The 57,117-nt window shown below is 61.1% G+C and carries 52 protein-coding genes and 1 pseudogene (2 of these 53 running past the window's edge); 30 read left to right on the plus strand and 23 right to left on the minus strand.

Going from position 1 to position 57,117, the window contains the following annotated elements:
* Both ACO07N_RS07975 and ACO07N_RS07980 read right to left on the minus strand, forming a co-directional pair.
* A protein-coding gene (locus tag ACO07N_RS07975; RefSeq protein WP_421980508.1) for a hypothetical protein crosses the window boundary here: on the minus strand, positions 1-29 show its 5' portion. It extends 187 nt beyond the left edge of the window; the window shows 29 of its 216 coding nt (coding positions 1-29); it begins with the start codon at positions 27-29; the stop codon falls past the left edge of the window.
* A gap of 250 nt (positions 30-279) precedes the next feature.
* Complete coding sequence (locus ACO07N_RS07980) at positions 280-1,101, minus strand: cyclase family protein (protein WP_421980509.1); 822 nt, start codon at positions 1,099-1,101, stop codon at positions 280-282.
* Between the two features lie 342 nt (positions 1,102-1,443).
* On the opposite strand from ACO07N_RS07980, the gene ACO07N_RS07985 reads away from it, so the two are divergent.
* Entirely contained in the window at positions 1,444-1,674 is a 231-nt protein-coding gene (locus ACO07N_RS07985; RefSeq protein ID WP_421980510.1) for a hypothetical protein, read from the plus strand.
* A gap of 106 nt (positions 1,675-1,780) precedes the next feature.
* Here ACO07N_RS07985 and ACO07N_RS07990 read toward each other — a convergent pair whose 3' ends face one another.
* Positions 1,781-2,056 (minus strand): hypothetical protein, encoded by a 276-nt coding sequence (locus tag ACO07N_RS07990; RefSeq protein WP_421980511.1) that lies wholly within the window; start codon positions 2,054-2,056, stop codon positions 1,781-1,783.
* Between the two features lie 304 nt (positions 2,057-2,360).
* Here ACO07N_RS07990 and ACO07N_RS07995 point away from each other — a divergent pair, with 304 nt between their 5' ends.
* The 6 genes from ACO07N_RS07995 to ACO07N_RS08020 all read left to right on the plus strand — a co-directional run bounded on the left by ACO07N_RS07995 (position 2,361) and on the right by ACO07N_RS08020 (position 9,439).
* Positions 2,361-3,887, plus strand: coding sequence for a YifB family Mg chelatase-like AAA ATPase (locus ACO07N_RS07995; protein ID WP_421980512.1), 1,527 nt, complete (start codon positions 2,361-2,363; stop codon positions 3,885-3,887).
* Positions 3,888-3,987: 100 nt separating this feature from the next.
* Complete coding sequence (locus ACO07N_RS08000) at positions 3,988-4,305, plus strand: heavy metal-binding domain-containing protein (protein ID WP_306145884.1); 318 nt, start codon at positions 3,988-3,990, stop codon at positions 4,303-4,305.
* 519 nt (positions 4,306-4,824) lie between these two features.
* Positions 4,825-5,052: a GNAT family N-acetyltransferase gene (locus tag ACO07N_RS08005; RefSeq protein WP_421984399.1), complete on the plus strand. Its 228-nt coding sequence runs from the start codon at positions 4,825-4,827 to the stop codon at positions 5,050-5,052.
* 31 nt (positions 5,053-5,083) lie between these two features.
* On the plus strand, positions 5,084-5,377 hold the full coding sequence (locus ACO07N_RS08010) for a hypothetical protein (protein WP_421980513.1): 294 nt from the start codon (positions 5,084-5,086) through the stop codon (positions 5,375-5,377).
* A gap of 344 nt (positions 5,378-5,721) precedes the next feature.
* Positions 5,722-7,470, plus strand: coding sequence for a sigma-54-dependent Fis family transcriptional regulator (locus tag ACO07N_RS08015; protein ID WP_421980514.1), 1,749 nt, complete (start codon positions 5,722-5,724; stop codon positions 7,468-7,470).
* Positions 7,471-7,639: 169 nt separating this feature from the next.
* Positions 7,640-9,439 (plus strand): NAD(P)/FAD-dependent oxidoreductase, encoded by a 1,800-nt coding sequence (locus tag ACO07N_RS08020; RefSeq protein WP_421980515.1) that lies wholly within the window; start codon positions 7,640-7,642, stop codon positions 9,437-9,439.
* A 98-nt stretch (positions 9,440-9,537) separates the two neighbouring features.
* Here ACO07N_RS08020 and cysK read toward each other — a convergent pair whose 3' ends face one another.
* The 3 genes from cysK to dut all read right to left on the minus strand — a co-directional run bounded on the left by cysK (position 9,538) and on the right by dut (position 11,998).
* Positions 9,538-10,497, minus strand: coding sequence for a cysteine synthase A (cysK, locus tag ACO07N_RS08025; RefSeq protein WP_421980516.1), 960 nt, complete (start codon positions 10,495-10,497; stop codon positions 9,538-9,540).
* Between the two features lie 376 nt (positions 10,498-10,873).
* Positions 10,874-11,533: an HAD family hydrolase gene (locus ACO07N_RS08030; RefSeq protein WP_421980517.1), complete on the minus strand. Its 660-nt coding sequence runs from the start codon at positions 11,531-11,533 to the stop codon at positions 10,874-10,876.
* Between the two features lie 15 nt (positions 11,534-11,548).
* Positions 11,549-11,998, minus strand: a complete 450-nt coding sequence (dut, locus tag ACO07N_RS08035; protein WP_421980518.1) for a dUTP diphosphatase — start codon at positions 11,996-11,998, stop codon at positions 11,549-11,551.
* 173 nt (positions 11,999-12,171) lie between these two features.
* Here dut and ACO07N_RS08040 point away from each other — a divergent pair, with 173 nt between their 5' ends.
* The 3 genes from ACO07N_RS08040 (at position 12,172) to ACO07N_RS08050 (ending at position 14,143) form a co-directional block, all read left to right on the plus strand.
* Positions 12,172-12,591 (plus strand): hypothetical protein, encoded by a 420-nt coding sequence (locus ACO07N_RS08040; protein WP_421980519.1) that lies wholly within the window; start codon positions 12,172-12,174, stop codon positions 12,589-12,591.
* 20 nt (positions 12,592-12,611) lie between these two features.
* Complete coding sequence (locus ACO07N_RS08045) at positions 12,612-13,193, plus strand: OmpA family protein (protein ID WP_319384916.1); 582 nt, start codon at positions 12,612-12,614, stop codon at positions 13,191-13,193.
* 161 nt (positions 13,194-13,354) lie between these two features.
* A complete protein-coding gene (locus ACO07N_RS08050; protein WP_421980520.1) occupies positions 13,355-14,143 on the plus strand; it encodes a DODA-type extradiol aromatic ring-opening family dioxygenase in 789 nt (262 codons plus the stop codon).
* Between the two features lie 492 nt (positions 14,144-14,635).
* Here the strand turns inward: ACO07N_RS08050 and coaBC are convergent, their stop codons facing one another.
* Complete coding sequence (coaBC, locus tag ACO07N_RS08055; RefSeq protein ID WP_421980521.1) at positions 14,636-15,859, minus strand: bifunctional phosphopantothenoylcysteine decarboxylase/phosphopantothenate--cysteine ligase CoaBC; 1,224 nt, start codon at positions 15,857-15,859, stop codon at positions 14,636-14,638.
* A gap of 30 nt (positions 15,860-15,889) precedes the next feature.
* Complete coding sequence (locus tag ACO07N_RS08060) at positions 15,890-17,113, minus strand: penicillin-binding protein activator (protein ID WP_421980522.1); 1,224 nt, start codon at positions 17,111-17,113, stop codon at positions 15,890-15,892.
* A 174-nt stretch (positions 17,114-17,287) separates the two neighbouring features.
* Here ACO07N_RS08060 and rsmI point away from each other — a divergent pair, with 174 nt between their 5' ends.
* From rsmI to gshB, 3 genes are all read left to right on the plus strand, one after another.
* Positions 17,288-18,193, plus strand: a complete 906-nt coding sequence (gene rsmI / locus ACO07N_RS08065) for a 16S rRNA (cytidine(1402)-2'-O)-methyltransferase (RefSeq protein WP_421980523.1) — start codon at positions 17,288-17,290, stop codon at positions 18,191-18,193.
* Between the two features lie 2 nt (positions 18,194-18,195).
* Positions 18,196-18,579: a YraN family protein gene (locus tag ACO07N_RS08070; RefSeq protein WP_421980524.1), complete on the plus strand. Its 384-nt coding sequence runs from the start codon at positions 18,196-18,198 to the stop codon at positions 18,577-18,579.
* Between the two features lie 1,185 nt (positions 18,580-19,764).
* Positions 19,765-20,709, plus strand: coding sequence for a glutathione synthase (gshB, locus tag ACO07N_RS08075; RefSeq protein WP_421980525.1), 945 nt, complete (start codon positions 19,765-19,767; stop codon positions 20,707-20,709).
* A 415-nt stretch (positions 20,710-21,124) separates the two neighbouring features.
* On the opposite strand, the gene hppD is transcribed toward gshB, so the two are convergent.
* The gene (hppD, locus tag ACO07N_RS08080; protein ID WP_421980526.1) at positions 21,125-22,237 is read right to left on the minus strand and encodes a 4-hydroxyphenylpyruvate dioxygenase; all 1,113 of its coding nucleotides are present in this window, start codon (positions 22,235-22,237) and stop codon (positions 21,125-21,127) included.
* A gap of 126 nt (positions 22,238-22,363) precedes the next feature.
* Here hppD and ACO07N_RS08085 point away from each other — a divergent pair, with 126 nt between their 5' ends.
* Both ACO07N_RS08085 and ACO07N_RS08090 read left to right on the plus strand, forming a co-directional pair.
* Positions 22,364-22,831 (plus strand): Lrp/AsnC family transcriptional regulator, encoded by a 468-nt coding sequence (locus ACO07N_RS08085; RefSeq protein ID WP_421980527.1) that lies wholly within the window; start codon positions 22,364-22,366, stop codon positions 22,829-22,831.
* Positions 22,832-22,965: 134 nt separating this feature from the next.
* Positions 22,966-23,715: a tellurite resistance TerB family protein gene (locus tag ACO07N_RS08090; protein WP_421980528.1), complete on the plus strand. Its 750-nt coding sequence runs from the start codon at positions 22,966-22,968 to the stop codon at positions 23,713-23,715.
* A gap of 1,126 nt (positions 23,716-24,841) precedes the next feature.
* Here ACO07N_RS08090 and ACO07N_RS08095 read toward each other — a convergent pair.
* Positions 24,842-25,945 (minus strand): citrate synthase/methylcitrate synthase, encoded by a 1,104-nt coding sequence (locus ACO07N_RS08095; protein WP_421980529.1) that lies wholly within the window; start codon positions 25,943-25,945, stop codon positions 24,842-24,844.
* A 77-nt stretch (positions 25,946-26,022) separates the two neighbouring features.
* Here ACO07N_RS08095 and ACO07N_RS08100 point away from each other — a divergent pair, with 77 nt between their 5' ends.
* Together ACO07N_RS08100 and ACO07N_RS08105 are read left to right on the plus strand one after the other, a co-directional pair.
* Positions 26,023-27,192, plus strand: a complete 1,170-nt coding sequence (locus tag ACO07N_RS08100) for a citrate/2-methylcitrate synthase (RefSeq protein ID WP_421980530.1) — start codon at positions 26,023-26,025, stop codon at positions 27,190-27,192.
* A 68-nt stretch (positions 27,193-27,260) separates the two neighbouring features.
* The gene (locus ACO07N_RS08105) at positions 27,261-28,154 is read left to right on the plus strand and encodes an AEC family transporter (RefSeq protein WP_421980531.1); all 894 of its coding nucleotides are present in this window, start codon (positions 27,261-27,263) and stop codon (positions 28,152-28,154) included.
* Here the strand turns inward: ACO07N_RS08105 and ACO07N_RS08110 are convergent.
* From ACO07N_RS08110 to ACO07N_RS08125, 4 genes are all read right to left on the minus strand, one after another.
* The gene (locus ACO07N_RS08110) at positions 28,136-28,615 is read right to left on the minus strand and encodes a GNAT family N-acetyltransferase (protein WP_421980532.1); all 480 of its coding nucleotides are present in this window, start codon (positions 28,613-28,615) and stop codon (positions 28,136-28,138) included. The genes ACO07N_RS08105 and ACO07N_RS08110 overlap by 19 nt on opposite strands.
* A 5-nt stretch (positions 28,616-28,620) precedes the next feature.
* Entirely contained in the window at positions 28,621-29,454 is an 834-nt protein-coding gene (locus ACO07N_RS08115; RefSeq protein WP_421980533.1) for an isocitrate lyase/PEP mutase family protein, read from the minus strand.
* A gap of 172 nt (positions 29,455-29,626) precedes the next feature.
* Positions 29,627-30,091 (minus strand): DUF1203 domain-containing protein, encoded by a 465-nt coding sequence (locus ACO07N_RS08120; protein WP_421980534.1) that lies wholly within the window; start codon positions 30,089-30,091, stop codon positions 29,627-29,629.
* A gap of 73 nt (positions 30,092-30,164) precedes the next feature.
* The gene (locus ACO07N_RS08125; RefSeq protein WP_421980535.1) at positions 30,165-31,334 is read right to left on the minus strand and encodes a hypothetical protein; all 1,170 of its coding nucleotides are present in this window, start codon (positions 31,332-31,334) and stop codon (positions 30,165-30,167) included.
* 477 nt (positions 31,335-31,811) lie between these two features.
* On the opposite strand from ACO07N_RS08125, the gene ACO07N_RS08130 reads away from it, so the two are divergent.
* From ACO07N_RS08130 to ACO07N_RS08185, 12 genes are all read left to right on the plus strand, one after another.
* Positions 31,812-33,425, plus strand: a complete 1,614-nt coding sequence (locus ACO07N_RS08130; RefSeq protein WP_421980536.1) for a GMC family oxidoreductase — start codon at positions 31,812-31,814, stop codon at positions 33,423-33,425.
* 248 nt (positions 33,426-33,673) lie between these two features.
* Positions 33,674-34,435 (plus strand): molybdate ABC transporter substrate-binding protein, encoded by a 762-nt coding sequence (gene modA / locus ACO07N_RS08135; RefSeq protein WP_421980537.1) that lies wholly within the window; start codon positions 33,674-33,676, stop codon positions 34,433-34,435.
* Between the two features lie 56 nt (positions 34,436-34,491).
* Positions 34,492-35,199, plus strand: coding sequence for a molybdate ABC transporter permease subunit (modB, locus tag ACO07N_RS08140; protein ID WP_421980538.1), 708 nt, complete (start codon positions 34,492-34,494; stop codon positions 35,197-35,199).
* Positions 35,186-36,277 carry a molybdenum ABC transporter ATP-binding protein gene (modC, locus tag ACO07N_RS08145; protein WP_421980539.1) on the plus strand — a complete coding sequence of 364 codons (1,092 nt, stop codon included), beginning with the start codon at positions 35,186-35,188 and terminating at the stop codon, positions 36,275-36,277. Before modB ends, modC begins: the two co-directional genes overlap by 14 nt.
* Before the next feature lie 48 nt (positions 36,278-36,325).
* Positions 36,326-38,128, plus strand: coding sequence for an ATP-binding protein (locus ACO07N_RS08150; RefSeq protein WP_421980540.1), 1,803 nt, complete (start codon positions 36,326-36,328; stop codon positions 38,126-38,128).
* Between the two features lie 3 nt (positions 38,129-38,131).
* Entirely contained in the window at positions 38,132-39,466 is a 1,335-nt protein-coding gene (locus ACO07N_RS08155) for a sigma-54-dependent transcriptional regulator (protein ID WP_421980541.1), read from the plus strand.
* 282 nt (positions 39,467-39,748) lie between these two features.
* Positions 39,749-40,180 carry a carboxymuconolactone decarboxylase family protein gene (locus tag ACO07N_RS08160; RefSeq protein ID WP_421980542.1) on the plus strand — a complete coding sequence of 144 codons (432 nt, stop codon included), beginning with the start codon at positions 39,749-39,751 and terminating at the stop codon, positions 40,178-40,180.
* A gap of 17 nt (positions 40,181-40,197) precedes the next feature.
* Entirely contained in the window at positions 40,198-41,109 is a 912-nt protein-coding gene (gene sigJ / locus ACO07N_RS08165; RefSeq protein WP_421980543.1) for an RNA polymerase sigma factor SigJ, read from the plus strand.
* Between the two features lie 249 nt (positions 41,110-41,358).
* Positions 41,359-42,366, plus strand: coding sequence for a DctP family TRAP transporter solute-binding subunit (locus tag ACO07N_RS08170; protein ID WP_421980544.1), 1,008 nt, complete (start codon positions 41,359-41,361; stop codon positions 42,364-42,366).
* Positions 42,367-42,468: 102 nt separating this feature from the next.
* On the plus strand, positions 42,469-43,173 hold the full coding sequence (locus tag ACO07N_RS08175) for a TRAP transporter small permease (RefSeq protein ID WP_421980545.1): 705 nt from the start codon (positions 42,469-42,471) through the stop codon (positions 43,171-43,173).
* Between the two features lie 4 nt (positions 43,174-43,177).
* Positions 43,178-44,779, plus strand: coding sequence for a TRAP transporter large permease (locus tag ACO07N_RS08180; RefSeq protein ID WP_421980546.1), 1,602 nt, complete (start codon positions 43,178-43,180; stop codon positions 44,777-44,779).
* A gap of 124 nt (positions 44,780-44,903) precedes the next feature.
* Positions 44,904-45,551 carry an MSMEG_1061 family FMN-dependent PPOX-type flavoprotein gene (locus ACO07N_RS08185; protein ID WP_421980547.1) on the plus strand — a complete coding sequence of 216 codons (648 nt, stop codon included), beginning with the start codon at positions 44,904-44,906 and terminating at the stop codon, positions 45,549-45,551.
* 87 nt (positions 45,552-45,638) lie between these two features.
* On the opposite strand, the gene ACO07N_RS08190 is transcribed toward ACO07N_RS08185, so the two are convergent.
* The 3 genes from ACO07N_RS08190 to ACO07N_RS08200 form a co-directional block, all read right to left on the minus strand.
* Complete coding sequence (locus tag ACO07N_RS08190) at positions 45,639-45,920, minus strand: SCP2 sterol-binding domain-containing protein (protein ID WP_319384945.1); 282 nt, start codon at positions 45,918-45,920, stop codon at positions 45,639-45,641.
* 115 nt (positions 45,921-46,035) lie between these two features.
* Complete coding sequence (locus ACO07N_RS08195) at positions 46,036-47,835, minus strand: IlvD/Edd family dehydratase (RefSeq protein WP_421980548.1); 1,800 nt, start codon at positions 47,833-47,835, stop codon at positions 46,036-46,038.
* A 112-nt stretch (positions 47,836-47,947) separates the two neighbouring features.
* On the minus strand, positions 47,948-49,282 hold the full coding sequence (locus ACO07N_RS08200; protein ID WP_421980549.1) for an HAD family hydrolase: 1,335 nt from the start codon (positions 49,280-49,282) through the stop codon (positions 47,948-47,950).
* Here ACO07N_RS08200 and ACO07N_RS08205 point away from each other — a divergent pair.
* A complete protein-coding gene (locus tag ACO07N_RS08205; protein ID WP_421980550.1) occupies positions 49,281-49,688 on the plus strand; it encodes a hypothetical protein in 408 nt (135 codons plus the stop codon). The genes ACO07N_RS08200 and ACO07N_RS08205 overlap by 2 nt on opposite strands.
* Positions 49,689-50,197: 509 nt before the next feature.
* Here the strand turns inward: ACO07N_RS08205 and ACO07N_RS08210 are convergent.
* The 6 genes and pseudogenes from ACO07N_RS08210 to ACO07N_RS08235 all read right to left on the minus strand — a co-directional run.
* Positions 50,198-51,919 (minus strand): ABC transporter ATP-binding protein, encoded by a 1,722-nt coding sequence (locus ACO07N_RS08210; RefSeq protein ID WP_421980551.1) that lies wholly within the window; start codon positions 51,917-51,919, stop codon positions 50,198-50,200.
* Between the two features lie 7 nt (positions 51,920-51,926).
* Positions 51,927-52,904 carry an ABC transporter permease gene (locus ACO07N_RS08215; protein WP_421980552.1) on the minus strand — a complete coding sequence of 326 codons (978 nt, stop codon included), beginning with the start codon at positions 52,902-52,904 and terminating at the stop codon, positions 51,927-51,929.
* A 13-nt stretch (positions 52,905-52,917) separates the two neighbouring features.
* On the minus strand, positions 52,918-53,892 hold the full coding sequence (locus ACO07N_RS08220; protein ID WP_306145931.1) for an ABC transporter permease: 975 nt from the start codon (positions 53,890-53,892) through the stop codon (positions 52,918-52,920).
* A 73-nt stretch (positions 53,893-53,965) separates the two neighbouring features.
* Positions 53,966-55,546: pseudogene (locus ACO07N_RS08225) on the minus strand (ABC transporter substrate-binding protein).
* Positions 55,547-55,680: 134 nt separating this feature from the next.
* Complete coding sequence (gene argE, locus ACO07N_RS08230) at positions 55,681-56,838, minus strand: acetylornithine deacetylase (RefSeq protein ID WP_421980553.1); 1,158 nt, start codon at positions 56,836-56,838, stop codon at positions 55,681-55,683.
* A gap of 208 nt (positions 56,839-57,046) precedes the next feature.
* A protein-coding gene (locus ACO07N_RS08235) for an adenylate/guanylate cyclase domain-containing protein (protein ID WP_421980554.1) crosses the window boundary here: on the minus strand, positions 57,047-57,117 show its 3' end. It continues 1,639 nt past the right edge of the window; only the last 71 of its 1,710 coding nucleotides appear in the window; the start codon falls outside the window, past its right edge; its stop codon occupies positions 57,047-57,049.

The raw sequence follows: 57,117 nt of genomic DNA on the forward strand, positions 1-57,117 counted from the left end.
ATGACGACCAGAGAGGTGGTGACCGCCACCCGACCTCATCCTGAGGAGCGCAATCGCGCGTCTCGAAGGATGGGCCAGTCACGCCTGCGCCTGCCGCCGATCCTTCGAGACGGACCTTTGATCCTCCCCAGGATGAGGGGGGTTGTGGAAACCAGCATTCTGCGTCACCTCCACCGGAGTCGTTCCGCATGACACTGCGCAAACCGCGTCAAAGCAAAACAATCTCAGGTCCCGGGTCGGGCCCGGGACAGCGAGGCGATTGGGAATGCCAAAAGAGACCTAAACCATCGCCATCACCCGCGACGGTCCGCCCGTGCCGCCGCGGAATTTCGGAGCGCCGACGATCAGCGTTGCACCGCTTGCCGGGAGCGCGTCGAGGTTGGCGATGCACTCAATGCCCCAGCGGTTGCTCGGTAGCCAGGCATAGTGAACCGCGAAATCCTGCGACTGGCCGAAGTCGAGCGACAGTGTGTCCACCGCAAGTCCGACCACGTTCGCCTCTTCCATCAGCATTTGCGCCGCTTCGATGTGGAAGCCGGGGAAATGCATGACGCCATTCTCGTCGGCATTGCGGAACTTGTCGGTCGGAACCTGTACATCCCAGCCGGAATTCATGGCGACACAGGCGCCGTCCGGAATGTCGCCATTGGCGGCGATCCAGGCCTTGAGGTCGTCCGGCGTCACCTGGGCATCCGCGCTCTCCGTTGCCTTGGCCTTGATATCGACGATGCACAGTGGCGCAACGAGATTTTCAACGGGGATCTCTGCAACGGAGTGACCGTCCGCCGAGAAGTGCAGCGGCGCGTCCATATGCGTGCCGGTGTGTTCATTGACGGTCAGGTTGAGAAGATTGTAGCCGTGCTTGGCGAAATCAAAGACCCTTTCCATGGCGAATTGCTGATCGCCGCCATAGGTTGGAAACGTTTCGTAAAGCTCGTGGGTCATGTCGGTGATCTTGGAAGGCGTTTGCGCCATCGCGGGCATGGCACCCGTCGCTGCGGCTGTTGCGGCAAGCCCGGCACCGACGGCCGTCGCCTTGAAGAAATCCCGCCGTGACAGCATGCGGTTCTTGACCGAATTGATGACGCATAGATCGCACATGACATGTCCTTCCCGTTTTTTACCAAGGGGAATGCTGCCTTTCGGACGGAGAAAATGCGAGTCAAAAATTTTTAATGTCCGGTTCACCGGCGGTCTTTGTGCGAGCGGGCTCTCATTGAACGTGCCGCTGTGTTTCGCTTGGCGGAGATCTGTCGGGCGGGGGGTTCCGGGTCGATGTGCTTCCGCTTTGCCAGGTCCCGGGTTCGGTGCGGCGCACCAACACAGGCTTAACACCCTTTTATGATCCGGTGCCGGCGCGGAACCGCATAGTTCTGGTTTTTATTGCAGTCGGCAGGCATTATAGTGCCGTGCTTAGATAAGAAAATCCGAAGTGGTGTACCCATGATCGTTTCAAATGCGACGAACGATGAACTTCAGATCGACACCGAGCTTTGCAGGGCAATGTTCGAAAAAGATCCTGACAGGATGATCGAACTGGTTTCGGAATGGCTCGAAACCAACGGTCTGTCCGTGAGCGAAACCTTTGAGATGCCTGCATATCTCGACAAGGTTCTTGCGGGCGCGGACGGATATTCGGGTTCAGGGCGCACCTTCCGCATCTACGCGTCCTGAAGCAACAGACACTTGCGGTCCGGACGTCTCCGGCCGAATGAGCTGAATGCCGCCGACGACAGGCGGGCGCATCGCGGCGCCATGGGCGGACAGTCTCAGCCGGGCCTCAGATCGCGATATCGTTGTAGGGATCGTCGCCTTCCAGCGCTTCGACGGCATAATCAGCGTCGTAATCTGACCAGTCATCGTCCTCGAGAAGGTCAAAGTCGTCAGACCCGTCATCCCCGAAATCGAGATCGACTTGATCGAGGACATCGCGGAGATTGTCGCTCAGGGTGTCCATGATGGCGTCAACGTCATCGAACCGGTGGGATGACAGGCCCATGTCGTCCGTGTCGGTGTCAAATGATACGTTTACAGTGTGATCGTTGAAGTACGGCATGTCATTTCCTCCTGTTAAGCGGGTTGCGCTGAAACAGAAATGGGGCCTGCCGGCGGAATTCAGTGTGACGGGTGTCACCTGTTGACTGCCGTTGCGTCAAAACCCGACGCTTTTGTGCGCCGGGTCACACTTGACAGGCGCGCAACGCGCATGAACGGCCGCGTTGGGGACAGGAACACTGCCACCCTTTTCGTGAATATTCCGGGCACAGGCGAAGCAGGGTTCGGGACGTTCCATATTTGTTCTTGAACTGCTGCAATTATTGTGTTTCCTTCCCAATACACCTTTAGGTAGAGGAGGGGGCATGGTCAGCCGGGTCACGACGGTCGCCTTTCAGGGGATCGAGGCTGTTCCCGTCGACGTGCAGGTTCACGTCGGTCCGGGCATGGTTGCCTTCAACGTCGTCGGTTTGCCGGACAAGGCTGTCGCGGAAAGCCGTGAACGTGTCCGCGCGGCACTCTCCGCGTCCGGTCTGGCGCTTCCGGCCAAACGCGTCACGGTCAATCTGGCTCCCGCCGACCTGCCCAAGGAGGGCTCCCACTACGACTTGCCCATCGCGCTGGGCGTGATGGCGGCGATCGGCGCCATTCCGGGAGAGTTTCTGGACGGATATGCCGTGCTCGGCGAACTGGGTCTCGACGGAAGGCTCGCCCCCGTGGCCGGTGTGCTCCCGGCAGCGATGGGTGCAAACGGGCTCGGCAAGGGACTGATCTGCCCGGAAGCCAGCGGCGGCGAGGCCGCCTGGGCCGATGCGGACATGGATATTCTCGCCCCGCGCTCCCTGATACAGCTCGCCAATCACTTCAAAGGCACACAGGTTCTGTCCCGCCCGGCGGCGAAACTGCACGGCAACGCCGGCACCCTGCCCGATCTTGCCGAGGTCAAGGGACAGGAAAGCGCGCGCCGTGCCCTGGAGGTCGCCGCCGCCGGCGGTCACAACCTGCTCATGACCGGTCCGCCCGGATCGGGCAAGTCCATGCTCGCAAGCCGTCTGCCGTCCATCCTGCCGCCGCTGACACCCCGGGAGCTTCTGGAGGTGTCCATGATCGGCTCGCTTGCCGGGGAGCTGGCGGAAGGAAAACTTACCGACAAGCGGCCGTTCCGGTCGCCGCACCATTCCGCGTCAATGGCGGCTCTCATCGGCGGGGGCCTCAGGGCAAAACCCGGCGAGGTATCGCTTGCCCATAACGGTGTGCTGTTTCTCGACGAACTGCCCGAATTCAACCCGCAGGTGCTCGACAGCCTGCGCCAGCCCCTGGAAACCGGTGAAGCGGTGATCGCCCGCGCCAACCATCGCGTCACCTATCCCGCCCGCATTCAATTGATCGCCGCCATGAACCCGTGCCGCTGTGGCAATGCAGGCGAACCGGGCCATGTCTGCCGCCGCGGAGAACGGTGTGCCGCCGAGTATCAGGCCCGCGTCTCCGGACCCTTTCTGGACCGGATCGACCTCCGGATAGACGTGCCGGCCGTGACTGCGGCCGACCTGATCGGCCCGGCCGAGGCCGAACCGTCCGAAAGCGTCGCCGCGCGGGTTGCCGAGGCGCGCCGGATCCAGGAAAGGCGGTTCTTCGATCTCGGTGTGATCTGCCGGACAAACGCCCAGGCGCCCGCGTCGGTGGTCGAAACCATGACGCAGCCGGACGAGTTGGGTCTGGCCTTCCTGCGCGATGCCGCCGAAAAGCTTCAGCTGAGCGCCCGCGGATACCACCGGGTGCTCAAGCTGGCCCGGACCCTGGCCGATCTGGACGGCAAGGATAGGGTCTCCCGCATCCATCTCGCAGAGGCATTGAGCTATCGCGGACGCGACCTGTCGCGGCAGGCGGCCTAGCGTAAGTTCCGTTATTCCGGCACCGCAGGTGAGAATCCGATTGCAGACGAGGCCGAATGGCCCCATGTCTCAGCGTGTCATTAACTGAGGGAGACAGCACATGCTGGTCACGACGACGAATACCATTCAGGGCAAGGATCTCGACTACAGGGGGCTGGTGACGGGCGAGGCCATTCTCGGCGCGAACCTTTTCAAGGATCTGTTTGCCGGTATTCGCGACATTGTCGGCGGCCGGTCGGGTGCCTACGAGGAAGAGCTCGCCAAGGCCCGCAAGATCGCCGTCGATGAAATGTGCCAGCAGGCCCAGGCGATGGGTGCGAACGCCGTCATCGGCGTCGACCTCGACTACGAGACGGTCGGACAGAACGGGTCCATGCTGATGGTCAGTGCGACCGGCACGGCCGTTTGGATCCGCTAGAGCATTTTCCGACCAATTTGGATCATTTGACCGAGGCCCTTTTTCGCGCTGGCGAGACGGTTCGCCCGCCGTGGTGTTGCCCACCACAAGGGTGAACCAACGACGCCAGAGCGGAAAAGGGCCCGGCCAATCTTGATGTTTGTCGCTTGAATGCGTTCCACAAAGGGTGAGGATATCCAGCCCATCGGCTGCGTTGTGCCACTTGCACGATGCACCGCATCGCGCTTCGTGACCCGCCTGGCCGAGTGAACCGGATATCCGCATCAAATGATTCAAATTGGTCGGAAAATGCTCTAGTCTGCGGCATGTCTTCTGAATTCAGGGTTCAGCCCGGTTTCCCGGATGACCAGCGGCCGGTGGCGGCCGCACTTTTCTGGTCCGCTTTCCGCGGCAAGCTGGAAAGGGTCATGAATCCGGTGACCAAGGCGCTGACCTTTTTCGAGGATGCTCTGGACCCCGCCTTTTCCTTTAGCGCGGTCTCCCGCGATGGAACGCAGGACGCAACCCGGGGCTCTTTTGATGGACGGGATCTGCGTCAGCGAGGCGCCCCGGGGCAAGGGGGTCGGCACCGCACTTTTGCAGGCGATCTTCAACATGGCCGCCGAAGACCGCCTGAACCGTGTCCGCCTGGATGTTACGGTTTGGAACCCTTCCCTCACCAATCGACAGGAAACCAGGTCTCCTACACAGGGGTGGGTGAGGGATAGATCAGGGATGGAATGGCTAACGGGCTACGGCAGTTGCTGAGCTTGTTGCGCAAAATGCCCTAACGAGTTTTTTGATTGCGGATTTAGCGTGGCGCAATCTGAAGAAGAAGGCGGCCGAAGTTATGATTTGCGAGTTCAAAAGCGCCAAGCTCGGAAAAACGATCTGTGAGCTACCCGTCACCGCCTGCCCAAGCGTGGGGGATCACGTTTGGATTGAGGAAAGCAACGACGTCCAGTTTCATCTTGAGAATTTCACAGATGTGCAATTACGCGTCGTCGCCGTTCACCATGTCCTTTGCCACAAAGGAAACACGGCCGATCAACAGGCAATCGTGTTTGTAGATAGCCTGCGCGATTGGGCGTGAGTTCTGTTCGCGAAGGGACTCTTCCAAAACTATGATCTCCGTAAAGAGTTCTTGTTCTCTCGTTCTACAGTGGATGTACCGGCCGGCGGACAAATTGACCGGAATGTCCGGGCCCGCTCGCTTTATGAACGCATTGGCTTTCGCGCCGTTTCAGAGAAACAGATGGGCGTTTTGAAACGCGTTTTCGGGATTTCCTCTGCAACGCGGATGGAAAAGCCGATCCCCTGATTCTCGCCAGTCCGCGGGCAGGCACTGGCCGCAGTTTCAGGACCGGCACTTTCGCACATGTTGTGCGTCCGCCCCATGTCGCGCTATCGTGGCGCGCAATGCCAAGGGAGGATGGCATGCGCGACGTGGAACATGTCAGCGAAATCGACCGGGTCCTGAAAGGACAGGAGACCGGCAGGGATGAACTTGTCTCCGAAAGCTGGCGGCGCTGTGTGCAGACCTACGGCATGGATCCGACGCGGCCGGAAGGGCCGCATGTCGTCACCGAACAGCAGCTCAAGGAGCACCAGGAACAGTCCGAACGCCTGATCGCAACGGCGCGATCCGGTCTGCAGACCCTGTTCAAACAGGTCGCCGGGCACAACTACGTTCTGCTTCTTGCGGACGCGAAGGGCATCAGCGTCGACTTCTTCGGCGATCTCCGCTTCGAGGAGGAGCTGCGCCGCGCAGGTCTTTACCTCGGCTCCGACTGGTCTGAGGATCTCGCGGGGACCTGCGGCGTCGGCTCCTGCATCGTGACCGGCGAAGCGGTCACCATTCACCAGGGCGATCATTTCGGCCTGTCACACACCCCTCTTTCCTGCACCGCCGCGCCGATTTTCGATACCAGCGGCAAGCTTGCCGCCGTGCTGGATATCTCGCTGTTGCGCTCACCCAGCCCGAAATCGAGCCAGAACCTGGCGATGAACCTCGTGAAAGCATCCGCCCGCCGCGTGGAAATGGCCAACCTCATGGCGATGACGCGCCGTGAATGGGTGTTGCGGTTCTCGACATCATCGGAATTTCTGGAGGTTGATCCCGAAGCTGCTGTGGCGCTCGATGAAAGCGGTCACATCACCGGCATGACCCGTGGTGCCCTTGAGTTTCTTTCGCCTGGCGGAGCGGCCGATCTCATCGGCACCCGCATCGACATGCACATGGATCTGGAAATCGACGATCTGCCGGAATTCATGCGCGGCCGCCCGACAGAGGAAAGGGTGCTCAGACTGCGCGATGGCCGCGGGCTTTACGGCCACGCAATCGCGCCGCAGACATCGCGCGTTTCGCGGCCGCACGCGATCGGAGCGCTGTCCGGTCCCCTGCGCAGTTTTTGCGGTCCCGATCCGGCCCTGATCCAGCTGGCCGGGAAAGTGGAGAAACTGGCCGCGACCCAGGTTCCGATCCTGCTTTCCGGCGAAACCGGGACGGGCAAGGAGACCCTGGCCAGAGCCGTCCATGTCCTCGGCCCAGCCAATCGCTCCTTTCACACGCTGTGCTGCTCGGATCTGCGCAAGGAAAAGGTCGATGCGATCGGGGAAGGAGCGGCAGGGACGCTTTTTCTGCGCGGCATCGAGCGCCTGGACGATAACGGCCAGTCCGTCCTACTGGCACTTCTGGAAGCGCGCAGCGACCTGCGCGTGGTTGCAACCGTGCGCCAGGATGACGTCACCGCCGACAGTCTCAAGGCGATCCGGCCCGAACTCTACTTCCGGCTCGCCGGTGCAGTGATTTCCGTTCCGCCGGTCAGGCATCGCAAGGATTTCGACTGGCTCACGGATCGCCTGTTGCGGCGATCACCAAAGGATTTCCGGCTCTCGCCCGCCGCCCGCGCAGAACTCAACAGCCGTCATTGGCCCGGGAACATCCGGGAACTCTCGACAACGCTCGAGGTGGCGATGGCATTGGCGGACGGCGCCGTGATCGATCTGCCGGACCTGCCGCCGCCGGCCATGTCCGAGCAGACCGCAGCCGATCCCGTCGACGACCTCGAGGCCCTGCTGGAAGCCTGTGACGGCAATATGTCGCTGGTCGCTCGGCGGTTGGGCGTCAACCGCTCAACGGTGCTGCGCAGGATGCGCAAGGCCGGGCTCGCCCGCCCGAATTGAGCGCCAGTTCTTGCGCGGGCCTCGCCGGTCTTTCCGTGTTGCGTCTTGTTGCGCGCGCAACATCAGAACGGTTTTGTGACACGTCCTCGGCCAAACTGCCAAGTCCGCCATGGCGCAAGCCATCCCGGCTCTGCAATTCTTCCCCCCATGAATGAACGGGAGGAACGAAATGCTAGACACACCATTGGTTCACCAGACCGAAACCTTTCTCAAAACCTTCGGCGATGCGCTGGCGGCCGGCGATGTCGAGGCCGCGGTCAATCTTTTTCAGGATGACTGCTACTGGCGCGATCTCGTGGCCTTCACCTGGAACCTGAAGACCGTCGAGGGCAAGGACCAGGTGCGCGACATGCTCACCAGCCAGCTCGGTGCGGTCGGCCCAAGCAACTGGACACTCGCGGAAGGTGAAGTTCCGACAGAGGAAGGCGGTGTGATCACCGCATGGATCCAGTTCGAGACGAAACTGGCGCGCTGTTTCGGTCTTATCCGCCTGAAGGACGACAAGATCTGGACGTTGCTGACAACCATGGTGGAGCTCAAGGGCCACGAGGAACCGAAGGGTTTCCAGCGGCCGCTCGGGGCAAAACACGGCGCCGGCAAGCATCGCACCACCTGGAAGGAGGAGCGCGAGAGGGAAGACGCGGAGCTGGGTTACAGCAAGCAGCCCTATTGCGTGATCATCGGCGGTGGCCAGGGCGGCATCGCGCTCGGCGCGCGTCTGCGTCAGCTCGGGGTTCCGACCATCATCGTGGAAAAGAATGACCGCCCCGGTGACAGCTGGCGCAATCGCTACAAGTCCCTCTGCCTCCACGATCCGGTCTGGTACGACCATCTGCCCTACATAAAGTTCCCGGAAAACTGGCCGATCTTCAGCCCGAAGGACAAGATCGGCGACTGGCTTGAAATGTACACCAAGGTCATGGAGCTGAACTACTGGACCCGCTCCGTTGCCAAGTCCGCCAGCTATGACGAGGCGACCGGCGAGTGGACGATTGTTGTCGACCGGGACGGCGAGGAAGTCGTCCTGCGTCCGAAACAGCTGGTGATGGCGACCGGCATGTCCGGCAAGGCGAATGTGCCCGCGTTTCCGGGCATGGAGAAGTTCCGGGGCGACCAGCACCATTCCTCGAAGCATCCGGGTCCGGATGCCTATCGCGGCAAGAAGGCGGTTGTCGTTGGATCGAACAATTCCGCCCACGACATCTGCGCCGCGCTCTGGGAGAACGACGTCGATGTCACCATGGTCCAGCGCTCCTCGACCCATATCGTGAAGTCCGACACACTGATGGATGTCGGGCTCGGTGCGCTTTACTCCGAAGAGGCGGTCCGGGCGGGCATGACCACGGAAAAGGCGGATCTCATCTTTGCGTCGCTGCCCTACCGCATTCTTCATCAGTTCCAGATCCCCGCCTACGCGGAGATGAAGAAACGCGATGCGGATTTTTATGACGGGCTCGAAAAGGCGGGCTTCTGGCTTGACTGGGGCGACGACGACAGCGGCCTCTTCATGAAATACCTGCGCCGCGGTTCCGGGTATTACATCGATATCGGTGCAAGCCAGCTCATCATCGACGGTGAAATCAAGCTGAAACGCGGTCAGGTGACCGAAATTGTCGAGGACGGTGTCGTTCTGGACGACGGCAGCAAGCTGGAAGCGGATGTCATCGTCTATGCGACCGGTTACGGCTCGATGAACGGCTGGGTGGCCGATCTGATGGGTCAGGAGATGGCCGACCGGGTCGGCAAGGTCTGGGGCCTCGGGTCCGACACGACCAAGGATCCGGGTCCCTGGGAAGGCGAACAGCGCAACATGTGGAAGCCGACCCAGCAGCAGGCGCTGTGGTTCCACGGCGGCAACCTGCACCAGTCAAGGCACTATTCGCAGTTCCTGTCGCTCCAGCTGAAGGCGCGCATGGAAGGCCTCGACACACCGGTCTACGGGCTTCAGGAGGTCTATCACCTGTCGTGACTCGATATTCGTGTGTACCGGCAAAGTTCGGCACATAAACATGAAAACGAGGGGAACGCTCCTCGTTTTCTGGCGTTTTGGGCAAGGGTTTTGGTGCCTCAAAGTCCCTCGAAAAGCGCTGTCGACAGGTACCGTTCCGCGAAAGACGGGATGATCACGACAATGGTCTTGCCGTCCATGTCCGCGCCCTGTCCGATCCTGATCGCGGCCGTCAGCGCCGCGCCGGAAGAAATGCCGACGGGAATGCCCTCGGTCCTTGCCACTTCGCGCGCCATGGCAAAGGCGGCCTCGTTGGAAACGGTCTGGACGTCGTCATAGGCGCCGGTATCGAGCACCCCGGGCACGAACCCGGCGCCGATCCCCTGGATCTTGTGCGGGCCGGGCTCTCCGCCCGAGAGGATCGGGCTGTCGGCGGGCTCAACCGCAACGACACGCAAATCCGGCTTGCGCTCCTTCAGCACGTCGGACACGCCCGTGATCGTGCCACCGGTGCCGATGCCGGAAACGAACACGTCGATCTTGCCGTCCGTGTCGTTCCAGATTTCTTCCGCGGTGGTGTTGCGGTGAATGTCGGGATTGGCCGGATTGTTGAATTGTTGCGGCATTACGGCTCCGTCGATCTCGCCGAGCAGTTCCTGCGCCCGGGCGATCGCGCCTTTCATCCCCAGAGCGCCGTCGGTGAGTTCCAGTTCGGCACCCAGGATCCGGAGCATTTTCCGACGTTCCACCGACATGGTCTCGGGCATGACGAGGATCAGCCGGTAACCCTTGGCGGCGGCCACGAAGGCGAGTGCGATACCGGTATTGCCGGAAGTCGGCTCAATCAGCGTCGACCGGTCCGGCGCGATGTGCCCCTCCCGTTCCATGGCCTCGATCATGGCAACGCCGATCCGGTCCTTGACGCTGGCAATCGGATTGAAGAATTCCAGCTTGGCAAGAAGGGTGCCCTTCACATCATGCGCTTGTGCCAACCGGTCGAGCCGCACGATCGGTGTATCCCCGATCGTGTCGGTGATCGAGGCATAGATCTTTCCGCGCCCGTGCGTTTTTCTCGTCATGACGGCCCTCCCTTGCCGGACTTTTCGCTGTCCTTATACCAACCTTCATAGATAGAAACCCATTTCACCGGGATTATTTTGCCACAAGGCAAGGCGCGGTTTGCGCGCTAGTGCCGGCACTTCAAGCAAATCGCAACGCGGCCTTGTGGCAAAAGAACCCGGCCTCCGGTGGCATGAAACCGGCCATCGGCTGCGTTGTGGCGCTTGCCCGATGCGCCGGCATCGCGCTGCGCACCACGCCTGACCGAGTGAACCGGTTTGATGCCATGAAATGGGTTTCTATCTATGAAGGTTGGTATTACCTCCGTCCTATTCGCTTTTCTGCAATCGGTCATCCCAAAATATTGGCGCGGCCCGGTGCATCGAGCCGGACACGTCAGGCCGCGCCAAAGAGCAGACCCGGGAGCTGATCCATGCGCTCTATGAGAACGGCACCGGCGGCCTTGAGCGCATCGCGGTCGCAGACAGGGTCATCGACATAAGCGAACACCCGCATGCCGGCAGCCCGTGCCGCCCTGACGCCGGGCAGGCTGTCCTCGATCACGACACAGTCTTCCGGGCAATGACCCATGGACTTTGCCGCGAGCAGGAACACATCCGGCGCGGGTTTGCCCCTTTCGCAATCCTGCGAGGAATAGAGCCTGTCCTTCAGGCGCGGCAGCAGACCGGCGCTGCCGAGCGTTGAATGCATCTTTTCGTATTTTCCGGACGAGCCGACGCAGTAGGGAATGCCGACATCATCGAGCAGGTCCATGACATCGGCAACGCCCGGTATTTGATCGACACCGGCTTTGAAGCTCTCGATATCGCGGGCGCGGAGCTGCTCGAGCCAATCGGAGGGCAGCTTTCTGCCGAGCTCGCGTTCAACAATCTCCTGCACCGCTTCGAGCGTCCGGCCCATGAACCGTTTCTGGCAATCTTCACCGCTGATCGGAAAACCGCAGTCGGTCAGCAGCGCCGCCATTGTCCGGTTTGTCAGGCGTTCGGTGTCCACCAGCACGCCGTCACAATCAAAGATCACGAGTTTCGGGGTCATGTCATGGCCTGTCCGTCACGCACGTCCGGTCGACCCGAAGCCGCCCGCACCGCGCTGGGTTTCCGAAAGCGTCTCGACTTCGGTAATGACGGCCTGAAGCACCGGCGCGATCACCATCTGCGCGATCCGTTCGCCGCGGACGATCTCGAAAGGCGTATCGCCGAGGTTGATCAGGATGACCTTCACCTCGCCCCGGTAATCCGCATCGATCGTTCCGGGCGTGTTCAGAACGGTGACACCATGCTTGGCGGCAAGGCCGGAGCGCGGCCGGACCTGCGCTTCGAAGCCTGCCGGCAGGGCCATCGCAAGCCCGGTCGGAACCAGAGCCCGTTCGCCCGGCGCCAGATGAAGCGGCGTGTCGACCGCCGCGACCAGGTCGAGGCCGGCTGCAAGGTCCGACTGGTAGGCGGGCAACGGCAGGCCTTTGGCGTGGTCGAGCTGTTTCAGTTCCAGTGTCACTTGCATCTTCGGGATCCTTGTTCGAGCTGCCTGGGAGGGACGATATTCGATATAACTTGTCAAGATTCGCAATGGCCGGATTTACGACTCAATATTTTTGGCTAACGTCTTGAAGTTTAGACGATGTCCTGAAACACTTTGCCCCATCGTAATGTTGCCAAGGTTGGGAGATTTGCAACATGAGACGTATGATTTTTGCGTTCGCCACAGGTGTCCTGCTTGTGTCCACACCGGCGGCTTTCGCCCAGACGGTCGGCTTCGCTGAAGCCATCAAGATCCTCTCGGCGAGCTGTGGCGCCGACATCAACAAGTACTGCAAATCCGCCACGCTTGCCAACAACGGCATCGGCCAGTGTCTGGACCAGAACCAGGCCAAGGTGTCCCAGAAGTGCAATGCGGACCGCGCTGTTGTCGCCACCCTCATCCAGGAACGCCTTGCCGCACAGGCCGCGGCTCCGAAGATCTGCCAGCGCGATGCCGCCCAACGCTGCAAGGGCGTCAAGCCGGGAGCCGGCCATATCCTGCGCTGCCTCCTGAAGGCGCAGCGTTCCGTGAGCAAGAAATGCAACACCGCCATTGACTTGGCTGGCTACCGTTAAGCGTATCCGGGAGATAATTCATGAAAAAGTTCCTTTTCGCCGGTCTCTCGGCCGCTTTTCTTGCCGTTTGCGTCTCCGGTGCCAGCGCCCAGACCCAGCTCAACCGCAACGAAATCATCAATTCGCTGCAAGGCGCCCAGCAGAAGGTCGATGTCAGCGCCGACGAGTTGCAGAAGGCCGCGTTCGAGAACATCCAGAAATATCCGGGCGCAAACTCACCCGGCAATCTGCCGCTCTGGGACAAGCTTGCCTCGCTGCGTCAGTTCAACGTCGAAATCACGTTCGACATCAATTCCGCGCGCATCCGGCCCGAGTCCTATGAAACCATCGGTCTGATAGCCGACGCGTTGCACACGCCCTACCTGCAGGGTCAGACCTTCTTCGTTGTCGGTCACACCAGCGCTGACGGGCCGCGTGACTTCAATCTCGAATTGTCCATCAAACGGGCCAAATCGGTACGTGACGCGCTCGTGACGACGTTCCGGGTTCCGGGCGAATATCTGGAAGCCGTCGGACTTGGAGAAGAGCAGTTGCGCGATCCATCCAAGCCGGATGCGGGCATCAACCGCCGGGTCCAGCTGATCAATGTCGGCTATCGCTGAGCGCGAATAATCCGAAAACGCCGTTCCCGCCCCGGTGGGAACGGTTTTTTGATTGTTCCCGAATCTGGAACAGCCCTTCTCCGAAAACTGACCTTCTGTCCGGGCTGAACCCGCTTATGTTCAGCAGAGCCAGAGTTCCAGTTGTACAATGGAGAACCCTTATGTCCGAAACACAACGCGCCATTCCACCGGTCTTCTTCGCGCATGGAGCGCCGACGCTGGCGGTTGAGGACACCGCGGCAAACAGGTTTTTGAAGTCCTTTGCGCAAAACGGCATCGAGCCCAGATCGATTCTCATCCTGTCCGCGCACTGGGAAACCGACGGGCTGAAGCTCTCCGCACCGGGCTCGCTGCGCACCTACCACGATTTCCGCGGCTTTCAGAAAGAGCTCTACGAGATTTCCTATCCTGCCTTTGCCGACGAAGACCATGTCGACGAGACCGCACAGCTCCTGGAAGAGGCCGGCTACGATGTCGAGCTAGACAGTGAATGGGGTCTGGATCACGGTGCCTGGGTGCCGTTGTCGCTCGCCTTCCCGGCCGCCAGAATTCCCGTCACGGCGCTCTCGCTTCCCAATGGCAGCACACCTGAGAGCATCTACCGGCTCGGCAGGGCGGTGGCGCCGCTTCGCGAAAAGGGCGTCCTGATTGCCGGCTCCGGCAGCACGACGCACAATCTGCGCGATATCAGGCCGCAGGGCTCGAACGCACCGGATTGGGCCGAAAACTTCGACCACTGGCTGGATGAAGGCCTGAAAGCCGGCTCGATCGATTATTTCAAGGATCTGGATGCCGCCCCGGACTTCCGGCGCAATCATCCGACCGAAGAACATCTTCTGCCGCTGTTTTTCCCCTTCGGTGCCGCCGGTGAAGAGGCAAATGTCGAACGTCTTCACCGGAGCTACGAATACGGCTCCATCAGCATGAGCTATTTCCGCTTCGCGGCGTGAGGGAGTTGTTTTTTCCTTTGTCATCCCGGACGAGCATCGCGAGATCCGGGATCGGCGAGGCACAGCCCTGGCGGCTTTTCGGTCTTCTCCCGGCGCGCCGGGGCTCCCCGGCCCCGGGTCTCACTGCGTTCGCCCCGGGTGACAGTGGCAGGGACGGTTCCTGAATTCGAGATCCCGGCCTCCCCTGCCTCATCCTGAGGAGGGCCTCCGGCCCGTCTCGAAGGATGCACGGCACGCCCACAGTGCATCACCCCTCATTCGAGGCTCCGCGCCTCAGGATGAAGCGGTATTGAATGAAAACCGTCCGGCAAAATCCCCTCATCCCCTCCGGCGTCATGCCATGGCGTGACCATGGCATCCATTCCGATACGTTTCCGGTCGCACGGCCTCTCAGGGTTGAGAGGCAGGGGCATGGATTGCCGGAAAAGGTCCGGCAATGACTGAAGGGGAAGAGTGCGCTGCCCAATTCCCGGCCTCGATTGGCGATCTCGGTCAGTCACCGATTTCCTGCGCAGCCCGTGCGATGATCCGGTGGGCGACGTCGGATTTGTTCATTTCGGGCCAATCCTCGACCCCGGACCGGCTGACAAGGCGGACTGTGTTGGCATCGCCGCCCATGATGCCCGTCTCGGGACTGACATCGTTGGCGATGATCCAGTCGGCGTTCTTGCGATCCAGCTTGGCGCGCGCGTTGTCGATCAGGTTCTGCGTCTCGGCGGCAAATCCGATCAAGAGTTGCGGCCGCAGGCTCTGGTGATGGCCGATCGTTGCCAGAATGTCCGGGTTCTCGATCAGCGCGAGTGCAGGCGGCTGGCCGCTTCCGTCCTTCTTGATCTTCTGGACCCCTTCCGAAGCCACACGCCAGTCTGCGACCGCAGCGGCCATGATGGCGATATCCGCGGGCAGATTGGCTTCAACGGCCTTGAGCATCTCCGCCGCCGTCTCGACGTGCACCGTCTCGATATTGGCCGGGTCGGGCAGCTCGACCGGCCCGGACACGAGCGTGACGCGTGCGCCTGCAGCGAATGCGGCGCGCGCGAGCGCATGGCCCTGCTTGCCCGATGAGCGGTTGGCGATATAGCGGACCGGATCGATCGGCTCATGTGTCGGCCCGGACGTGATCAGCACGTGTTTCCCGGCAAGCAGTAATCCGGAGTGGCGGATATCCTCGTCTCTCACGAAAGCTTCGGCGGCGGCAACGATCTCCAGCGGTTCGCTCATCCGGCCAATACCGGCCTCGCCTTTTTCCGCCATCTCGCCGCTTGCCGGACCGACAAACCTGATGCCGCGTTCTTCAAGCATGGCCGCATTGCGCAAGGTCGCCGGGTTCTGCCACATTTTCGGGTTCATGGCGGGCGCGGCCAGCACCGGTTTGTCCGTTGCCAGCAGCACCGCGGAGGCCAGGTCATCGGCAATGCCATGCACCGTCTTGGCCATGAGATTGGCGGTCATGGGGGCAATCAGGATCAGGTCGTGATCACGGGCAAGGCGGATGTGCCCGACATCGTGCTCGGCTGCCCGGTCGAAGAGATCGGTAAAAACCTGTTCCGCCGAGAGCGCACCGACGGCGAGCGGTGTCACGAACTCGCGGGCACCGTCAGTCATGATCGGGATCACGCGCGCACCGCGCTCCTTCAGCCGCCGGATCAGGTCGAGCGACTTGTAGGCGGCAATGCCGCCGCTGATGATCAGGACAATGGCTTTGCCGTTCAACATCAATGCACTCCTCCCGAAGGGGCAGGTGTATCAGAATCCCGTGCGGAAATCCCGTGGGGCAGGTGACACCACTTCGGTTCCGCGGCCCGTGATCTGATAAACGGCGAGGCCGCGTTCGTTGAGACCGTTGTTCCTGAAGCGGAACAGGCCGTCAATGCCGATGAAGCCGTCGCGGTTGGTCAGGATGCTCTGCTGGAACCGCTGCGGACCGGCGGAGCGGATCAGGCCCGCGGCGAGGGTCACGCCATCATAGACAAGGCTTGCATTGCGCGGCGGGGGCGTCCCGTAGGTCCCCTGGTAGCGCTGCGCGAAGCCCTGGAAACCCTTGTCTTCCGGTCCCGCGAACCAGGCGCCGGCAAGCGAGGGACTGTTCTTGAGCTGCGCGGAATCCCATTGACCGGAGCCGAGCAGCTTGATGGTGCCGAAATTTGCACCCTGGCTGGAAAGCGACTGCACGACGAGCGGCGGCACGTTGCCGCCCGCCGGGACGAACAGCGCATCGATGCTATTGATGACGGATCGGAGCGCGGCCGTTTTTGCGATCAGGTCAGACGTATCCGAACCGGAGGCCTTGTAACGCTGGATGGTTGCGATCCTGCCGCCGCCGCGGCCGACCTCCTGCCGGAAGGCGGCTTCGACGACCGCACCGTAACTGTCCTCCGGGATCAGCGCCGCGTAGGAGCGTCTCTGCTGGCTGTTGGCGTAACCGATGATTCGCTTGACGTCGGTTTCGGGCAGGAAGCTCAGCAGATAGACCCCCCGCGCAGCCACCGATGTGTCCGTCGAAAAGGCGATGACCGGAACGCCCGCGGCGCGTGCGGCCGTGGCTGCGCCCGAGACCGCCGGCGCAAACACCGGTCCGAGAATCAGTTCGGCACCTTCCGATATCGCGGCCTGAGCGGCGGCGCGACCGCCTTCGGACGATCCGCCGGTGTCCTTCACCAGCAGCTGGACGTCCGCATTCGGGAAATTCTGCAGGGCCAGTGCCGCCGAGTTCTTGAAGACGGTGCCGATCGAGGCGTTGCCGCCGGTGCTTCCAAGTGGCAGCAGCAATCCGACGCGCACGCTGCCGGTTCCGATCACTTCCCCGGTTGTCTGCGGTTGCGCGGTCGGCTGAACCTGGTCTCCGGGAAGCGATCCGAGCGAAGATCCGAGGCACCCCGTAAGCGCAAAAGCGCTGCTGCACACCAGAGCCGTTTTCAGGAACTGGCGCCTCTGTTGCTGTCCGGTTTTGCCCCGCATTGCACTTGCCATTGTTATTTTTCCACTATCGGGAAGACTTACGGATTCGCCGGGAGAATGTCCAGTTTTAGCGGCTTTTCGGTGGCATACCTGCCCGATGAACAGTGGATTTACCTTGCAACGCCGCTCTGCTGCGGTTAGCGCAGGGCACGGGATGCTGTCCGGCGGCAAGTGATGGGAGCTTTCATGGAGACCGAAAAACGTCCGGAAAGGAATCGTTTCAGCCTGTCCGAACACGCCTTTTCCGCGCCCAATCTGGAACCGGCGCTTTACATCGTGTCCACTCCGATCGGAAATCTCGGTGACATCACGGTCCGGGCACTGGAGACACTGGCGGCCAGCAGCATGATCGCCTGCGAAGACACGCGCGTGACGTCGACCCTCACCCAGAAGTTCGGGCTGAAAACGCCCCTCATGCCCTATCACGAACACAACGCGGAAAAGCAGAGACCGAAGATCCTGGCGGAGCTCGATGCCGGCAATGCGGTCGCGCTCGTGTCCGATGCAGGAACGCCGCTGGTCTCCGATCCGGGCTACCGCCTTGTGCGCGGTGTCCTGGAAACCGGCCACAAGGTGGTTCCGATCCCGGGAGCCTCGGCCCCTCTCGCCGGTCTGGTCGCCTCGGGCCTGCCGAGCGACACGGTGCTCTTCGCGGGCTTTCTGCCGCAAAAGGGCGGCCCGAAAACGAAACGGCTCGAGGACCTGGCGAAGGTGCCGGCAACGCTGGTCTTCTTCGAGTCCCCGCATCGTACGGGGGCGACGCTGGCGCTGATGGCCGACGTGCTCGGCGGCACGCGCGAGGCCGTCGTCGCCCGGGAACTCACAAAACGCTTCGAAACCTTCGAACGCGGCACCTTGAGCGAACTCGCCGGGCGGTTCGATGAGGCGGCCGTCAAGGGCGAAATCGTCATCCTCGTCGGCCCGCCGGAAGAACGGCCCGAAGCGGATGCGTCCGACTTGGACACGCTGCTCAAGGCCGCGCTTGACGAGATGCCGGTGAGCGCGGCCGCCAAGAAGGTCGCGAAGGCCACGGGGCTGGATCGCGGTGAGGTCTACAAGCGTGCACTTGACCTGAAATCGGGAGAACGGTGAGCTTGGGACAGACCGGGAAGCAGTCGGATACGCGCCGGAAGGCCCACAGGCTGGGGCTTTCCGCGGAAAGCCGGGCGGCCTGGTATCTGCGGCTCACCGGCTGGCGCATCCTGAAACGGCGCTACAGGACCAGGGCCGGTGAAATCGACCTGATCGCGAAGAAACGCAAGACGGTCGCCTTTGTCGAGGTCAAGGCCCGCAAAACCCGCGAGGCGGCCTTGAGCGCCGTCACCCCGGCCAGTCAGAAGCGGATCACGCGGGCAGCAAAGATTTTCGTGTCCGAACATCCCAAGGCGGGATTCTTCACGCTCAGGTTCGACGTCATCATCATCCGGCCCTGGGCACTGCCCGAGCGGATCGAAAACGCGTTTGAGGCTTGGGAGTAGATTTTAGGCAGTGGACCGGATGCACAGCCGGGCAAAGTGCACCACTGCGACCGGCATCGGTGTCGATGCCATGGTTAGATACACCGTTCTCCGGTTTAGAAAATACACTCGAACTTATGTCTTTGAGAAAGCTGCGCAATTCCGATCGACGCCAAGTCGGGATACGGGGTTTTCTCCCGGATTTGTCATCCCGGTTTGCCGCTCAAGCGGCAAGACCGGGACCCAGCATTCGTTGCGCCCGGCGATGATAAACGCCACGCCGGCCGGAGAGTACTGGTTCCCTGCCTTCGCAGGGATGACAAGAGCGAAACCTGGTCTGTTCAAGCCACCCGAATCCAACTCGCCATCGTCATCTCGGACGCCGCAAAGCGGAGATCCGGGACATAGCGGCTCCCCGATCCCGGCTCGCGCTGCGCTTGGCCGGGATGACGATCGAAGGTGGAACTGCCGGGAACGCTTCTATCAGCCGTCATTGCCGGACCTGATTCGGCAATCCATGCCGCTTCGTCCCGGCAACGAAAACTTGAGCAATCGGAAACGCAACGGAATGGCTGCCATGGTCAAGCCATGGCATGACCCGGGAAGGAACAGAGGCTAGGACTATGTTCCGGCCTTCCGCTGCGCTTCAGCCGGAATCACAAGTTTGTTGACTGGAGAGCGCATTGCCTCCCCGATCGCGTGAATGCGGGAAACGCAGCCGCAGAATGAGGAAGCGGCTCAAACAACAGGACGAGGAAGATGAAGCGCCTATGCCGTCCAACCTTCGTTGCGTCACCCCGGACAAGCGACAGCGCAGATCCGGGGCCTATTCGCCTGTCGGCTTGCCGCATCGGCTGATTGTTTCGCTTTTCCGCATCCCTGCGAAGGCTCTGAAAACGAGTGGGTCGCGGATCTCCGCTGCGCTGCGTCCGCGATGACGGTGGAGGGGCAGGCGCGCATCGGCGGATATCTCTTCAGCGAAACCTTTTCTCACAAAGCAGCCTCATCCCGAGGAAGCGCGGAGGCGCTGTCTCGAAGGATGGGCCGCCAAGGCCGGAGCCGGCAACAGCCTGCGAACGGAAAGTGCGACGCAGGAATGCTCCAAAGGGTCACCCACTGGACAAAGACGCATCGCCACCGCATATCTGGACCAAACGATCTAGTATCCCCCTGCGCCTTTCGGGCGCGCCCGCCGGGAGTTGCCTCATGGCCTTGAAAGTAGCGGTCCAGATGGACCACATCTCGACAATCAACATTGCCGGCGACAGTGCCTTTGCGATGATGCTGGAAGCGCAGGCGCGCGGTCATGCGCTCTACCACTACACGCCCGACCGGCTCGCGCTGCGCGGCGATGAGGTCTTTTGCGCGCTGGAGCCTGTCGAGGTGCGCGACGAAAAGGGCAACCACTTCACGCTTGGCGAGCGCACGCGCATGGATATGCGCGAGATGGATGTCGTCCTGATGCGCCAGGATCCGCCCTTCGACCTCTCCTACATTGCCGCGACGCACATCCTGGAAAAGATCCATCCCGACACACTGGTCGTGAACGATCCCGGCGAAGTCCGCAATGCGCCGGAAAAGCTGTTCGTGACCGACTTTGCCGACCTGATGCCGCCGACGCTCATCACCAAGGACAGGGCCGAGATTGATCTGTTCCGCGGGGAACACGGCGACATCGTCATGAAGCCGCTCTTCGGACATGGCGGCGCGGCGGTGTTCCGCATCACCCGGGACGACCTGAACTACGGCTCCCTTTACGATTTCTTCGACGCCACTTTCCGTGAGCCCTGGGTCATCCAGCAGTTCCTGCCCAATGTGAAACATGGCGACAAGCGCATTCTGCTGGTCGACGGCGCGTTTGCGGGCGCCGTCAACCGTGTCCCGGCCGCGGGCGATCTGCGCTCCAACATGGTCCGTGGCGGCGCGCCGACCGACAGTGACCTGACGGACCGGGAGCGCGAGATCTGCGCCCGCCTCGGTCCGTCGCTCAAGCAGAAGGGCCTCATTCTCGTCGGCATCGACGTGATCGACGGCATGCTGACCGAGATCAACGTCACCGCTCCGACCGGCATTCGCGCGATCCGTAATCTTGGCGGACCGGACGTTGCGGCGATGGTCTGGGACGTGCTGGAGGCCAGGGTCAAGGGGTGAGGAACGCCAGGCTGTTTCTGGTGCGTATTTGCTGTTTTTCAAAAAAAAGCCTCCGCGCGAGCGCGGAGGTGAAAGTTAGTGTGCTTAGACAATGCAACAGAGGGCCTCACGGCAACCTCTGTCTGTAAAACCCACCGAGGCCATTGTTCTTCCTCGAAAAATCAAAAAAAATTCAAAAAAATAATGCGTGCATAAAGCGCGATTGAAAAACACGAAAAGATTCAGCGGCTTAGCGGAATGATAACGGTAATTCATTCAGAAAAATATTTTAAATACAATTACTTAGTCAACATGGAGTTGTAGGTGATTGTGGCGCTGGAACGGCACTGAGGAGGTCTTTTGAAGGCAAGCAGGCCGCTTCCCGAGTGGGAAGCGGCCTGCGGCCCGATGGCGGGTTGCCGGAAAGGGCAGCGCCCTATTCGGCAGCTTCCGTTTTCAGGATGCCGCGGCGGATCTGGTCTTCCTCGATGGATTCAAAGAGCGCGCGGAAATTGCCTTCGCCGAACCCCTCGTCGCCCTTCCGCTGGATGAATTCGAAGAAAATCGGCCCGATCACGGTCTTCGAGAAAATCTGCAAAAGGATCTTCGTCATGCCACCATCGACGACGCCCTCGCCGTCGATCAGGATGCCATGCTGCTTCATCCGCTCCAGCGGCTCGTCGTGGCCCTGGACGCGATCATGCGACATCTCGTAATAGGTCGCTGGCGGACCCGGCATGAACTTCAGTTCGTTGGCCGCCAGCCGGTCCGTGCTGTCGTAGATGTTATCGGTGCCGACGGCGATGTGCTGGATGCCCTCTCCGCGATACTTCTTCAGATATTCCTCGATCTGGCTGGTGTCGTCCTTGGATTCGTTCAGCGGAATGCGGATCTTGCCGCACGGGCTGGTGATCGCGCGGCTGACGAGGCCGGTGATGCGTCCGTCGATATCGAAGAAGTGGATCTGTTTGAAGTTGAACAGCGTCCGGTAGAAATCCCACCACTTGTCCATGTTGCCGCGATAGACGTTGTGGGTCAGGTGGTCGAGATAGTAGAAGCCGACCCCCTCCGGCTTGGGGTTGGTTTCGCCGAGCCATTCGAATTCGTCCGTATAGGCAGAACCCTTGTCGCCATAGGTGTCGATGAAATAGAGCAGCGATCCGCCGATGCCGACGATGGCCGGAACGTCCAGGGTCTTGTCGCCGTCCTCATACGGCGTCGCCCCGTTGGCAACGGCATGGTCGAAGGCGTGCTTTGCATCGACGACCCGCCAGGCCATGGCCGGTGCGCACGGACCGTGCTCTTCGACGAAACGCATGCCATGGCTGCCGGGCTCCGCGTTCAGGACGTAGGTGATGTCGCCCTGGCGATAGAGCGTGATGTTCTTTGTTTTGTGCCTGGCAACCGGGACGTAACCCATCCTCCGGAACAGTGCGTCCAGCTTTTCCGGCTCCGGGTGGGCAAACTCGACGAATTCGAAGCCGTCCGTACCGGCCGGATTCTGTGGCGTGATCCGGGCAGGCGGCGCGTTATGCGGGAACGGTCCCATGACGTCTCTCCTTCAAATGAACGTTGTTTAGGAGAGAGTGCCTCAAACGAAGCGCAGGGTGTGTGCAATTGACGTGAAAATGCGTATGGTGACGCACGGAAATTGCTAAAAAACGGGACTGAATGCATGACTGGTGCATGGGATGGCTTTGACTTGAAACTCCTGACCGCGTTGCAGGAGAACGCGGCGCTGACGAATGCGGAGCTTGGCGACTTGATCGGCTTGTCCGCAAGCCAGGTGTCCCGTCGCCGTCAGAAGCTGGAAGAGGCAGGCGTGATCCGCCGCTACCGGGCGGCTCTGGACCCGGAAGCGCTCGGGCTCATGGTAACTGCCTATGTCGGCGTGACGCTTGGCGCGCACAGCCATGAGAATGCCCGCAAGTTCCGCAACATGGTTACGGCCATGCCGGAAGTGCAGGAGGCCTATACCCTCACCGGAGACGTGGACTACATGCTGAAAATCGTGGTCGCGGATCTGAAGAAACTCAGCCGGATCATCAACGACGATCTTCTGCCCCAGGAGGCCGTGCAGCATGTGAGGTCATCGATCGCGATGGAGACGCTCAAGGACGACAATCTGCTGCCTCTGGGATAGCGTCTGCAGCCAGACGGACCGGCGGTCTTGTTTGTGTATGCAAATGTAACGCAAACTTGCGCGCCGTGCAGAAAGCACCATCTGTTAGGGCAATTGTGATTTGCCCCGGAAGGGGTCGTTAAAGGGAGCACTTCATGTTTGACGCGAAATCCTTGCTGGACCAGTTTCTCGGCGGCCAGTCCGGCAATCAGTATGGCGGCCAGGGCGGGGCGGCGCAGCGGGGCGGCGGATCGGGTGACCTGCTCTCGCAGGGCAAGGATTTTCTGTCTTCCCAGGGCGGCGGCCTGGCGCTTGGTGGTCTCGCCGGGCTGATGCTCGGTTCGAAATCCGGGCGCAAGATCGGCAAGAAGGCTGTCACCTACGGCGGTCTCGCGCTCGTCGCGGGCCTCGCTTACAAGGCCTATCAGGGCCACAAGGCAAACCAGCACAACGCGCCGCGTCCTCAATATCCCCAGGACGAACCGATCCCGCTCGAGGCACCGCGCGGCACGGCTTTCGATCCGGCACAGCAGCCGGGCGGCGAAAATGCCTTCGCGGTCGCGCTGCTGACTGCGATGGTCTCCGCGGCCAAGGCCGACGGGCACATCGACCGTGAGGAACAGGACCGGATCTTTGCGAAGATCGACGAAGCGGGTCTCGACAGCGAAGCCAAGGCCTTCCTGATGGACGAACTGAGATCGCCATTGGACCTCGACAAGGTCGTTGCATCCGCGACCTGTCCCGAAACTGCGGCCGAGATCTACGCGGCTTCTCGCCTTGCCATCGATCCCGACCATCCGGCCGAACGTGCCTATCTGCAGATGCTGGCGGCCCGTCTCGGCCTGGAGCAAGGTCTCATCGACGAGATCGAACTCGCCGTGCGCGAAGCCGAAATGGCCGGATAAGACTTTCCGCCGTCCTCGTTCCGGCGACAGTCCAAGCCTCTGCCCCTTCCCGGGTGATGCCATGGCTCGGCGAACCGCTGTCCTGTTTAACGCGAAATGGATCTCGTTAGCCGATCTCCTATCAATGAAATTGTCATTCCGGCTGAAGCAAAGCGGAAGGCCGGAACCCAGTAGCCACTTGTTTCACCGTCGTCTTTTAACCTTCAGCCACGGTAAATACTGGGTCCCGGTCTTGCCGCTTGCGCGGCAAACCGGGATGACAAAGCACCATCCTGACCGAAACACAGTCCAACCCTCTGTTCCTTCCCACGTCATGCCATGGCTCGACCATGCATCCATTCCGTTGCGTTTCCGGTTGCTCAGGGTTTCGTCGCCGGGACGAAGCGGCATGGATTGCCGGATCAAGTCCGGCAATGACGACCGACGGGAGCGTTCCCGGCAGGTCCACCTTCGATCGTCATCCCGGCCAAGCGCAGCGCGAGCCGGGATCGGGGAGCCGCTATGTCCTGTCACGCGCCAACACGGTGGCGCTCCGGTCCCGGATCTCCGCTTTGCTACGTCCGGGATGACGATGGAGAGGTGGATTCGTGTGGCTTGAACAGACCAGGTTTCGCTCTTGTCATCCCTGCGAAGGCAGGGAACCAGTAATCTTCAACCGGCGTGGTGTTTGTCATCGCCAGACGCAAGGAATACTGGGTCCCGGTCTTGCCGCCTGCGCGGCAAACCGGGATGACAAAGCACCATCCTGACCGGAACACAGTCCAACCCTCTGTTCCTTCCCACGTCATGCCATGGCTTGACCATGGCATCCATTCCGTTGCGTCTCCGCATGCACGGCTTTTGGGCACCGGGACGAAGCGGCGTGGATTGCCGGATCAGGTCCGGCAATGACGGCTGATAGAAGCGCTCCCGGCAGGTCCACCTTCGATCGTCATCCCGGCCAAGCGCAGCGCGAGCCGGGATCGGGGAGCCGCTATGGCCCGTTACGCGCCAACGCGGTGGCCCTCCGATCCCGGATCTCCGCTTTGCTGCGTCCGGGATGACGATGGAGAGGTGTCTGACCGGGTGCGCCTTTCGTTACTGCGAGTTGCCGGCATAATGACCGGTTCAAACGCCTTTCGCCGCATCAGTCCGGCGTCGGCCCTGTATAATGCGATGCCGGACGGATGAGTTTTCCGGTGCGTTGCTGTTCGATCACGTGCGCGCACCAGCCGGCTGCACGGCCCGTGGCGAAGAGCGGGGTGAACAGCGTCCGGTCGATGCCGATCGCGTCCAGAAGGCCGGCAGTGTAAAACTCCACATTGGTGTCCAGGGGCCGATCCGGCTTGGCTGTTTTCAGCGCGGCGAGTGCCGCCGCTTCGATGTTTTCCGCGAGCTGCACTTTCGGATTGTCCCGGCTCAGCTGCCGCAGGCCGTCTTTCAGGACGTCGGCGCGCGGATCGCGGGTCCGGTAGATCCTGTGCCCGAAACCCATCAGACGTTCCTTGCGCGCCAGCGCCTGCCTGATCCAGCTTTCGGCATTATCGGGTTCTCCGATCGCGTCGATCATGTCCAGAACCGGTCCCGGCGCACCGCCATGCAGCGGGCCGCTCAACGCCCCCATGGCGCCCAGAACAGCCTGCTTCATGCTTGCCTGCGTCGAGCCGATCACCCGGGCCGTGAAAGTCGATGCGTTGAGACCGTGATCGAGAATGGTGACCAGATACCGGTCGAGGGCATCCGTATGTGCAGTGGCGGGCATTTGCCCGGTGAGCATGCGCAGGATGTCGGCGGCCGTCGAAAGCGTGCTGTCCGGGGCAAGCGTCCTCTGGCCGGTCGAGATCCTGTGAGACGTTGCCAGGAACACGGACAGGGCACCAATGATCGAAACGGCTTCCGGAGCGCCCGGTTTCGGCTGAAGTGCGGCAAGGCCAAGCTGCATCCGCTCCAGAACCGGCAGGCTTTCCGGCGCGCTCTCCAGAACGGGAACAAGCGAAAAGGCTGCAATCCGCGCCTCGCCCAGAAGAACTTTCAGCGATTGAGCGCCGGCGGGGTCGACGTCTTGCCACAGGTGCGCGATCGCCTGTTCGAACGAAACCCGGCCTGCAAGATCCTCGATCTTCCGGCCGCGCAGGACCAGCACGCCGTTCAGGCCGTCGACGTCGCTCAGCTGTGTTGTGGCGGCAACAACCCCGTCGAGACCGGCAGTCGGGTCCTGTTTCATCTGAGCCGGATTTGGCACTTCTGTCATGGTCAGCTCCTTCTTTGGGTGCGCTCAGATAGATGAAAGAAATTGCATTGATCAATGTTGACAGTTACAATCAATGTATGAGTACGCCCATTTTTCTTTCTGCCAAGGAAGCCGCGACGGAGCTCGGCGTTCAGCCGGCAACGCTTTACGCCTATGTCAGCCGCGGTCTGATTTCCTCTGTTGCCGGTCCGGGCAAGAAGCGCCGGTATGATGCCGCGGACGTCCGCCGCCTCAAGGGCCGCCGGCAGGTCGAGGACCATACGGGTGCGCGGCCGCTGACCGGTGATCCTGTGCTTGAGACCGAACTCACGCTGATCTCGGACGTGGGCCCGGTCTACCGGGGAAGGCTGGCGACGGATCTCGCCGGGACATCCACGCTGGAGAGCGTTGCAACGCTTCTCTGGGCCTCGCCCGACGACCCCTTCGCCGGCAATGTCCCGCAGGACCCGCCGGCTATGCCGGACGGTCTTGCGCCGCTGGACCGGCTGATGATGGCGCTGGCGGCCTGGCCGTTGCAGGACAGGGCCGCCTACACGCTTGCTCCGCGCCTGCTCCAGACAAAGGGAGCGGCCCTGTTGCGCTATTGCGTCGCCGCCCTGCTCGATCAGCAACCGGTCGCCGTTCCGGTCCACACCCAGATCGCCGATGCCTTCAAGGTGTCTGCCGGTGCGAAGAATGTGATCAGGGCCGCGCTGGTGCTGTGCGCCGATCATGAACTCAACACCAGCGCCTTCGCCGCACGCTGCGCGGCGTCGACACGCGCGCCGCTTCATGCGGCCCTGCTGTCCGGCCTCGGTGCGTTTGCCGGTCCGCGCCACGGCGCGGCACCTGACAGGGCGGCGGCATGGCTTGCTGAAATCCAGTTCGAGACCGACATCGAGCAGGCCCTGGCGGACCGGCTCGCGCGTGGGGAAACATTGCCCGGCTTCGGCCACTCCGTTTATCAGGACCGGGATCCGCGTGCCGATTGCCTTCTGGACATTCTCTTGCGAACCGAACCGGACAATCCGTTCGTCGCGCGTCTGCCGGACATGATCACGGCAGCCGACGACCTGTTCGGTCTGCCGCCGAACATCGATTTCGCGCTGGCAGCCACCCAGAAAACCTACGGCCTGCCGAAGGATGCGGCCAAGATCATTTTCTGCGCCGGCAGGATCACGGGCTGGATCGCACATGCGCTGGAGCAATATGCGGCCCACGAGAAAATCCGTCCTCGCGCCGCCTACGTTGGCGAACGGCCGGAATAGGTGTTCCCCGCACTTGATTCGGCAAAGGTGCAAACCCTAGGGTTTGAACAAGGGTGGGGAGAAGGGGCGTGACCGGGATCGTTGAACATGTCGCCAATGTCATGGTGCCGGTGCTGCTCTGCGTCCTGCTCGGCTATGCCCTGGCCTGGTTCAGGGCCCCGTTCGACCGGAAACTCTTCGGGTCGCTTGTCTCCAATGTGGGCTATCCGACCCTGATCCTGTCTCACCTGGCAAAGGAACATATCCAGCTCGGGACCTTTCTGTCCGTGCTTGGCGCGGCCCTCGCAATGGTCGTGATATTCGGCACTCTCGGCTTTCTCGTCCTGAAACTGATGCGGGTCTCGATCAGGGCCTACCTGGCCCCGATGATGCTGTCCAATGTCGGCAATATCGGCCTGCCGGTCGCAACGCTGGCCTTCGGGGCGCAAGGGGGCGCCGTCGCCATCGGCTTCATCGTCGTTGTCCTGACGGCGATTTTCACGATAGGTATTGCGATCCCCATGGGGCGTCCGGACTTCAAGGCGCTTGCCCGGCAGCCGGTGATCTATGCCGTGATCCTGGCGCTTGTGTTGCTCGCGACCGGCTGGAAGATCCCCGGTCCCGTTGACCAGAGCCTCGAGATCCTGGGCGGGCTGGCCATTCCCATCATGCTGCTCACGCTTGGCCACAGTCTCGAGACGCTGAAACTGAGCGGCGTTTCACGCGCGGTTCTCCTGTCTCTGATCCATATCGGCATTTCGGCGGTGGCAGCCTTTGCCATCACATCGGTTCTGCCGCTGGATGCGAAGATCGAGAGCGTGATCGTGCTGCTCTGCTTTATGCCGCCCTCCGTCGCGACCTATCTGGCGATTTCCCAGCATCAGCCCGATCACGCCGAGGGCGTGGCCGCGTTCATATTCGTCTCCACCTGCCTGACACTGGTCACGCTGCCGATTGTCCTGACCTACTGGGCGACGGGCTGAAGCCAGTAAGCGAAGTGGACGATGCGCTTGTCGCCGCGCTGCTCCTCGTGGAGTTCCGTCCATCCGGCGCGCTTGTACCAGGCCCTGTTGTCATGCATCAGGACATTGGTGTAGAGGCGAAGCTCGTTGAAGCCGAGGTCTTGTGCGCGTGCGTAAGCCCAGTGCAGCATCAGCCGTCCGAGCCCCTCGCCCTGCCGGTCCGGATCCACCGCGATGCTTTCGATCAGGAGGTGATCGCCCTGCGGTACGAGAACGAGGCTCGCGCCGATGCCGGCCGCGCTTCGCACGACCCACACATCGGCATTTCCGATCAGGGCGGCATAGTCTGCCGTCATCGGCAGCGGCACCGCGTTCATGATCGGAATGAACCTTTCATAGGCGCGCCGGGCAAGTTCGCTCAGAGCCGTCGCGTCCTCCGATCGTGCCCGTTCCGTGTCCCTGCCCGGCCCGTTCCCGCCCATCCCGCTCAGGGCCGGGCCTTCATGAACGATTCAAAATCGCTCATGCCTTGCGCCCGGTCGAAACATCCGAAGGCGCCGCCATCTTTCATGTCCTCGGCCGCCGCGACAAACGCCCCGAGCGCGATCCGCGCAAGGCCGGCACCGATCGAGACCCGTGCAACGCCCAGGTCCGCCAGCTCCTTCCGGGTCAGGTGAAAATTCTTGCGTCCCGCGAGGATATTGACCGGCTTGTCGACCGCGGCAAGCACCGCCGCGATCTGATCCTTGTCCTTGAGTTGCGGCGCATAGAGGCAGTCCGCGCCAGCATCGGCGAAGGCATTCAGGCGTTTGATCGTTTCATCAAGCTCGAATTGTGTTTTCACCGGACCTTCGCTGCGCGCGGTCAAGACAAAATCGGGCGAAGCGCTCAGTTTCGCATCGACGGCGGCCTTGATCCGGTCGACTGCCGCATCGAGCGGATAATAGGGCGCGTGCGGGTCGGTGGTGTAGTCCTCGATCGAGCATCCCGCCAGTCCGACGTCTATGGCGCCTCTGATCGTCTCGGCGACCTCGTCCGGGCTGTGCCCGAACCCGTTTTCGAGATCGCCGTTCACCGGCAGGCTGGTGGCGCTGATGATGTCGGCGGCGTGGGCGAGTGCGTCGTCGCGGGTGATATGACCCTCGGCGTCGCGCACGCCCTTTGTCCAGGCGAAGCCTGCGCTTGAGGTGGCCAGCGCATCGAACCGCATTCCATCAAGAATGCGGGCAGAACCGATGTCAAAGGGATTGGGCATGAGGAAAGCCCGCCCTTTTTCGTGTAGGGCCTTGAAAGCGGCGCAACGGTCGGCAGCGGTCTGCATGGCGCAATTCTCCCTTTGATTGTCGAAACCGTGTCTGACACCCCAAGTTTAGCACGAGATGCCGTTCCGGGACCGGACGCTTCCAAAACGTGCGCCCGGATGCCAGCACCAGTTTATCCAAAAAAGAAGGAACCGGTTTGACACGCAGGTCGAAATCCGAAGGGAAATAGCTCTAGCCGCCTGCCCGGGTCACCTTGGCGGCAAAACAGCCCCGCTTTGCAAAATGAAGGTGCAGATAATCCACGTCCGCATTGCCGAAATATGTCGAGATCAGCCCGGTCACCTCCGCACCGTCGATAACATCGGCGTCGACGATTTCGTGCTCCGCGTTGAAGGCACGCACGGACAACAGCCGGCTTGCAATGGATGCGGGCACGACGCCGGGGGCCGGACGGTTCTCCAGCGCCCCGTCGCCGACATAGATCGCATGGCGTGAGCGATAGGGGGTTTCGCCGGGTTGATGTTCGAAGTTCAGAAGGAACACGCGCTGTCCTTCTGCAAGGTCGGTCAGGGACACCCGGCAGGGCGCTCCGCCATCGGATACGTGCACTTGAACATTCCTGAGTGCAAGTTCGTCGTCCGGGAGCCCGTAAAGATGGGAGAACGCGCTCTCCGGCAGGGGATTGATCTGAAACATGGAACGTCTCCTCAGTTCGTCTGAGGCGACCTTAAGAACGGGTCACCCGCAAGGCGACCCGATTTGCGAGCCCCTATTGCGTGACGGTCTGCTGCCGGTGCCAGCCGACGAGCAAGATCATGCCGAGGATCACGAGATAGGGCAGGTGGAACCGCGTTTCATAGTGCGGGAACACGATGTATTTGGCACAGATTGACGTGAAGGCCGCATAAAGCAGCACTTTCGACCTGAGATCCAGACGGTCGGGTGAAATGCACTTCGCGAAAAAGAGCACGAGCCCGAACAGAACCGCGATCCAGGTGAAGCCCATGACGGCCCTGACCGTCGACCGGACGAGCATTTCGACATAAGTAACGATGGAGAAGGGCGGATCGAAATCCTTCAGTGTCGGCACGTATTCGATATGGGTGAACCACATGTGGATCCACCAGCCCGGGTGATCCGCGCCGCGCGTCAGCCAGATATAGATCCCCAGGCACGCAGCGAAGCAGGCTATCATCGCCCAGCGTCCCGGCCCGTAGATGGCGGCGAACACGAAGAACACGCCGACAAAGGCAAGGTGATCCGGCCGCACGAGAAAGGCGCAGATGAGCGCAAGTGCCGCCGGTATGTCCCATTTTTCCAGAAAGAAGAAGGCCGCCAGCAACAGGAAGAATGTCGCGTAGAGGTCCGGCGAAACGAGCTGGGCCGCGTAGCCGAAGCTGCACAGCATGAGGAAGGCGGCGACGACAGGCCCGTGAGCCAGTGTTCCGGTCCTGCCGAGCCAGACCAGAAGGACGGCGCCGACGGCAAGGACCGACAGGAGCGAGATCAGCCGGAACGCCTCAACGGTACCGGTGACGCCCGAGAAAAGACGCGCGGTTTCGACATAGAGCACCTTGAGCCGGTAGAAGCCGAGCATCGTTTCAAAGGCGTCCGCATCCTTCGCCTGATGGACACGGTAAGGACGGTCCTCGGTGAGCGTGACATATTCACCCTCGCTGACATTGGCCTTCACGAGCGCGTAGGTCTTTGCATGCAGGTCTGCGCTGTCCGCCGTGTCCGGCTCGATCGCGGTCGCCGTATAGGCCAGCATGTCCCAGTTCGAGACCGGGAACACCTGCACCACGGCCGCCGTCATCAGGATGAACAGGCACAGCACCGCCGCTCCGAGCCAGCTCCGCAGCGGACGGTAGATGCGGCTTGCAATACCGAATGCGGTCAGGAAAACACCTTCCAGACTGCGTTGTGCAAAGTTGGACATGTCGTGAGCCTCGCCTGCGGAACCGGTTCCTTTGTCGCAAGGTCTCGTAAGAATTACGTAAACGGCCTTAGGGTACGGACCCATAAATGAAGTCAATTTGGTTTGGATCGTTTTGACCAGCTGCGAGAAGCGGAAGCGCAGGAAATGTGGTTCATTTTCAAGCCTTTCGCGACGCAGCAGATGGCCAAAACGGCCAAATCCGGAGGACGGCAAAATGGCTTCACCTCACAGCGTCACCGCGCTTGACCGGGCATAGAGCCCGCTCTGCACACGCTTCCTCGCGAGGTTTTACCATTTCTGCCGCCAAATCGGCTTCATTTATGGGTCCGTACCCTGGCGTATGGCTCAATCTATAGGCGTCTTCATCCATTGCCGGGGGCAATTTTGTTCGACGGAGGGGTCTTATTCATCCAGCGGCTAACTTGACCGGACACCGTCGCTCGTGCCTCCATCCGGGAAACGGGTATTGGAGGAACGATGCACGACCTCGGGGCATGGGATTACGTAATTGTCGGCGCGGGAACTGCAGGCTGCGTGCTGGCGAACCGCCTGTCGGAAGATCCCGATGTCAAGGTGCTGCTCCTGGAAGCGGGCAAGCGCGACAACTACGTCTGGGTGCACATACCGGTCGGATATCTCTACTGCATCGGCAATCCCCGGGTCGACTGGGGCTTCAAGACCGGAGCCGAAAAGGGCCTGAACGGCCGGTCGCTGCTCTATCCGCGCGGCAAGGTGCTCGGTGGCTGTTCCTCGATCAACGGCATGATCTACATGCGTGGACAGGCCTGGGATTATGATCACTGGCGCCAGCTCGGGCTGACCGGATGGGGCTGGGAAGACGTCCTGCCCTATTTCAGGAAATCGGAAGATCACTATGCTCTGGACAATGACATGCACGGCCAGGGCGGGAACCTGCGCGTGGAAGAGCAGCGCATGTCCTGGGAGATCCTCGATGCGTTCCGGGATGCCTGCGAACAGACCGGCATTCCCAAGACCACTGATTTCAACACGGGCGACAATTTCGGATCGGCCTATTTTCAGGTCAACCAGAAATCGGGACTGCGCTGGAATGGCGCGAAAGCCTTCTTACGCCCGGCGCAGAACCGCTCAAATCTCAAGGTGCTGACCGAGGCACATGCCGATCGCATCGATTTTGAGAACGGCAAGGCGCGCGGACTGACGCTTGACGTCGCGGGCGAGCCGGCCACCTTGCGCGTGGACGGCGAGCTAATTCTCGCGGCGGGTTCCATAGGCTCGCCGCAACTGCTTGAGCTGTCCGGGATCGGCAACCCCGAAATCCTGAAGAACGCCGGGATCGAACCGCGCGCGGAAAACCGCAATGTCGGCGAGAACCTGCAGGACCACCTGCAGCTGCGCCCGATTTTCAAGGTCAGCAACACCCTGACGCTGAACCAGATGGCGGGCAACTGGGTCGGCAAGGCCAAGATCGGGCTGGAGTACCTGCTCAAGCGGTCGGGCCCCATGTCGATGGCGCCCAGCCAACTGGGTGCGTTTGCGAAGACCGACCCGTCCTTTGAAACGCCGAATGTGCAATACCACGTGCAGCCGCTGTCCCTGCCGAAATTCGGTGAACCGCTGCATCCATTTCCGGCGGTGACGGCAAGCGTCTGCAACCTGCGCCCGGAAAGCCGTGGCCATGTTCACATCACGTCTGCGAACAAATCCGATCATCCCGAGATCCTGCCGAATTATCTCTCCGCAGAAGCCGACAAGCGGGTTGCCGCGGACGCGATCCGGCTGACCCGGCGGATCATGGCAGCCCCCGCCATGCAGCCGTTCGAGCCGGAAGAGTTTCTGCCGGGACCGGATTTGACCGACGAAGAGGATCTGGTGAAGGCGGCCGGCGAGATCGGCACCACTATTTTTCACCCGGTCAGCACCTGCCGGATGGGCACGGACGACGCTTCGGTGGTGGACGGACGCCTCAAGTTGCGGGGATTTGACAACATCCGTGTGATCGATGCCTCCGTCATGCCGACAATCACCTCTGGAAACACCAATGCGCCAACAATCATGATCGCGGAAAAGGGTGCCGACATGATCAGGGAAGATCGCCGCGCAACGGATTGAGAGCGCTGTTGCACTCCACCTGCCGGTAAGCTAGAGCATTTTCCGACCAATTTGGTTCATTTGATGAGGATATCCGGTTCAGTCGGCCAGGCGGGTCACGAAGCGCGATGCGGTGCATCGTGCAAGTGGCACAACGCAGCCGAGGGGCCGGATATCCTCACCCGTTGTGGAACGCATTCAAGCGACACACATCAAGATTGGCCGGAAAATACTCTAGCCGTTTGACTGTCTGCGAATCTGGATCTCGAATGTACGCGCGTCTTTTTCCGATCATTGCCGTCCTGGCAGCGCTGCTCGCGCCGGCAGCGGCCGCATCCGATCTCACGGTCTTTGCCGCCGCGAGCATGCGCGAGGCGATGGAACGGATCGCGTCCGGTTTCGAGGAAGAAACAGGGACGAAAGTGGTGTTCTCCTTCGCCGGAACCGGAGTACTGGCGCGGCAGATTGAGGCCGGCGCTCCGGCTGATCTCTTTGTTTCCGCTGACGCCGATTGGATGGACTACGTGACGGAAAACGGCAGCATTGATGCTGCAAGCGTGCGGCAGGTCGCGTCCAACGCACTCGTCCTTGTCGGGGCGAGCGGGGCCGCCGCACTTGAACTCGAAGCATCGAAGATCGCGGATTTCCTTGATGACCAGCGCATGGCGATGGCGGATCCGGACACGGTTCCGGCGGGCCGGTACGGCAGGACGGCGCTGGAAAACCTCGGTCTTTGGCAATCGGTTGCCGGCCGCCTTGCGCCCATGGAAAACGTCCGCATTGCCCTGGCTTCGGTGGCCCGGGGCGACACGCCGCTCGGGCTCGTCTATCGAACGGATGCGGAAATCGAGCCGAACGTTGCCGTTCTGGCGACATTTCCGGACACGAGCCATCCTGAAATCCGCTATCTCGCGGCTCTGACAGAAGGGAGCGGCAACCCGGCCGCCGAACCTTTTCTGGATTATCTCACCGGCCCCGATGCACGAGAAATCTTGCAATCTCTGGGGTTTGTGACCGATAAGGTGGAATAGTTTGCCGCCAGGGGACACGGCCTCGAGCGGCGCGATGAGCAGCAGACCGGGCGCACGTGAACCTTTTCGACCTTCAACCCGACGAATGGCAGGCACTCCTGTTGACCTTGAGGGTCGCAGCCGTCGCGCTCGTGGTCAGCCTGCCGGTCGCCGTTCTCGTTGCCTATGTCCTCGCGCGGTTTCGCTTTCCCGGCCACGGACTGGTCAACGCGCTGGTGCACCTGCCGCTGGTCCTGCCGCCGGTCGTGACGGGCTATGTGCTCTTGATGATGTTCGGCCGGAAGGGGCCGGTCGGTGCTTTTTTGAACGACACCTTCGGGATCAGTTTTGCCTTCAGCTGGACCGGTGCCGCGCTGGCTGCCGGTGTGATGGCCTTTCCGCTGATCGTGCGCCCGATCCGCCTGTCCTTCGAAGCGGTGGATCCGAAGTTGGAAGAAGCCGCGAAATCCCTCGGGGCGCACAGGCTGGTCACGTTTTTCACCGTGACGCTGCCGCTCGCCCTGCCCGGTATTCTCGGTGGTGCCATCCTCGGATTTGCCAAGGCCATGGGTGAGTTCGGCGCAACCATCACCTTTGTCTCGAATATTCCGGGTGAAACCCGCACACTCGCGCTTGCACTCTACACCGCAACACAGACCCCCAGTGGCGACCTTGCCGCCTTCAGGCTCACGCTGATCGCGGCCTTTGTCGCTTTCGCCGCCCTGATTGCGTCCGAATTGCTGGCGCGCCACCTGCGGTCCCGCCTCGGAGGTGCCGATGCTTGACGTCGACATTGCCGGCAGGGTCGGCAGCCTTGAATTTCAGGCCAGGTTTGCCAGCGAAGGCGGCGTCACGTCGCTGTTCGGGCAGTCGGGCTCCGGCAAGACGACCCTGACCAACATGATCGCCGGACTTCTGGTGCCGCAATCCGGGCGGATCGTCCTGGACGGGACGGTTCTGTTCGACGCAGCGCAGGGTGTGAACCTGCCGGTGCAGGCGCGGCGCATCGGTCATGTCTTTCAGGATGCGCGTCTCTTTCCCCACCTGAGCGTCAGGTCCAATCTCACTTACGCGCGCTGGGCGGGGCGGCGCACGGGGGATCGCGATCCGGATGAAGTCGTCGAACTGCTGGGCCTATCCGCGCTTCTGGAGCGCAAGCCGGGCCGGCTGTCGGGAGGCGAGAAGCAGCGCGTTGCCATCGGGCGGGCGCTTCTGTCTGATCCCCGTCTCCTGATCATGGACGAGCCGCTTGCCAGTCTCGACCAGGCGCGGCGCAACGATATCCTGCCCTATCTCGACCGTTTGTGCGGAGAAGCCGGCATACCGATCCTCTATGTCAGTCATTCGATCGAGGAAGTGGCGAGATTGTCCGACACGCTGGTCATCCTGTCCGACGGCCGCACACCCGCCTATGGACCGGTTGCCGAGATGCTGACCAGAACCGACCTTGGCCGGGCAACCGGGCGACACGAGGCCGGTGCGCTCATTCACGGCAAGGTCACAGGAACCGATGCGGCATGGGGCCTGACCCTTGTCGATATCGGTGGCGCCGTCCTGCAGATCCCGGACCTGCCGGCCGAAACCGGCGATACGGTCCGGCTTCGGATCCGGGCGCGCGATGTCGCCCTGGCGCTCGAACCGCCGCAAGGCCTTTCGATCCGCAATGCGTTCGAAGCAACCATAACCAGCATCTCCGAGGAGACCGGCCCGTATGCGGAAATCCTGTGTGTTCTCAACGAGCAGACCATCCGGGCACGTATCACCCGCGCATCTGTTTCCGATCTGAAGCTCGAGACCGGCAGGAGCGTGACCGTGCTGATCAAGAGCGTCGCCATCGACAGGCGGCAGAGGAGCTTGGTCTGACGGTTTTTCCGACCCTGACGATTTTGGTCAATTTCACGGCGGAATTTCGTGCAGTATACTGACCCGATGATGCGCAGACCAAAGCGCCGGGCGTGGCGCAAGTTGAAATTCGGCATGGGTGCCGGCCTGGTCTTGGCCACACTCCTGATCGTGTGGCTGACCGGTCTCGCCAGCCTGCGCATCACACTTGCCGAGACGGAGACCAGGGCAGAAGCGAACCTTGCCGTGCAGACCGCCGTTCTGGAGCGCCTGCTGGACAAGTTCCGGCTGCTCTCGCCCTTGCTTGCACGCGGTCCGGACATTGCGGGGCTCATCCGCAATCAAAGGGTTGATGCGGAACCCGGCATTGCGGCGATCGCGGCGGGCATGTCCGGTGCGGAGGAAATCTGGCTCATGGACGTGTCGGGCAAGGTGATCGTGTCCAGCCAGGAAAGCGTCCCGGCCAACGCGATCGGCGATGCCACGACGATACCCCACGCCTTTGCGCAGGCGAGCCAGGGTCAACTCGGCAGGGAATTGATCCCGGGAACCCCGGAAACGCCGTCCAACTACGTCTTTGCGTCGCCCCTCAGGCGGGGAGACACCTTCCTCGGCGTGCTGGCCGTGCGCGTGAGTCTCGATGACGTCGAGCAGGCCTGGGCCTTGAGCAAGGATCCGATCCTCGCACTTGATGGTGGGAACCGGGTGGTTGTTTCCAATGTCCCCGAGCTGAGGGGCCGCACGAGAGACGAGCTTGACCCGAGCTGGAATGTTGCCGACCTGTCGCTGGCGGGGCGCATGCACTTGCTGCTTCCTGCCGCCGGTGCCAGCAATTCGCACATGCAGCTGACGTCGAACCTTCCGGTGCTGGAGTGGGAAGTGCGCACGCTTGTGGACATCGAGGACGCACGCCGTCAGTCCGGATGGGCAATGCTTGTGGCCCTGCTGGTCTGCGTCATCGCGGCAGGTGGCATCTGGTTCCTGATTGCCCGGCGCAAGGAGTTCGTGCGCGAGGAACGGCGCAACAGGGCGTCGGCCCTTCGCCTGGAACGCCGCGTCCAGAGCCGGACCGCGGAACTGCGCCGGGCGAACACCCATCTGGAGCGCGAAGTTCGGGAGCGTAAGCAGGCGGAAGCCAGTTTGCGCCAGACACAGGCCGAACTTGTCCAGGCGGCCAAGCTTGCAACGCTCGGGCGGATGTCCGCGGCGCTCAGCCATGAATACAACCAGCCCCTGGCCGCGATCCGGTCCGACGCGGAAATTGCGGAAATGCTGATCGACCGCAACCGCGCGGACGAGGCGAAGTCAAACCTGGCGCGCATTGGCGGCATGGTCACCCGAATGGGTGAAATCGCAAAGACGCTCAAGGGCTTCAGCCGGCGTTCCGGAACGGATATCAAACCCGTCTCCTTGCGCCAGGCGATCGACGAGGCCCTTCTCCTGCTGCAGCCGCAGATCAAGCAAAGCGGTTTCGTGCTGAACCTCGACCTTCCGGAGGAAGACATTATCGTCAAGGGTGGCCGCATCCGCCTCGAACAGGTCATCATCAATCTGCTGTCCAATGCGTTCGACGCGGTGCAGTCCCGCCCAGCCCCGCTGGTCAGTCTTTCGCTTGTCCGCGAGGACCGGGAGGCGGTTCTGCAAGTCGCCGACAACGGCACCGGGATCGACCAGGAAACGCTGCCGCAGATCTTCGATCCGTTCTTCACCACCAAGGATGTCGGTGCCGGTCTTGGATTGGGCCTGTCGATCGCCTACAAGATCGTCCATGATTTTTCCGGAACGCTGAAGGCGGAAAACCGGGAAAGCGGAGGCGCGGTCTTCACCATGCGCCTGCCGATCGCGGACAAACAGGTGCTGGCGGCGGAATAGGACATGGATCAGGCAACGGTTCTGTTGATCGACGACGAAGAGGCTCTCAGGGGGTCCCTAAGCCAGGGCCTGGAACTGAGCGGCCAGGACGTTTTTGCGACCGGAGCGCCGGAACAGGCGCTTGAGCGCATCAATCGAGGCTTCTACGGCGTTCTCGTCACCGATATCCGCATGCCGGGTACGGACGGCTTTCAGGTCATGAAAACGGCGTTCGAAATCGACCCGGCGCTCCCGGTGGTCCTGATCACCGGACACGGCGATGTCCCGCTGGCCGTCGAGGCGATGCGGGCAGGCGCCTACGATTTTCTGGAGAAACCCTTCTCCGTGTCGCATCTTGCATCCGTTGTGGAGCGAGCGCTGGACAAGCGCCGGCTCGTTCTGGAGAACCGCAAGCTGCGCGAGGAACTGGCCGACAGGACCGGACTTGAAAGCCGTCTTGTGGGCCGGACGTCGGTGATGGACCTGCTCCGGAAGAACGTGACGGCTCTGGCCGCGACGGATGCGGATGTGCTGATCCTCGGAGAGACGGGATCAGGCAAGGAAGTCGTCGCCCGGGCGCTCCACGAAGAAGGGCCGCGCAAGGTGAAACCGTTCGTGGCGCTCAATTGCGGCGCCCTGCCGGCCGAGATCATCGAATCGGAGCTTTTCGGTCACGAGAAGGGTGCCTTCACCGGCGCAAGCGGGCAGCGTATCGGCAAGCTGGAACATGCCCATGGCGGCACGGTGTTTCTGGACGAAATCGAATCCATGCCGCTCGAACTGCAGGTCAAGCTGCTGAGAGTGATCGAAACCAGGACGATCGAGCGTCTCGGTTCCAACAAGGCGATCGACCTCGATGTCCGCTTCATCGCGGCGACGAAGGAGGATCTGGAGGAGGCCGGGAAAGACGGCCGCTTCCGGCTCGACCTCTTCTACCGGCTCAACGTGGTTCACGTCGCCATCCCGCCTCTGCGGGACCGGCTCGAGGACATTCCGCTCCTGTTCCGGCATCTGGCTGTCGAGGCAAGGGCGCGCTACCGCCGCGAGATACCCGACATCACCGAAGCCTACCTCGCCGGTCTCATGGCGCGCGACTGGCCCGGCAATGTGCGCGAGTTGCGCAACGTCGCCGACCGGTTCGTCCTTGGTCTGGAACAACAGGCAGAGCCGGCATCGGCAGCGGGCGCAAGTCTCTTCGAACAGGTTGCCGGGTACGAAAAGGCGCTGATCGCCGCGGAACTGAAACGCAACGGCGGAGCCATCAAGCCGACCTACGAAAATCTCGGGCTGTCCCGGAAGGCGCTCTACGAAAAAATGCGAAAATACGCGCTAGGCAAGGATGAAAGCGAGCTTGTTTAAGCTTTCACTGTCATTGCGATGTCACGGCATGGATTGCAGGGTCAAGCCCTGCAATGACCGAAATACAGATACTTTTCCGCGGAAAATCCGATCCTCCCCGTCATGCCATGACTTGATCATGGCATCCATGCCGATACAGCGCGGGCTCTTCAGGGTGTTTTGGGGTTCAATCCGACGAACAGCAATTTGGCCCCAGGCAAAAAGCAGCGCCGGATGTCACAAAGCCGGCTGTCCGTTCGTCGAAGGGGTGTCACCCTCTTTAACTTCAAATGGAAGACACCCATGACATCTGAAAATTCCATCAACTATCTCGACCATGTCCCGGCCGTGCTGCAACGGTTTGAGGCGGCAAGCATCGAAATCGGCAAGACCGAACTGGCGCCCGGACTGCGCCATCTCGTCGAATTGCGCGCCTCCCAGATCAACCAGTGCGCCTATTGTGTAAAGATGCATACCGGCGAGGCGCTCAAGGACGGTGAGAGCCACCAGCGGCTTGAGCGCATCACGGTCTGGCGGCATGTCGACGACTTCACCGCGGCGGAAAAGGCGGCGTTCGCCTGGACGGAAGCGCTGACCGGTCTCGGCCTCGATACGGACTACGGCACGTTGCGCGCCGATCTGCGTGCGTATTTCAGCGATGGCGAGATCAGCGCGCTTACCTCTGCAGTGGCCATGATCAATCTCTGGAACCGCATCCAGGTATCCAACCACTGACAGGACGGGAGGGCGGCATGAGCAGAACGACAGACGACATGGTCTTCGCAGACATGAGGGGCCGGCTCATCGGGCTGGCCTATCGCATGCTCGGATCGATGGCGGATGCCGAGGACGCCGTTCAGGACACTTTCGTCAAGTGGCAGGATGCGGACCGTGAGGGGATCGCCAATCCGGAAGCCTACCTGACGACGGTCTGTACCAACAGGTGCCTGGATTATCTGAAAGCCGCCCACAGGAAGCGGGTCGACTATGTCGGCCCGTGGATCCCGGAACCGCTCCAGATCGACGCCGGAACGGACCCGGAGGCCGATCTGGAGCGGGCCCAGTCGCTCACGACCGCCTTTCTGCTCCTGCTTGAACGTCTGACCCCGAAGGAGCGGGCGGCTTATCTCCTGCGCGAAGTGTTCGGCAAGTCCTATGGCGAGGTCTCCGAGATCCTCGGTCTCCGCGAGGCGTCGTGCCGCCAGCTGGTCTCGCGCGCAGGCCGGTTCGTCCGCTCGCAGGCATCGCGTTCCGCGCCGACGCCGGAGCAGCAGGATGTCTTCCTGAAGGCATTCCTGTCGGCAGTCGAGACAGGCTCGCCGGATGAACTCGCCGATGTTCTGGCAGAGTCCGTTCAGCTGCGTACGGACAGCGGCGGTAAGGCGGCTGCAATCAGCCGGGTCATCGAGGGGCAGGAAGTCGTCAACTTCATCACCAGGGCGATCAGCCGTTTGTGGGTCCGCGATCAGATCGTCGAACTTCAGATCAACGGGATGCGCGGCCTGGCACAGCTGGAGGACGGCAGGATCGTCACCGCCATGACGCTGGGCTTCACGGATGAGGGCAAGGTCGATCAGATCTATATCGTCCGAAATCCGGAAAAGCTTGAACGCCTCGCGGCGCCGACACGGCACGATCCCAGCAACGGAGCGCTCTGGCAATAACGCATCACGCTGGCAGCCCCATGATGTGTCGGTTTCGACACATCCGGGGTTCGCATGTGTCGAAACCTGCACACACAATAAGAAATCCCCCGGACTGTCCCCCGTGACCCGGTCTGCTAACCTGCGGAAATCAGCGCTTTTGGGCGGGTCACGGGGAACTGGCACACGATTTGCCAATAAGTGAGCGACCAGCCTCCGCGCTGTCCGGCCCCACCGGCCGTCATATTGAAATGTCTGGGAGGACATCCGATGAAAAAGTTTGTAATTGCCGCTGCGACGGCAGCTTCCTTTGCCATGACGTCTTCGGCCTTTGCTGCCGATGACTGCTCCGACGGCGAAGTTGTCATCAAGTTCAGCCACGTGGTCGCGGCCCAGGGCCACCCGAAAGGCGAAATGGCAACCGCTCTTGCCGATCGCATCAACAAGGAAATGGACGGCAAGGCCTGCATGCAGGTATTTCCGTCGTCGCAGCTCTTCGACGACAACAAGGTGATGGAAGCCCTGCTGCTGGGCGATGTCCAGCTGGCCGCTCCGTCGCTGTCGAAGTTCGAATCCTACACGCTGAAATACCGCGTCTTCGATCTGCCGTTCCTGTTTTCCAACATGGATGCCGTGACCACGTTCACCAAGGGTGAAAAAGGTCAGGAACTGCTCGGTGCAATGTCCGACTACGGCTTTGTCGGTCTCGGTTACGTCTTCAACGGCCTGAAGCAGTTTTCCGCCGACAAGCCGCTGATGCTGCCGACCGACGCAAAGGGCCTGAAATTCCGCGTCCAGACCTCTGACGTTGCCGTAGCGATGATCGAGGCGCTCGGCGCCAACGCGCAGAAACTTGCGTTCAAGGAAGTCTATGGCGCGCTTCAGACCGGCGTTGTCGACGGACAGGAAAACACATGGTCCAACATCTACACCCAGAAGTTCTTTGAGGTGCAGGACGGCACCACCGAGACCAACCACCAGCTGCTGACCTACCTGGCCGTGACGTCGCAGGAATGGCTGGACAGCCTGGATGCCGACGTCAAGGACCAGTTCCTGACCATCTTCAATGAGGTTGCCGACGAGTACAATGCTCGGGCGGCGCAGATCAACGAAGAGAACAAGAAGAAGATCATGGAAAATGGCGGCGAAGTCCGTCAGCTGTCCCCTGAAGAGCGTGATCAGTGGGTTGAGACCATGAAGCCGGTCTGGGACAAGTTCCGCGACGATATCGGCCAGGACGTCATCGATGCTGCGGTGTCGTCCAATCAGGCAAGCTAAGCTGCCTTGACTTGAGTGATCCTTCGAGGGAGGCCTCCGGGCCTTCCTCGTCCATCACCAAATTTCTGAAAAATCTGAATACTCTCAACGGGGGAGGGTAATATGGGCTCCTGGTTGGCCACATACTGGCCGGTCGTGATGATTGTCGCGTTTTTCTGTCTCTATGTCGTGCTTGACTACGTGCGGCCGAAACTCATCGAAGCGCTGGACGAAACGTTTATCGCAATCATCCTCGCGCTGATGACCCTTGTGACATTTTCCCAGGTGGTCGCGCGCTATGGCTTCAACTCAGGCTGGGGTGGTGCGCTCGAATTCACGCGTGTGCTGTTCGCGTGGCTGATCCTGTTCGGCATGAGCTACGGCATCAAGATCGGAGCCCATCTTGGTGTCGACGCCATCATCAACCTCTTGCCCAAGCGTCTGTTCCGCGTGGCCGCTCTCCTGGGCGCCGCGCTGACCATCCTCTATGCGGCGCTGCTGTTCGAGGCGGCCTGGCTCGGGGCGCTTCTTTCCCTTGAAAACAAGGGCTCCAGCGGCGGTGCCTACGCCTACGTCGCCAGGTTCTACAAGCTGCCGATCGGCATGGAAGACCTGAAGTGGCCGACCTTCATCATCGAGTTTTTCGAGGTTCGCGAGCGCGTCCCCCGCTGGATACCCTACATCATTCTGCCGATCGGGCTGGCATTGCTGGCTTATCGGTCCGTTCAGGCATTCGTCCTGATCCTTCTTGGAAAAAAGGACGCCATCATCGCCGCCCACGAGGCGGAAGAACTGGTGGCCGAAAACAAAGACGTGCTGAAGGACTAGGCCGATGGAAACCGCATTTCTGTTCATTTTCGTTTTCGGCTTTCTGTTCCTCGGGGTTCCGATTGCCGTCTCGCTTGGCCTCTCGGCTGTTCTCTACATCGCCCTGTTCAGCCATGACTCGATGAGTTCCGTGGCCGTGCAGCTGTTCAACGCGTCGCAGAACTTCACCCTTCTGGCGATCCCGTTCTTCATTCTGGCCTCCAGCTTCATGTCGACCGGCGGCGTTGCCCGGCGCATCATCCGCTTCTCGATCGACGCGGTCGGCTGGATTCGCGGCGGCCTTGCCATCGCGGCCGTCTTTGCCTGCATGTTGTTCGCCGCGCTGTCCGGCTCGTCTCCGGCCACGGTTGTCGCCATCGGTACGATTGCCATCGCCGGGATGCGCCAGGCGGGTTACACCAAGGAATTCGCCGCCGGCGTCATCGCCAATGCGGGTACGCTCGGCATCCTCATTCCGCCGTCCATCGTCATGGTCGTCTATGCCGCCGCCACCAACGTTTCGGTCGGCCGCATGTTCTTTGCCGGTGTCGTTCCCGGCATCATCGCGGGCCTGATGCTCATGACCGCGATCTACATCATGGCGCGGGTCAAAAAGCTGCCGGCGCAGCCCTGGGCAGGCTGGAAGGAACTCTGGAGTTCGGTATCGCAGGCCGCCGTCGGTCTGTTCCTGATGGTCATCATTCTGGGCGGTATCTATGGCGGGATCTTCACACCGACAGAAGCGGCCGCCGTTGCCGCTGTCTATGCCTGCCTGATCGCGCTCTTCGTCTATCGGGACATGGGGCCGCTGGCCGGTGTCGGCTGGGTCGAGGAAAAAGACGGCGCCTTGGGCCTGACCGGGTTCAAGACCATCACCTATGCGGTTGTCGCGGTCTTTGTCTGGTCGGGACTGGCCTACATCTTCACCGAGCGCGCGGCCCTCTTCGGCATCGACAGCGCTGTCGTCCTGGTCGCGGCTCTGGTGGGGTATCCGATACTGCGGCACGGCCTTGCGCCGGCGGAATTGCCGGCGACCTACGCGGTCGGCGGCAAGGTCTGGGGCCGGAACCTCGGCATGATCGGCTGGAAGTTTCTGCCGGCACTGTTCCACAAGGACACCAAGAAGGTGCTGACGGATTCGTCGAAAACGACGATCATGCTGATGTTCATCATCGTCAACGCCCTGCTGTTCGCGCACACGCTGACGGCCGAACAGATCCCGCAGTTCATCACGGACTGGATGGTCGAAGCCGGATTCAACTGGTTCACTTTCCTGATCGCGGTCAACATCATCCTGTTGATTGGCGGTCAGTTCATGGAGCCCTCGGGCCTGCTGCTGATCGTGGCACCCGTGGTGTTTCCGATCGGCCTGGAACTCGGCGTCGATCCGATTCACCTTGGCATCCTGATGGTCGTGAACATGGAAATCGGCATGATCACGCCGCCGATCGGTCTGAACCTCTTCGTGACGTCGGGGATCACGGGCATGAGCCTCGTGCAGGTGGTGAAGGCTGCGGCACCGTTCGTTCTGGTGTTGTTGCTGTTCCTGATCCTGGTGACCTATGTCCCGGCGCTCTCGACCTTCCTGCCCTACTACTTCATGGGGCCGGAAATCATCATCCAGTAACACGGGCGCAAACGATCTGCAGGCGGCCGGAATTTTCCGGCCGCTTCTTCTTGCCCGGTGGGCGGCTTGTTGACAGGCGGCAGACGACGTTCTTTAGTTTTTTAAAGAACAGCGGGAGCCTTTGATGACGACCGACACCGATCCGTTTTCCGGATTCTCCGACATCGTGACGCACGCGGATGAGCTCGAGGACATCACCGGCAAGCCGCTGCCGCAGATCGTCGCCAAGGAAATACCGGCGCTCGATTCCATTTGCCGGACGTTCATTGAGCACGCCCCCTTCTGTTTCCTGGCAACTGCAAACCCGGGCGGGCATGTCGACGTGTCGCCGAGAGGTGATCCTCCCGGATTTGTCAGGATCCTGAGCGAGTCGCTGCTTGCGATCCCCGACAGGCCCGGAAACCGTCGCGTCGACACGTTTCAGAATGTGCTGGCGGATCCGCGGATCGGTCTGTTGTTCATGGTGCCGGGCCGGGGTGAAACCCTGCGCATCCGCGGAGAAGCCAGGATCGTCCGCGACCCGGACCTACTCGCCTCCATGGCCATCAATGAACGGGCACCGAAACTTGCGCTTGTCGTTCATGTGCGCAGCGCCTTCATGCACTGCCCGAAATGGGTTTTCCGCTCGGGCATCTGGCAGCCGGACAAGTGGCCGGATACCGATGGCATGGCGGACATGAACGAGGCCATGGTCAAGCACGCCAGGATCGCGATGAGTCCGGACGAATGGTTTGAAAACCTCAAGGAAAAGGGCGAACTGGACCTCTGGTAGCGTCGGCAAGCGCAGACCGCTGCGGATAGAAACGAAAAAGCCGGTCCAATGGACCGGCTTTGACGCTTCAGAAACTGCAGGCTGTATTCAGACGATGCTGCCCAGCTTCATGGCAACGCTCATGTCGCCCTCGACCTGCATCTTGCCGCCCATGAAAGCGCTAGTCGGGTTGAGGTCGCCCGACAGCAGGTCTGCGAGATCATCTGCCGAGATCTTGATCGTGCAGTCGGCTTCGGCGTCGTCATTGCTGACATCCGATCCCTGCAGGAAGATGACGCCGTCACCACCCAGGTCGAACTTGACGCTTTCCTCGATGCCGCCGCCGGCGACCTTGCCACGAACGCCTTCCGTGAGCTGTTCCAAGGACATGAATATTCTCCCATCTTGGTCTGGCCAGTGCCAGTCTTCGATCCTCTTGAAGCATGACCTTTACGTAATCGTCAAGAGGGAAATGTGTTGCTGCTGCAGGCCGTGAGCAACCCGCTCAGTGATTGTCCCTCGGCAGTCCTCTCTTGTGGGCAACGTCCTGATATTTGACGGCCGGTTCGAGCACCATGCCCTTGTCGAACTGTCCGACAATGCCGCGCTGGATTTCCTGCCAGGGGGTCTGGCTTTCGGCGATCCTGAACCCGCCGGCTGCTTCGAGATCCGCCCGGCGCTGCGCCAGTTCCTCGTCCGAAATCAGGATGTTCGCCGTGCCCTTCCTGAGGTCGATCCGGACACGGTCATCGGTCTTGAGCAAGGCCAGGCCGCCCATCGCGGCGGCCTCCGGTGACGCGTTCAGGATGGACGGAGACCCGGAGGTACCGGATTGGCGGCCGTCACCGATGCACGGCAGGGCTGTCACCCCGCGCTTGATCAGGGCAGCGGGTGGCTGCATGTTGACGACCTCGGCCCCGCCGGGATACCCGATCGGCCCTGTGCCGCGGATGAACAGCATGCAGTTCTCGTCGATCTGCAGATCCGGGTCGTCGAGCCGGTCGTGATAGTCTTCGGGACCTTCGAACACGATCGCGCGGCCTTCGAACGCTTCCGGGTCGTCCGGGTTGGAGAGATAGCGGTCTCTGAATTCATCCGAGATCACACTGGTCTTCATGATTGCGCTGTCGAAGAGATTGCCCTTCAGATTGATGAAGCCGGCCCGCTCCATCATCGGCGCGTCGAACGGTTTGATCACCTCCGGCAGATCGGTGACGATCCCCTCGCAGTTTTCGGCAATGGTCTTGCCGTTTGCCGTCAGCGCGTCCGGATGCGGCAGCTTGCCGTGGCGCAGCAGTTCGGCGACGACGGCCGGGACCCCGCCCGCGTGGAAATAGTCTTCCCCGAGATACGCACCGGCCGGCTGCAGATTGACCAGCAGCGGCACGTCATGGCCGAGGCTCTGCCAGTCGTCATTGTCGAGTTCGACGCCGACATGGCGCGCGACCCCATTCAGGTGGATGGGGGCGTTGGTAGACCCGCCGATCGCTGAATTGATCACGACGGCATTCTCGAACGCCTTTCGGGTCATGATGTCGGACGGTTTCCGGTCCGCGTGAACCATTTCGACAATGCGTTTGCCGGTTTCAAAGGAGATTGCGCCGCGCTCCCGGTAAGGCGCCGGTATTGCGGCAGCTCCGGGCAGCTGCATCCCGAGTGCCTCGGCGAGGGAATTCATCGTTGTCGCCGTTCCCATCGTGTTGCAGTACCCGACGGACGGCGCCGCGGAGGCAACAAGGTCCATGAAGCCGGCATAGTCGATTTCACCGGCAGCAAGCATCTGGCGCGCCTTCCAGACGATGGTACCCGATCCGGTGCGCTCGCCCTTGTACCAGCCGTTGAGCATCGGACCGACGGAGAGCGCGACGGCCGGAATATTGACCGTGGCAGCCGCCATCAGGCAGGCAGGTGTGGTCTTGTCGCAACCGATCGTCAGGACGACACCGTCAATCGGGTAGCCGTAGAGAAGTTCGACCAGCCCGAGATAGGCAAGGTTCCGGTCCAGAGACGCCGTCGGCCGCTTGCCGGTTTCCTGGATCGGATGGACCGGAAATTCGAAGGCGACGCCGCCGGCGTCGCGAATGCCTTCGCGAACGCGCTTGGCCAGTGCAAGATGATGCCGGTTACAGGGAGACAGGTCCGACCCGGTCTGCGCAATGCCGATAATGGGTTTGCCGGATTGCAGTTCTTCCCGCGTGATGCCGAAATTCAGATAGCGCTCGATGTAAAGCGCCGTCATGCCGGGGTTTCCCGGATTGTCGAACCAGGCCGCGGACCGCAGCTTCGGCGTTTTGTTCTCGCTCATGGCGCCTCATCCCTCAATCTTTTCAGGTCTTGGGGCAGGATAAACACCAGGCATCAGAAACTGTAAAGGCGGTCAGGCTGCAAAGTGGTTCCACCTTTTGAGATTCTTGGGTTCAGGGACGCACCGGCAAAGTGCCGGTGACGGAAATCCGGGCAAAAATCAGAAGAATGGCGATTGCGGCACCGAACAACACCGGGGCAGACAAGAGCGGAAGCGCGCCGGCGGCACCCAGCAGTCCGCATCCCGTCCAAAGCGTGACCAGGGTTTGCCTGGCGCGTAATGCGAGCAGATCACGCCGGCTTGCCAGGGCCTTGAGGGCAGGAAAAGCACCGATATCCTGCGTGTCGCTGACGGCAATCGGACGGTCGCCGTCCATGCGGTCCGGAGCGGATGGGGTGGCTTCGAACAATTCCAGCGCCCGCCGGTCGTCCGAAAGGGACAGGCGCAGACATGTCCCGGGCGCGAAAAGGCGCAAGGATGCCTCTTGTGCCGTTTCACCGGGTTTGGGGGCGTCCGGAGCGTTCATGCCGAGCATCTTCGCCAGCGCTTCCCGCGTCTTCTGACTGTCGCTCGTGTGAAACCATGGTTCCAGGCCTTCGTTTCGCAGCGCGCGGCCGGCAACGCCCGCATCGGGGCGCAAGGTTCCTTCAAGCCCGAGCACGCCGACGACCCGTCCGCCGACGGCAACACGCAGCACGGTCTTGCCGTCCGATTCCAGCGAACGGGCGATGGCGTCGGCGGTAAAACTGTCGATCTTGAGACGCTTCAGCAGGTCTGTGCTACCAAGGACAACTGTCTGCCCGCCCAACAGGGCGACTGCGCCCAGCCCGGGTGCCGGGTCATATCTGTCGGGTGGCCGCAGGGCGACTCGCCACTGAACGGCAAGCTGGCGCAGGGCGTGTGCAATCGGATGTGTTGCATGCGCTTCCGCGGATGCCGCCACCGCAAGCAGCGTCCTTGGTTCGTTGTCAAAAGCCATCACGTTGCTGACCATCAGATCAGGCCCGGACATGATGGCCGTTTTGTCTATGAGGATGTGCCGTGCGCGCGCAATCACCGGGAATGCTCCGGGTGCCAGGTCACGCGCACCGGCACCTGCGGCCGCGCGATGAAAGACCTTGTCGGCAAAGGCATTGATTCCATCGACGAGACCGGGCCACGAAAGCACGAGGGCTGCCGCGAAAGCGGCCGGGCTTGCCGGCGGATCAATGGCCAGCCACACCGACCCGGCTACGGTTGCGAGTGCAATGGAGCCGCTCGCCTCCAGCAACCCGCTTCGGTCACCCCGCGCCGGCAGAATGGCGATGCCCGCCGATCGCTGGATCATCAGGATCGCACCTGCGAGCGCCGGAACGATCGCCTCGTTTGTCCGGAAATCACCCAGCGTTTGCAGCAAGGCGGTCAGGACGAGGAGAGACAGGCTCAGGCTGCACGTGATGAGAGTCATGGGTCTGCCGGCTTCCTCGGTGAGGCGCAGGCTGAGCGGCAGAAAGGCGAAGATCGCCGAAAACATGCTGAAGATCAGAGCGGAATGGTTCCCGAAAGGCCCGCGTGGCGTCAAAAATCGAAAATTGCTCCATCCAGCTTCCTGCAATGCGAACAGCAGAAAGACAAGGGAGACACAAATGAATGCGCACCGAGTCGTTGTTTGGACGGGCGTTTTCGACATTTTTCGCGGCTTTCGAAACGAGAATCGTTTGTGGTTTCAAGGAACGGGTTTGACTGAAGTTGCCGGACATCTTCCGGAAAACGGCTTCAAGCATGTGGAGGCGGGACGAGGCTGGCAATGCCGCGAAGCTGATCCGGCCGGCCACGCCGCTCCGAATTGGTCAAACATTAGTCATTATTGCTGATGATTTGTGCGGCATCGCTCTTGCGATGCAAGCGAACCTTAGGGAATATGCGAACCATATCAAAGTAGAGTCGAAACAATTTTAAGACTCAATCAGAATTATTTTCTAGGAATGAGAGTATATTGAATAAGTGGGTCGCAGGGAGAGCCCCTCAGCTCTCCCTGCTTTCCTTTTTCCAAGATGAGCACCGCATTCAGTTTGCGAATTATGGCAAGACAACACGGAACGCGCGCAAAAGCACAAATTCCGTTTAATCTAGACTTCGGGCGCGACGCCGGTGCGGCAATATTTGCCGCCACCGGACTCGATTGTGGTTATCTTGATCTGGCCGCCGGGGAATCGGGGCGCGGAAGCGAGTCAAGTCCGAGGCATGCCCGAACCAACAGAATCGATGTGGCACTGGCTACGGCCCGGCAGATCCGGGGATCGCATGCTGCAGCGGGTACGCGCCGGTGTGACAGGGGCCGATGGTTGGCGCAGGCCGCGGGAACAGTCGGCCGGAAGCTGCCCTAAGTCGTCTCCAGATTGGCCCGGGACAAAAGTTCCATTGACGGCATGAGTTCCAGAAGCTCCCGTGTATAGGGATGCTTCGGTGCTTCAAAAAGATCGTCGCAGTCGGAAACCTCGCACAGTTCGCCGTTGCGCATCACGCCGATCCGGTTGCACATCTGCCTGATGACGGCGAGATCGTGACTGATGAACAGCATCGTCAGGCCGAGTTCCTGTTGCAGGTCCTTCAGCAGGTTGAGGATCTGGGCCTGGATGGACACATCCAGCGCCGATGTCGGTTCGTCGCAGATCAGGAAGCGTGGCCTGGTGGCAAGTGCACGCGCGATGGATATGCGCTGGCGCTGCCCGCCTGAAAACTCGTGCGGGAACTTCTGCCCGGCCTGGGCTCCGAGACCCACGTGATCGAGCAGGTCATCGACGATCTGCCGTACTTCGGCATTGCCGGAGGCCAGTTTGTGAAACTTGATCGGTTCCGCAATGATGTCACGCACGCGCATGCGGGCATTGAGCGACGAATAGGGATCCTGAAAGATCATCTGCATCTGGCGCCGCATTGCCAGCACGTCCTTCCGGTTCTTGAGCGACGTCAGCTCTGTTTTCCCGAACAGGATCGACCCGCCTGTCGGGTCGTAAAGGCCGGTGATCAGGCGCGCGATCGTCGATTTGCCGGATCCGCTCTCTCCGACAAGGCCGAAGGTTTCGCCCTGCTGGATGTCGAAGCTCACCTTCTTGACGGCCTGGAAGTATTTCCTGCGCGAGGGGAAAACGCTCCCGCGGACCTCGAACCGCATGTCCAGGTCGCGGATCTGGACGAGAGGACCCGTGACCTTCTCATAGTCCCGGGACTTGCCCAGCCAGTGCGTGGAGATGTCGATGTGTTTCTGCGGTGTGCCCGCCTTTTCGATGTAGTTGACCACCGGAAAGCGTTCCACCTTGACGTCGGGACGGGGAACAGCGGAAATCAGGCTTTGCGTGTAGGGATGCTGCGGCGCACCGAGCACCTGCGTGGTTTCTCCGTATTCGACAAGATCACCGTGATACATGACGGCGACATGGTCGGTGATGTCGGCAATGACCCCCATATCGTGGGTGATCACCAGCATGGCCACATTCCGCTCCTCGCACAGTTTCTTCATCAGTTCGAGGATCTGGGCCTGGATTGAGACGTCCAGTGCCGTGGTCGGTTCATCCGCGATGACGAGTTCCGGCTCCGCGCACAGGGCGAGCGCGATCACGACACGCTGGCGCATCCCGCCCGAGAACTGGTGCGGATACTGCTTGATGCGTTCCGCCGGATTGGGAATGCCGACCGCGTCGATCAGTTCGATCGCGCGTTTCTGCGCGTCCCTGGCCGACAGCGGCAGGTGCGTTCGAATTGTCTCGACAAGCTGGGATTCGACGGTCTGCAGCGGATCGAGCGATGTCAGCGGATCCTGAAAGATCATGCCGATCTTGCGGCCGCGCAGCAGCCGTTTTTCCTTGTAGGGCAGGTTGTCGATGCGTTTTCCGTGAAGGAAAACCTCTCCGCCTGCGATGCGGCCGGGCTCCTGCAAAAGGCCGATGACGGCATTGCCGACCGTTGACTTGCCCGCGCCTGATTCTCCGACCACGCCCAGGATCTTGCCGGCGTCCACGCTCATGTCGACGCCGTCGACGGCAACGAACACGGACTTTCTGCCCGGGAATTCGACGGTGAGGTCCTTGATATCCAGAACGTTCATGGCGCCCTCACCGCAGTTTCGGGTTGAGGGCGTCGCGCAACCAGTCGCCCAGAAGGTTGACGTTCAGGACCAGAAGCGCAAGCGCCAGGCCGGGAAAGATCGCGATCCACCATTCGCCGGAATAGAGGAAGTCGTTTCCGATCGCGATCAGCGTCCCCAGCGAAGGCTGCGTTGGCGGCATGCCGACCCCCAGAAACGACAGCGTCGCCTCGGTGACGATGGCAAGCGCGAGATTGATCGTCGCGATCACCATGACAGGTCCCATCACGTTGGGAAGGATATGGCGCACCATGATGATGACCGCCGGGATGCCGATCACGCGTGCCGCCTGAACGTATTCCTTGTTCTTTTCCACCATCGTCGACCCGCGCACCGTGCGCGCATACTGAACCCAGAATGACAGTGCCAGCGACACGATCAGGATATAGAAGGCGAAAAATTCACGGTCGACACCGCCGAAAATCCCGGCTGCGATACCGTCGATCAGCAGCGCGATCAGGATCGCCGGGAAAGTCAGCTGGACATCGGCAACGCGCATGATGAACGAATCGACGCGTCCGCCCATGTACCCGGCGACGAGGCCGAGCGAAATGCCGAGTACGGCGGCCGCGATCACCGAGCAGAACCCGATGATCAGGGAAATCCGCATCCCGTAGAAGATGCCGGAGAGCAGGTCTCTGCCCTGGTCATCGGTGCCCAGAAGGAAACGCGGATCCGAGTATTCCTGCCAGATCGGCGGAACGCGGGCATCAAGGATCGAAATAGTCGCCAGGTCGAACGGATTGTGCGGCGCGACCCAGGGGGCCAGAAACGATAGCAGGAACAGGATCAGCGTGGCGATTGCGGCGACAACGGTGATCTTTGACCGCAGGAACGAATGGAACAGGTCGCTGTCCAGAATTCGCGATACACGGCCCGCCGGCGGCTTCTCGTTTGACCGGTCCTGAACGGCAGCCGTGACTTCTTCATTGGAGACATATGGCATTTGGAGTGTCCCCTTATGGCCGTCCGACCCGCAGGCGCGGATCGATATAGAAGTAGAGAATGTCCACGATGAAGTTGATCGCAACGAACAGGAATGCGGTCAGCAGCAGATAGGCGGACATGATCGGGATGTCGACGTTCTGGACGGCCTGCAGGAACAGAAGTCCCATGCCGGGCCAGTTGAACACCGTCTCCGTGATCGTGGCAAAGGCGATAATCGCGCCAAGCTGCAGGCCGGTGATCGTGATCACGGGAACCAGCGTGTTTTTGAGCGCATGCCTGAAATGGACGAGCCGGTCCGGCAGGCCGCGTGCGCGCGCGAACTTGATGTAGTCCGTCCGGATCACTTCCAGCATCTCGGCACGGATCAGCCTCATGATCAGTGTCATCTGGTAGAGCCCGAGCGTGATCGAGGGAAGGATCAGGGCCTTCAATCCGGATGCGGTCAGAAACCCGGTGGTCCACCACGAACCGATCTGCACGGTGTCGCCGCGCCCGAAACTCGGGAGCCACTGCAGGGTAACGGAGAACAGGAAGATGAGCAGAATGCCGATGAAGAAGGTTGGTAGCGAAATTCCGACAAGCGAGACGGACAAAAACAGCTTGGAAATGGGCGATTCCCGGTTGAGACCCGCATAGATGCCCATTGGGATGCCGACCACCAGCGCAAACAGTGCGGAGGTCAGACTGAGCTCCAGAGTTGCCGGTATACGTTTGGCGAAGAGCTCCGAAACTGGCTGGCGGAACTGGTAGGACGTGCCGAAGTCGAACTGGGCGGCCTTGGTGACGAAGCGCAGGAACTGAACGGGTATCGGATCATTCAGTCCGAGCCGCTCGCGCAGCGCTTCACGTTCTTCGATCGATGTCTCGATCCCGACCATCTGGTTGATCGGATCACCCACAAAACGGAACATGGTGAAGGCAAGCAGCGCCACCACCAGCATGACAATCAACGCCTGGATCAGGCGGCGTGTCGCAAAACCAATCATTTCGGCTCTTCAGGGTCTGGCATGAAAATACGCTCCCGGCATCGCCGGGAGCGTCAAGCTATGGTTGCGGAAATCAGTTCTTGTTGATGAAGCGGAACTTGAACTGATTGTCGGCGCGTTGAACGAGCTCGATGTTGTCCGCAACACCCCAGGCAAGACCCTGCTGGTGAAGCGGAATGTAGTAGGCGTTGTCGTGACTGATCTTGAACGCTTCGGCGATCAGACCGTCACGTTTTTCCGGATCGATCTCCACCAGAACCTTGCCGGTCAGGTCGTCGATCTTGTCGTCACAGAAGCCGCCGAGGTTGAACGGGGAGCCGTCCCCGGCTTCGGTCCGGCAGTTCATCAGGTTCGAAAGAACGTTCCAGCTGTCCAGGGATCCGGGGGTCCAGCCGAGCAGGTAGAACGACGTGTCGAAGCCGCCGGATGCAAGCACCTTTGCAAAATACTTGGCCTTGGGCTGGGCATTCAGGTCAACCTTGACGCCGATGCGCGCAAGCATCGCGGCAACGGCCTGACAGATGGATTCGTCGTTGACGTATCGATCGTTCGGGCAGTCCATGCCGACGGTGAAGCCGTCCGCGTATCCGGCCTCGGAAAGCAGCTTCTTGGCGTTTTCCGGATCATAGGGATAACGCTCGAACTCGCTGGATTTCGAGAACAGGAAGGGCGAGATCATGATGGCCGACGGCGTGGCGAGGTCGCGCATGACCTTGTTCTTGATCGCCTCGATGTCGATCGCCTGATAGAACGCCTTGCGGACCTTTTCGTCCTTGAACGGGTTCTTGCCCTTGACGTCGGAATAGAGCAGTTCATCGCGCATCTGATCCATGCCGAGGAAGATCGTGCGCAGCTCCGGCCCCGTCAGCGCAACCGTGCCGGAGTTGTCGTTGATACGCTTGATGTCCTGAACGGGGATCGGATAGACCATGTCCAGTTCGCCTGACAACAGCGCGGCGACACGGGTCGCGTCCGACGGGATCGGCGTGAATTCGACCGTGTCGACATTGTGCTTGACGTCATCCCACCAGCCGTCGTTTTTCTCGTAGACGGTCTTCACGCCGGCTTCATGGCTGACGATCTTGAACGGGCCAGTGCCGTTGGCGTTCAGGGAAGCGTAATTGGGCGTCGTGTCGGACGCGGAGGTCACCTTGACCGCGTCATTCTCCGTCGTCCAGTCCTTGTCCATGATTTAGAACGTGTCCCACTCATAATGCAGGATCGGATTCGGACCCGTCAGGACAATGTCGACCGTGTGGTCGTCGACGATCTCGACTTTTGCGTCGGCCGGCACGCGCGTGGTCAGATCCGAGCCTTCGGAGCGCACGCGTTCGATCGAGAAGGCAACGTCTTCGGCGGTGAAGTCATTGCCGTTGTGGAACTTGACGCCCTTGCGGAGAAAGAAGCGCCAGCGGTTCGGCTCGATGATCTCCCAGCGCTCCGCAAGCGCCGGTTCAATCGCCAGGTCTGCACCGCGCCTTGTCAGGCCTTCATAGGCATTGCCGAGCGACGACAAAGTGAAAGTCTCGTTCAGGCTGTAGGGATCAAGACCGTTCAGGCTTCCCTGAAAGGCAAACTTGAATGTTTCCGCCTGAGCAGCACTACCCGTTCCTGCTGCCAGAAGAGCAGCCAAAATCAGAGTTTTCTTGTTCATTTTCCCCTCGTTGGTTCCGGTTCCCGGAATGACGCCGCAACAGCGGCCGCGATTTCATGGAGTGGTGCAGCCGCCCGTCCGCCGGCAACTATGACACTGTAAGTGGCCGGGTTCAAACCCGCTCGTGCCTGTTTTTACGATAAGCGTTTCATCAGCCGGTCCAAAAAAGCGGCACATCGTTCCAATTCCACAAGTTCTATGAATTCATCCGCTTGGTGGGCCTGGTCAATCGAGCCCGGGCCGCAGACAACCGTTGAAAGACCGTGTTCCTGAAAGATGCCGCCTTCCGTTGCGTAGACGACAACATGACGGGCATTGTCGCCGGTCAGGCCGCGCACTTCGGTTTCAGCCGGCCCGTCGACCTCTTCCGAAAGCCCGGGAACATAAGCCAGTTCCGTAACGCTGATTGCGCATTCTCCTGAAATCGCCAGCATGCCGGGCAGCACTTCGGTGTCGATAAAAGCCTTGTAGCGGTCAAGCCAGGACTGTTTGCTGTCGCCGGGCAAAAGACGGAAGTCCGTCGTGAACTCGCAATGCTCGGCTGTGATGTTGTGCGCCTCGCCACCCTTGATGACGCCGCTGTGCAAGGTGGTGTAGGGAGGTTCGAACGCGCAATCCGGGTCGGCATTCGCCTTGTTTTCCGCGGTCCGGGCGTCAAGCCAGCAAATCAGTTTCGCCGCGGCGGAGATTGCCGAAACGCCGCGGTGCAGTTGACTGGAATGCGCCGGATGCCCGCGGACGGTGGTCTTGAAAACGGCGATGCCCTTGTGCGCGGTGACGATCTTCATGTTGGTCGGTTCGCCGACGATTACAAATTCCGGTCTCGGGCCTTTGGCTAGCATGTCCCTGACAAGGGGAGGCGCGCCGAAGCAGCCCACTTCTTCGTCGTAGGAAAGCGCGATGTGGATTGGCCGTCCAAGATCCGCAGCGATGAAATCGGGCACCTTGGCAAGGACCGTTGCGGCAAACCCCTTCATGTCCGCCGAACCGCGCCCGTAAAGCTTGCCCTCCAAAACCCAGGCGGAAAACGGATCCCGCGACCAGTTCTGACCGGCAACGGGCACCACGTCCGTGTGCCCCGACAGAACAACGCCGCCGTCCCTTGCAGGGCCGATGCGCGCGTGCAGCGAGGCCTTTGTGCCGGTCTCGTCCGGAACGCGAACGCTGGCGATGCCGTATCCCGACAGGTAATCTTCCACGAATGCGATGAGGTCCAGGTTGCTCCGGTCCGAGACGGTGTTGAAGGAGATCAGTTTCTCCAGCATTTCTCGAGGCGTATAGCGCGTACTCACAAAATCTCCTGTACCCAGGGTCTCACACCGAGGGTAGCGTGCGACCTGGTGCGGTGAATTTGAAGTTCGCATCATTGCTTCAGCAGTCTCCGAAGCGAACTTCAAATTCGCAAACCGCACTAGAAACATAGACCTACTAGTCACCTACTTGAATCTGAAGTTCGTTCGAAGCCCGCTGCAAAATGAGTCGAACTTCAGATTCAGGTGACTAGTCTGCCGGGATATCCAGCGCATCTAAGCTGCTCAAGGCAAAGATTTGCAAGGGGATTTCCTTTCCCC

Source organism: Roseibium sp. (genome assembly GCF_965229775.1).
In the GTDB taxonomy this organism is placed as follows: domain Bacteria; phylum Pseudomonadota; class Alphaproteobacteria; order Rhizobiales; family Stappiaceae; genus Roseibium.

Bases quoted from the DNA above. Each gene is read 5' to 3' on its own strand.
- ACO07N_RS08090 (WP_421980528.1), top strand. From the start codon at position 22,966: ATGTTTGACGCGAAATCCTTGCTGGACCAGTTTCTCGGCGGCCAGTCC.
- ACO07N_RS07995 (WP_421980512.1), top strand. From the start codon at position 2,361: ATGGTCAGCCGGGTCACGACGGTCGCCTTTCAGGGGATCGAGGCTGTT.
- ACO07N_RS08195 (WP_421980548.1), bottom strand. From the start codon at position 47,835: ATGAGCGAGAACAAAACGCCGAAGCTGCGGTCCGCGGCCTGGTTCGAC.
- ACO07N_RS07985 (WP_421980510.1), top strand. From the start codon at position 1,444: ATGATCGTTTCAAATGCGACGAACGATGAACTTCAGATCGACACCGAG.
- rsmI (WP_421980523.1), top strand. From the start codon at position 17,288: ATGGAGACCGAAAAACGTCCGGAAAGGAATCGTTTCAGCCTGTCCGAA.
- ACO07N_RS08175 (WP_421980545.1), top strand. From the start codon at position 42,469: ATGGGCTCCTGGTTGGCCACATACTGGCCGGTCGTGATGATTGTCGCG.
- ACO07N_RS08120 (WP_421980534.1), bottom strand. From the start codon at position 30,091: ATGTTTCAGATCAATCCCCTGCCGGAGAGCGCGTTCTCCCATCTTTAC.
- ACO07N_RS08095 (WP_421980529.1), bottom strand. From the start codon at position 25,945: ATGACAGAAGTGCCAAATCCGGCTCAGATGAAACAGGACCCGACTGCC.
- hppD (WP_421980526.1), bottom strand. From the start codon at position 22,237: ATGGGACCGTTCCCGCATAACGCGCCGCCTGCCCGGATCACGCCACAG.
- ACO07N_RS08170 (WP_421980544.1), top strand. From the start codon at position 41,359: ATGAAAAAGTTTGTAATTGCCGCTGCGACGGCAGCTTCCTTTGCCATG.
- ACO07N_RS08220 (WP_306145931.1), bottom strand. From the start codon at position 53,892: ATGATTGGTTTTGCGACACGCCGCCTGATCCAGGCGTTGATTGTCATG.
- modA (WP_421980537.1), top strand. From the start codon at position 33,674: ATGTACGCGCGTCTTTTTCCGATCATTGCCGTCCTGGCAGCGCTGCTC.
- ACO07N_RS07990 (WP_421980511.1), bottom strand. From the start codon at position 2,056: ATGCCGTACTTCAACGATCACACTGTAAACGTATCATTTGACACCGAC.
- gshB (WP_421980525.1), top strand. From the start codon at position 19,765: ATGGCCTTGAAAGTAGCGGTCCAGATGGACCACATCTCGACAATCAAC.
- ACO07N_RS08115 (WP_421980533.1), bottom strand. From the start codon at position 29,454: ATGCAGACCGCTGCCGACCGTTGCGCCGCTTTCAAGGCCCTACACGAA.
- ACO07N_RS08100 (WP_421980530.1), top strand. From the start codon at position 26,023: ATGAGTACGCCCATTTTTCTTTCTGCCAAGGAAGCCGCGACGGAGCTC.
- ACO07N_RS08190 (WP_319384945.1), bottom strand. From the start codon at position 45,920: ATGTCCTTGGAACAGCTCACGGAAGGCGTTCGTGGCAAGGTCGCCGGC.
- ACO07N_RS08040 (WP_421980519.1), top strand. From the start codon at position 12,172: ATGAGACGTATGATTTTTGCGTTCGCCACAGGTGTCCTGCTTGTGTCC.
- ACO07N_RS07980 (WP_421980509.1), bottom strand. From the start codon at position 1,101: ATGTGCGATCTATGCGTCATCAATTCGGTCAAGAACCGCATGCTGTCA.
- ACO07N_RS08020 (WP_421980515.1), top strand. From the start codon at position 7,640: ATGCTAGACACACCATTGGTTCACCAGACCGAAACCTTTCTCAAAACC.
- ACO07N_RS08050 (WP_421980520.1), top strand. From the start codon at position 13,355: ATGTCCGAAACACAACGCGCCATTCCACCGGTCTTCTTCGCGCATGGA.
- ACO07N_RS08110 (WP_421980532.1), bottom strand. From the start codon at position 28,615: ATGGGCGGGAACGGGCCGGGCAGGGACACGGAACGGGCACGATCGGAG.
- ACO07N_RS08205 (WP_421980550.1), top strand. From the start codon at position 49,281: ATGGGTCTGCCGGCTTCCTCGGTGAGGCGCAGGCTGAGCGGCAGAAAG.
- ACO07N_RS08125 (WP_421980535.1), bottom strand. From the start codon at position 31,334: ATGTCCAACTTTGCACAACGCAGTCTGGAAGGTGTTTTCCTGACCGCA.
- ACO07N_RS08160 (WP_421980542.1), top strand. From the start codon at position 39,749: ATGACATCTGAAAATTCCATCAACTATCTCGACCATGTCCCGGCCGTG.
- ACO07N_RS08215 (WP_421980552.1), bottom strand. From the start codon at position 52,904: ATGCCATATGTCTCCAATGAAGAAGTCACGGCTGCCGTTCAGGACCGG.
- coaBC (WP_421980521.1), bottom strand. From the start codon at position 15,859: ATGTTGAACGGCAAAGCCATTGTCCTGATCATCAGCGGCGGCATTGCC.
- ACO07N_RS08210 (WP_421980551.1), bottom strand. From the start codon at position 51,919: ATGAACGTTCTGGATATCAAGGACCTCACCGTCGAATTCCCGGGCAGA.
- ACO07N_RS08130 (WP_421980536.1), top strand. From the start codon at position 31,812: ATGCACGACCTCGGGGCATGGGATTACGTAATTGTCGGCGCGGGAACT.
- ACO07N_RS08045 (WP_319384916.1), top strand. From the start codon at position 12,612: ATGAAAAAGTTCCTTTTCGCCGGTCTCTCGGCCGCTTTTCTTGCCGTT.
- ACO07N_RS08185 (WP_421980547.1), top strand. From the start codon at position 44,904: ATGACGACCGACACCGATCCGTTTTCCGGATTCTCCGACATCGTGACG.
- cysK (WP_421980516.1), bottom strand. From the start codon at position 10,497: ATGACGAGAAAAACGCACGGGCGCGGAAAGATCTATGCCTCGATCACC.
- sigJ (WP_421980543.1), top strand. From the start codon at position 40,198: ATGAGCAGAACGACAGACGACATGGTCTTCGCAGACATGAGGGGCCGG.
- ACO07N_RS08030 (WP_421980517.1), bottom strand. From the start codon at position 11,533: ATGACCCCGAAACTCGTGATCTTTGATTGTGACGGCGTGCTGGTGGAC.
- dut (WP_421980518.1), bottom strand. From the start codon at position 11,998: ATGCAAGTGACACTGGAACTGAAACAGCTCGACCACGCCAAAGGCCTG.
- ACO07N_RS08155 (WP_421980541.1), top strand. From the start codon at position 38,132: ATGGATCAGGCAACGGTTCTGTTGATCGACGACGAAGAGGCTCTCAGG.
- ACO07N_RS08015 (WP_421980514.1), top strand. From the start codon at position 5,722: ATGCGCGACGTGGAACATGTCAGCGAAATCGACCGGGTCCTGAAAGGA.
- ACO07N_RS08005 (WP_421984399.1), top strand. From the start codon at position 4,825: ATGGACGGGATCTGCGTCAGCGAGGCGCCCCGGGGCAAGGGGGTCGGC.
- ACO07N_RS08000 (WP_306145884.1), top strand. From the start codon at position 3,988: ATGCTGGTCACGACGACGAATACCATTCAGGGCAAGGATCTCGACTAC.
- ACO07N_RS08200 (WP_421980549.1), bottom strand. From the start codon at position 49,282: ATGACTCTCATCACGTGCAGCCTGAGCCTGTCTCTCCTCGTCCTGACC.
- ACO07N_RS08180 (WP_421980546.1), top strand. From the start codon at position 43,178: ATGGAAACCGCATTTCTGTTCATTTTCGTTTTCGGCTTTCTGTTCCTC.
- ACO07N_RS08060 (WP_421980522.1), bottom strand. From the start codon at position 17,113: ATGGCAAGTGCAATGCGGGGCAAAACCGGACAGCAACAGAGGCGCCAG.
- ACO07N_RS08085 (WP_421980527.1), top strand. From the start codon at position 22,364: ATGACTGGTGCATGGGATGGCTTTGACTTGAAACTCCTGACCGCGTTG.